Source organism: Vogesella facilis (genome assembly GCF_042648525.1).
Taxonomy (GTDB): domain Bacteria; phylum Pseudomonadota; class Gammaproteobacteria; order Burkholderiales; family Chromobacteriaceae; genus Vogesella; species Vogesella facilis.
The window spans coordinates 101,688-156,958 of sequence record NZ_JBHRXN010000031.1 but is presented as its reverse complement, the minus strand read 5'-3'; the positions used below and the strand labels follow the sequence as shown (position 1 = coordinate 156,958).

At 66.4% G+C, this 55,271-nt stretch carries 53 protein-coding genes, 3 tRNA genes and 1 pseudogene (1 of these 57 only partly in view); 26 read left to right on the top strand and 31 right to left on the bottom strand.

Annotated features, from left to right (window positions below; all coding sequences use genetic code 11):
• The 11 genes and pseudogenes from ada to ACFOLG_RS11930 all read left to right on the top strand — a co-directional run.
• Positions 1-711: the 3' portion of a bifunctional DNA-binding transcriptional regulator/O6-methylguanine-DNA methyltransferase Ada gene (ada, locus tag ACFOLG_RS11980; RefSeq protein ID WP_386092048.1), read on the top strand. Its footprint begins 423 nt before the window's first position; 711 of the gene's 1,134 nt are visible here — the last part of the coding sequence; its start codon lies off the left edge, out of view; the stop codon is at positions 709-711.
• A gap of 99 nt (positions 712-810) precedes the next feature.
• Positions 811-1,464, top strand: a complete 654-nt coding sequence (alkB, locus tag ACFOLG_RS11975) for a DNA oxidative demethylase AlkB (RefSeq protein ID WP_386092046.1) — start codon at positions 811-813, stop codon at positions 1,462-1,464.
• A 71-nt stretch (positions 1,465-1,535) separates the two neighbouring features.
• Positions 1,536-2,438, top strand: a complete 903-nt coding sequence (locus ACFOLG_RS11970; RefSeq protein WP_386092043.1) for a DNA-3-methyladenine glycosylase family protein — start codon at positions 1,536-1,538, stop codon at positions 2,436-2,438.
• Positions 2,439-2,663: 225 nt separating this feature from the next.
• Complete coding sequence (locus ACFOLG_RS11965; RefSeq protein ID WP_386092041.1) at positions 2,664-4,859, top strand: patatin-like phospholipase family protein; 2,196 nt, start codon at positions 2,664-2,666, stop codon at positions 4,857-4,859.
• A gap of 154 nt (positions 4,860-5,013) precedes the next feature.
• Positions 5,014-7,347: a putative bifunctional diguanylate cyclase/phosphodiesterase gene (locus ACFOLG_RS11960; protein WP_386092038.1), complete on the top strand. Its 2,334-nt coding sequence runs from the start codon at positions 5,014-5,016 to the stop codon at positions 7,345-7,347.
• A 3-nt stretch (positions 7,348-7,350) separates the two neighbouring features.
• Positions 7,351-10,035 (top strand): intermembrane phospholipid transport protein YdbH family protein, encoded by a 2,685-nt coding sequence (locus ACFOLG_RS11955; protein WP_386092037.1) that lies wholly within the window; start codon positions 7,351-7,353, stop codon positions 10,033-10,035.
• Entirely contained in the window at positions 10,032-10,208 is a 177-nt protein-coding gene (locus ACFOLG_RS11950) for a YnbE family lipoprotein (protein ID WP_386092035.1), read from the top strand. The genes ACFOLG_RS11955 and ACFOLG_RS11950 overlap by 4 nt, the downstream gene beginning before the upstream one ends.
• A gap of 9 nt (positions 10,209-10,217) precedes the next feature.
• Positions 10,218-10,541 carry a YdbL family protein gene (locus ACFOLG_RS11945; RefSeq protein ID WP_386092032.1) on the top strand — a complete coding sequence of 108 codons (324 nt, stop codon included), beginning with the start codon at positions 10,218-10,220 and terminating at the stop codon, positions 10,539-10,541.
• 603 nt (positions 10,542-11,144) lie between these two features.
• A pseudogene (locus tag ACFOLG_RS11940) lies at positions 11,145-11,411 on the top strand (methyl-accepting chemotaxis protein); the annotation flags it as partial.
• A 3-nt stretch (positions 11,412-11,414) separates the two neighbouring features.
• Complete coding sequence (locus tag ACFOLG_RS11935) at positions 11,415-11,831, top strand: CZB domain-containing protein (RefSeq protein WP_386092752.1); 417 nt, start codon at positions 11,415-11,417, stop codon at positions 11,829-11,831.
• Between the two features lie 141 nt (positions 11,832-11,972).
• Complete coding sequence (locus tag ACFOLG_RS11930; protein ID WP_386092029.1) at positions 11,973-12,257, top strand: BON domain-containing protein; 285 nt, start codon at positions 11,973-11,975, stop codon at positions 12,255-12,257.
• Between the two features lie 781 nt (positions 12,258-13,038).
• Here the strand turns inward: ACFOLG_RS11930 and ACFOLG_RS11925 are convergent.
• From ACFOLG_RS11925 to ACFOLG_RS11905, 5 genes are all read right to left on the bottom strand, one after another.
• A complete protein-coding gene (locus ACFOLG_RS11925) occupies positions 13,039-13,806 on the bottom strand; it encodes an ABC transporter ATP-binding protein (RefSeq protein ID WP_386092026.1) in 768 nt (255 codons plus the stop codon).
• A 24-nt stretch (positions 13,807-13,830) separates the two neighbouring features.
• A complete protein-coding gene (locus ACFOLG_RS11920) occupies positions 13,831-14,544 on the bottom strand; it encodes an ABC transporter permease (RefSeq protein WP_386092023.1) in 714 nt (237 codons plus the stop codon).
• Positions 14,541-15,230, bottom strand: coding sequence for an ABC transporter permease (locus tag ACFOLG_RS11915; RefSeq protein WP_386092021.1), 690 nt, complete (start codon positions 15,228-15,230; stop codon positions 14,541-14,543). Before ACFOLG_RS11915 ends, ACFOLG_RS11920 begins: the two co-directional genes overlap by 4 nt.
• A gap of 148 nt (positions 15,231-15,378) precedes the next feature.
• Positions 15,379-16,149, bottom strand: a complete 771-nt coding sequence (locus ACFOLG_RS11910; protein ID WP_386092019.1) for an ABC transporter substrate-binding protein — start codon at positions 16,147-16,149, stop codon at positions 15,379-15,381.
• A gap of 108 nt (positions 16,150-16,257) precedes the next feature.
• On the bottom strand, positions 16,258-17,547 hold the full coding sequence (locus ACFOLG_RS11905) for a M20 aminoacylase family protein (RefSeq protein ID WP_386092016.1): 1,290 nt from the start codon (positions 17,545-17,547) through the stop codon (positions 16,258-16,260).
• 77 nt (positions 17,548-17,624) lie between these two features.
• Between ACFOLG_RS11905 and ACFOLG_RS11900 the strand changes: the two genes are divergently transcribed.
• Positions 17,625-18,518: a LysR family transcriptional regulator gene (locus tag ACFOLG_RS11900; protein WP_386092014.1), complete on the top strand. Its 894-nt coding sequence runs from the start codon at positions 17,625-17,627 to the stop codon at positions 18,516-18,518.
• 9 nt (positions 18,519-18,527) lie between these two features.
• Here the strand turns inward: ACFOLG_RS11900 and ACFOLG_RS11895 are convergent, their stop codons facing one another.
• On the bottom strand, positions 18,528-19,001 hold the full coding sequence (locus ACFOLG_RS11895) for an HNH endonuclease (RefSeq protein WP_386092011.1): 474 nt from the start codon (positions 18,999-19,001) through the stop codon (positions 18,528-18,530).
• Positions 19,002-19,033: 32 nt separating this feature from the next.
• Positions 19,034-19,513, bottom strand: a complete 480-nt coding sequence (locus tag ACFOLG_RS11890) for a VOC family protein (protein WP_386092008.1) — start codon at positions 19,511-19,513, stop codon at positions 19,034-19,036.
• A gap of 350 nt (positions 19,514-19,863) precedes the next feature.
• Between ACFOLG_RS11890 and ACFOLG_RS11885 the strand changes: the two genes are divergently transcribed.
• Positions 19,864-20,382 (top strand): methylated-DNA--[protein]-cysteine S-methyltransferase, encoded by a 519-nt coding sequence (locus tag ACFOLG_RS11885; RefSeq protein WP_386092006.1) that lies wholly within the window; start codon positions 19,864-19,866, stop codon positions 20,380-20,382.
• Positions 20,383-20,421: 39 nt separating this feature from the next.
• On the opposite strand, the gene ACFOLG_RS11880 is transcribed toward ACFOLG_RS11885, so the two are convergent.
• The 8 genes from ACFOLG_RS11880 to ACFOLG_RS11845 all read right to left on the bottom strand — a co-directional run bounded on the left by ACFOLG_RS11880 (position 20,422) and on the right by ACFOLG_RS11845 (position 29,217).
• The gene (locus ACFOLG_RS11880; RefSeq protein ID WP_386092004.1) at positions 20,422-21,000 is read right to left on the bottom strand and encodes an RBBP9/YdeN family alpha/beta hydrolase; all 579 of its coding nucleotides are present in this window, start codon (positions 20,998-21,000) and stop codon (positions 20,422-20,424) included.
• A gap of 267 nt (positions 21,001-21,267) precedes the next feature.
• Positions 21,268-22,056 (bottom strand): ATP-binding cassette domain-containing protein, encoded by a 789-nt coding sequence (locus ACFOLG_RS11875; protein WP_386092002.1) that lies wholly within the window; start codon positions 22,054-22,056, stop codon positions 21,268-21,270.
• A 10-nt stretch (positions 22,057-22,066) separates the two neighbouring features.
• A complete protein-coding gene (gene ssuC, locus ACFOLG_RS11870; RefSeq protein WP_386091999.1) occupies positions 22,067-22,852 on the bottom strand; it encodes an aliphatic sulfonate ABC transporter permease SsuC in 786 nt (261 codons plus the stop codon).
• A gap of 9 nt (positions 22,853-22,861) precedes the next feature.
• Positions 22,862-24,001, bottom strand: coding sequence for an FMNH2-dependent alkanesulfonate monooxygenase (ssuD, locus tag ACFOLG_RS11865; RefSeq protein WP_386091997.1), 1,140 nt, complete (start codon positions 23,999-24,001; stop codon positions 22,862-22,864).
• 49 nt (positions 24,002-24,050) lie between these two features.
• Positions 24,051-24,980, bottom strand: a complete 930-nt coding sequence (locus ACFOLG_RS11860; protein WP_386091995.1) for a sulfonate ABC transporter substrate-binding protein — start codon at positions 24,978-24,980, stop codon at positions 24,051-24,053.
• 20 nt (positions 24,981-25,000) lie between these two features.
• Entirely contained in the window at positions 25,001-25,585 is a 585-nt protein-coding gene (gene ssuE, locus ACFOLG_RS11855; protein ID WP_386091992.1) for an NADPH-dependent FMN reductase, read from the bottom strand.
• A 430-nt stretch (positions 25,586-26,015) separates the two neighbouring features.
• On the bottom strand, positions 26,016-27,344 hold the full coding sequence (locus tag ACFOLG_RS11850) for a two-component response regulator AauR (protein WP_386091989.1): 1,329 nt from the start codon (positions 27,342-27,344) through the stop codon (positions 26,016-26,018).
• Positions 27,337-29,217, bottom strand: coding sequence for a sensor histidine kinase (locus ACFOLG_RS11845; RefSeq protein WP_386091987.1), 1,881 nt, complete (start codon positions 29,215-29,217; stop codon positions 27,337-27,339). Before ACFOLG_RS11845 ends, ACFOLG_RS11850 begins: the two co-directional genes overlap by 8 nt.
• Positions 29,218-29,709: 492 nt before the next feature.
• Between ACFOLG_RS11845 and ACFOLG_RS11840 the strand changes: the two genes are divergently transcribed.
• Both ACFOLG_RS11840 and ACFOLG_RS11835 read left to right on the top strand, forming a co-directional pair.
• The gene (locus tag ACFOLG_RS11840; RefSeq protein ID WP_386091984.1) at positions 29,710-30,813 is read left to right on the top strand and encodes a methyl-accepting chemotaxis protein; all 1,104 of its coding nucleotides are present in this window, start codon (positions 29,710-29,712) and stop codon (positions 30,811-30,813) included.
• 333 nt (positions 30,814-31,146) lie between these two features.
• Positions 31,147-31,536: a glycine zipper domain-containing protein gene (locus ACFOLG_RS11835; RefSeq protein ID WP_386091982.1), complete on the top strand. Its 390-nt coding sequence runs from the start codon at positions 31,147-31,149 to the stop codon at positions 31,534-31,536.
• Positions 31,537-31,618: 82 nt separating this feature from the next.
• Here the strand turns inward: ACFOLG_RS11835 and ACFOLG_RS11830 are convergent, their stop codons facing one another.
• Both ACFOLG_RS11830 and ACFOLG_RS11825 read right to left on the bottom strand, forming a co-directional pair.
• On the bottom strand, positions 31,619-32,827 hold the full coding sequence (locus tag ACFOLG_RS11830) for an amino acid aminotransferase (RefSeq protein WP_386091979.1): 1,209 nt from the start codon (positions 32,825-32,827) through the stop codon (positions 31,619-31,621).
• A gap of 129 nt (positions 32,828-32,956) precedes the next feature.
• Entirely contained in the window at positions 32,957-33,499 is a 543-nt protein-coding gene (locus ACFOLG_RS11825) for a GNAT family N-acetyltransferase (protein ID WP_386091977.1), read from the bottom strand.
• Positions 33,500-33,563: 64 nt separating this feature from the next.
• On the opposite strand from ACFOLG_RS11825, the gene ACFOLG_RS11820 reads away from it, so the two are divergent.
• Complete coding sequence (locus ACFOLG_RS11820; protein WP_386091974.1) at positions 33,564-34,139, top strand: HutD/Ves family protein; 576 nt, start codon at positions 33,564-33,566, stop codon at positions 34,137-34,139.
• Positions 34,136-34,471 carry a cysteine-rich CWC family protein gene (locus ACFOLG_RS11815; RefSeq protein ID WP_386091971.1) on the top strand — a complete coding sequence of 112 codons (336 nt, stop codon included), beginning with the start codon at positions 34,136-34,138 and terminating at the stop codon, positions 34,469-34,471. The genes ACFOLG_RS11820 and ACFOLG_RS11815 overlap by 4 nt, the downstream gene beginning before the upstream one ends.
• A gap of 57 nt (positions 34,472-34,528) precedes the next feature.
• On the opposite strand, the gene ACFOLG_RS11810 is transcribed toward ACFOLG_RS11815, so the two are convergent.
• Both ACFOLG_RS11810 and ACFOLG_RS11805 read right to left on the bottom strand, forming a co-directional pair.
• Positions 34,529-35,227, bottom strand: a complete 699-nt coding sequence (locus ACFOLG_RS11810) for a TerC family protein (RefSeq protein WP_386091968.1) — start codon at positions 35,225-35,227, stop codon at positions 34,529-34,531.
• A gap of 78 nt (positions 35,228-35,305) precedes the next feature.
• Positions 35,306-36,064 carry a sulfite exporter TauE/SafE family protein gene (locus ACFOLG_RS11805; protein WP_386091966.1) on the bottom strand — a complete coding sequence of 253 codons (759 nt, stop codon included), beginning with the start codon at positions 36,062-36,064 and terminating at the stop codon, positions 35,306-35,308.
• Positions 36,065-36,235: 171 nt separating this feature from the next.
• Between ACFOLG_RS11805 and ACFOLG_RS11800 the strand changes: the two genes are divergently transcribed.
• Positions 36,236-36,502 carry a SemiSWEET transporter gene (locus ACFOLG_RS11800; RefSeq protein ID WP_386091963.1) on the top strand — a complete coding sequence of 89 codons (267 nt, stop codon included), beginning with the start codon at positions 36,236-36,238 and terminating at the stop codon, positions 36,500-36,502.
• A 61-nt stretch (positions 36,503-36,563) separates the two neighbouring features.
• Here ACFOLG_RS11800 and ACFOLG_RS11795 read toward each other — a convergent pair whose 3' ends face one another.
• The 3 genes from ACFOLG_RS11795 to ACFOLG_RS11785 form a co-directional block, all read right to left on the bottom strand.
• A complete protein-coding gene (locus ACFOLG_RS11795; RefSeq protein WP_386091960.1) occupies positions 36,564-37,250 on the bottom strand; it encodes a MarC family protein in 687 nt (228 codons plus the stop codon).
• Positions 37,251-37,454: 204 nt separating this feature from the next.
• Entirely contained in the window at positions 37,455-38,708 is a 1,254-nt protein-coding gene (locus ACFOLG_RS11790) for a nitronate monooxygenase (protein WP_386091958.1), read from the bottom strand.
• A gap of 109 nt (positions 38,709-38,817) precedes the next feature.
• Positions 38,818-39,318, bottom strand: coding sequence for a GNAT family N-acetyltransferase (locus ACFOLG_RS11785; RefSeq protein WP_386091955.1), 501 nt, complete (start codon positions 39,316-39,318; stop codon positions 38,818-38,820).
• 300 nt (positions 39,319-39,618) lie between these two features.
• On the opposite strand from ACFOLG_RS11785, the gene ACFOLG_RS11780 reads away from it, so the two are divergent.
• From ACFOLG_RS11780 to dapE, 4 genes are all read left to right on the top strand, one after another.
• Positions 39,619-40,350: a peptidylprolyl isomerase gene (locus ACFOLG_RS11780; RefSeq protein ID WP_386091953.1), complete on the top strand. Its 732-nt coding sequence runs from the start codon at positions 39,619-39,621 to the stop codon at positions 40,348-40,350.
• A 127-nt stretch (positions 40,351-40,477) separates the two neighbouring features.
• On the top strand, positions 40,478-41,593 hold the full coding sequence (locus tag ACFOLG_RS11775; RefSeq protein WP_386091950.1) for a PilT/PilU family type 4a pilus ATPase: 1,116 nt from the start codon (positions 40,478-40,480) through the stop codon (positions 41,591-41,593).
• A gap of 138 nt (positions 41,594-41,731) precedes the next feature.
• Positions 41,732-42,082 carry an ArsC family reductase gene (locus tag ACFOLG_RS11770; protein ID WP_386091948.1) on the top strand — a complete coding sequence of 117 codons (351 nt, stop codon included), beginning with the start codon at positions 41,732-41,734 and terminating at the stop codon, positions 42,080-42,082.
• Positions 42,079-43,206: a succinyl-diaminopimelate desuccinylase gene (gene dapE, locus ACFOLG_RS11765; RefSeq protein ID WP_386091946.1), complete on the top strand. Its 1,128-nt coding sequence runs from the start codon at positions 42,079-42,081 to the stop codon at positions 43,204-43,206. Before ACFOLG_RS11770 ends, dapE begins: the two co-directional genes overlap by 4 nt.
• A gap of 72 nt (positions 43,207-43,278) precedes the next feature.
• On the opposite strand, the gene recR is transcribed toward dapE, so the two are convergent.
• The 5 genes from recR to hrcA form a co-directional block, all read right to left on the bottom strand.
• Positions 43,279-43,878 carry a recombination mediator RecR gene (recR, locus tag ACFOLG_RS11760; RefSeq protein WP_386091944.1) on the bottom strand — a complete coding sequence of 200 codons (600 nt, stop codon included), beginning with the start codon at positions 43,876-43,878 and terminating at the stop codon, positions 43,279-43,281.
• Between the two features lie 162 nt (positions 43,879-44,040).
• On the bottom strand, positions 44,041-44,379 hold the full coding sequence (locus tag ACFOLG_RS11755; RefSeq protein ID WP_386091942.1) for a YbaB/EbfC family nucleoid-associated protein: 339 nt from the start codon (positions 44,377-44,379) through the stop codon (positions 44,041-44,043).
• A 6-nt stretch (positions 44,380-44,385) separates the two neighbouring features.
• The gene (dnaX, locus tag ACFOLG_RS11750) at positions 44,386-46,377 is read right to left on the bottom strand and encodes a DNA polymerase III subunit gamma/tau (RefSeq protein ID WP_386091940.1); all 1,992 of its coding nucleotides are present in this window, start codon (positions 46,375-46,377) and stop codon (positions 44,386-44,388) included.
• Positions 46,378-46,446: 69 nt separating this feature from the next.
• A complete protein-coding gene (gene mltB / locus ACFOLG_RS11745) occupies positions 46,447-47,469 on the bottom strand; it encodes a lytic murein transglycosylase B (protein WP_386091938.1) in 1,023 nt (340 codons plus the stop codon).
• A gap of 37 nt (positions 47,470-47,506) precedes the next feature.
• Positions 47,507-48,532: a heat-inducible transcriptional repressor HrcA gene (gene hrcA / locus ACFOLG_RS11740; protein WP_386091936.1), complete on the bottom strand. Its 1,026-nt coding sequence runs from the start codon at positions 48,530-48,532 to the stop codon at positions 47,507-47,509.
• A 247-nt stretch (positions 48,533-48,779) separates the two neighbouring features.
• Between hrcA and recA the strand changes: the two genes are divergently transcribed.
• From recA to ACFOLG_RS11720, 4 genes are all read left to right on the top strand, one after another.
• Positions 48,780-49,835 carry a recombinase RecA gene (gene recA, locus ACFOLG_RS11735; RefSeq protein WP_386091934.1) on the top strand — a complete coding sequence of 352 codons (1,056 nt, stop codon included), beginning with the start codon at positions 48,780-48,782 and terminating at the stop codon, positions 49,833-49,835.
• A complete protein-coding gene (gene recX, locus ACFOLG_RS11730) occupies positions 49,835-50,290 on the top strand; it encodes a recombination regulator RecX (protein ID WP_386091932.1) in 456 nt (151 codons plus the stop codon). Before recA ends, recX begins: the two co-directional genes overlap by 1 nt.
• A gap of 150 nt (positions 50,291-50,440) precedes the next feature.
• Positions 50,441-53,071, top strand: a complete 2,631-nt coding sequence (gene alaS, locus ACFOLG_RS11725) for an alanine--tRNA ligase (protein WP_386091930.1) — start codon at positions 50,441-50,443, stop codon at positions 53,069-53,071.
• Positions 53,072-53,188: 117 nt separating this feature from the next.
• Entirely contained in the window at positions 53,189-53,929 is a 741-nt protein-coding gene (locus tag ACFOLG_RS11720) for a substrate-binding periplasmic protein (RefSeq protein WP_386091929.1), read from the top strand.
• Positions 53,930-53,938: 9 nt separating this feature from the next.
• Here the strand turns inward: ACFOLG_RS11720 and ACFOLG_RS11715 are convergent, their stop codons facing one another.
• From ACFOLG_RS11715 to ACFOLG_RS11700, 4 genes are all read right to left on the bottom strand, one after another.
• The gene (locus ACFOLG_RS11715; RefSeq protein WP_386091927.1) at positions 53,939-54,817 is read right to left on the bottom strand and encodes a substrate-binding periplasmic protein; all 879 of its coding nucleotides are present in this window, start codon (positions 54,815-54,817) and stop codon (positions 53,939-53,941) included.
• Between the two features lie 106 nt (positions 54,818-54,923).
• Positions 54,924-54,999, bottom strand: a tRNA-Asn gene (locus ACFOLG_RS11710).
• Between the two features lie 46 nt (positions 55,000-55,045).
• Positions 55,046-55,121, bottom strand: a tRNA-Asn gene (locus ACFOLG_RS11705).
• Positions 55,122-55,168: 47 nt separating this feature from the next.
• Positions 55,169-55,244: transfer RNA gene (locus tag ACFOLG_RS11700), tRNA-Asn, on the bottom strand.
• Between the last annotated feature and the right edge of the window lie 27 nt (positions 55,245-55,271).

Sequence of the window (55,271 nt, the reverse complement as noted above, 5' to 3'; positions counted from 1 at the left end):
GCCGCACGCCTGCGCCAGTCGCTGCAGGCCACGCCATCGGTGACCGAGGCCATCTACCAGGCCGGCTACAACGCCAGCAGCCGCTTCTACGAGCAATCCGCCGCGCTGCTGGGCATGACCCCCAGCGCCTGGCGCGCCGGCGGCAAGGCGCAGCACATCCACTTCGCCATCGCGCAGTGCAGCCTGGGCGCGCTGCTGGTAGCGCAGAGCGAACGCGGCATCTGCGCGATCCTGCTGGGCGACGATGCCGACAGCCTGCTGCGCGAGCTGCAGGACCGCTTCCCGGCGGCCAACCTGATCGGCGGCGATGCCGGCTACGAACAACTGGTGGCGCAAGTGGTGGGCTTCATCGAGGCGCCGCAGCAGGGGCTGGCGCTGCCGCTGGACATCCGCGGCACCGCCTTCCAGCAGCGGGTGTGGCAGGCGCTACGCACCATCCCGCCGGGGCAGACGCTGAGCTACAGCGAGGTGGCGGCCCGCATCGGCGCGCCGCGCGCGGTGCGGGCGGTGGCGCAGGCCTGCGCCGCCAACGCGCTGGCGGTGGCGATTCCCTGCCACCGCGTGGTGCGCACCGACGGCAGCCTGTCCGGCTACCGCTGGGGCGTTGCGCGCAAGGCGGAGCTGCTGGCACGCGAGGCAAACAGCCCGGCAGCGGACACGCCAGCCCGCCGCGACATCTCCCGCCTGCCAGACGAGGCAAGGCGCGAATGAACAACGCCGGCGCCGCATATAGTGGAGAGGTAAGGAGGAATTTTTGGTGAGCAACGCAGTAGCGCAACGCAGACGGCAGCTGTTCGAGGTGGCCGCCACATGATGGACGACCTGTTCGCCCCGCCGGCCGGCGAGCAGCCGCACACCGAGCGGCTGGCCGCCGGCACCGTGCTGCTGCACGCCATGGCGGAGCCGCAGGCGGCGGCGCTGTTGGCCGACATCGACCGCATCGCCGCGCAGTCGCCGTTCCGCCATATGGTCACCCCCGGCGGCTACCGCATGGGCGTGGCCACCACCAGCTGCGGCGAGCTGGGCTGGGTGTCCGATTCCCACGGCTACCGCTACAGCCGGCTGGACCCGGGCAGCGGCCAGCCGTGGCCGGCGATGCCGGACAGCTGGCGCCTGCTGGCCGCCGACGCCGCCGCGCGCGCCGGTTTTGCCGGCTTCGTGCCGGATGCCTGCCTGATCAACCGCTACCAACCCGGCTGCAAGCTGTCGCTGCACCAGGACAAGGACGAGCGCGATTTCGCCGCGCCGATCGTGTCCGTGTCGCTGGGGCTGCCGGCGGTATTCGAGCTGGGCGGCCTGCGCCGCAGCGAGCGCTGCGCGCGCCTCACCCTGCGCCACGGCGACATCCTGGTGTGGGGCGGGCCGGACCGGCTGCGCTACCACGGCGTGCTGCCGCTGGCCGGCGGCGAGCACCCGCTGCTGGGCGAGTGCCGCATCAACCTCACCTTCCGCCGCGCCGGCTGAGCACCGGCTGGCGGTGACAAGCCGCCCGGCGCCACGTAGCCTTGCGGCCAACCTTTGCCCCCGAGTCCGCCATGTCCACCACCCTGCACTGCCAGCTGCCGCTGCCGGCCAATTTCCGCGCCGACGGCTTTCTCGACTTCCACCGCCGCGATGCGCAGCAAGTGGCGGAACGGGTGGTGGATCACACGCTGGAAAAAGGCCTGCTGTGGCACGGCCGGCCGGCGCTGCTGCGCATCGCGCTCTACCCCGACCACGCGGCAGCCAGCCTGCTGCTGGACGGCAGCGCCAGCGGCGATGACGCGGCACAGCTGGCCAGCACCGTGCGCCACATGCTGGGCCTCACCCAGCCGGTGGCAGAATTCGAGGCGGCGCTGGCCGATCACCCGCAGCTGGGCCCGCTGCTGGCGCGGCAATCCGGGCTGCGCGTACCGCAGACCGCCAGCGCCTTCGAGGCGCTGGCCTGGGCCATCATCGGCCAGCAGATCAGCGTGGCGGCGGCGGTGGCGATACGCCGCCGCTTCATCCAGGCCGCCGGCCGGCAGCACAGCAGCGGCCTGTACTGCCTGCCGGATGCAGACTGCGTGGCCGGCATGGACGAAGCCAGCCTGCGCGCCGCCGGCTTTACCCAGGGCAAGGCGCAGACGCTGCTGCGGCTGGCGGCGGCGGTGGCCAGCGGCGAGCTGCCGTTGGCCGCCTGGCAGCTGGCGCCGGATGCCGCCGCCATCGGCCAGCAGCTGTGCGCGATTCGCGGCATCGGGCCGTGGACCGTCAGCTACGCGCTGCTGCGCGGCTTTGCCTGGCTGGATGGCTCGCTGCACGGCGATGTGGCGGTGCGGCGCAACCTGCAGCGGCTGCTGGGGCGCGCCGACAAGCTGGACGCGCCGGAAACCGAGCGCTGGCTGGCCGAATTCGCCCCCTGGCGCGCGCTGGTAGCCGCCCACCTGTGGGCGCTGCAGGCCGGCGACGGCTACTGATGCGGCCAACCTTGCGGCCGTCATCGCCGCGTCACAGCGCGCCGCGATACTGCCGCCTGCTGTATGGCGTTGTCCCGTTTCTGCTTGCCGTCTGCCCGCCGTGTGCGGGCAGTTTTTTTTTGGCGCTACCGGGCCACCCGGGCGCGCCGCCCCGTATTGCCAAATGTCATCGCCGGCATGGCCGTATATACTCTGCCGACTTGTGTCCTACGGTATGTGCTTGTGATGACTCGTTTTGTCGCCAAACTGGCTGCGCTGTTACTGCCCCTGCTGCTGGCCGCCCCGACGCTGCAGGCCGCGGCGCTGCCGCGCGTCGGCGTGGTGCTGGGCGGCGGCGGCGCGCGCGGCCTGGCCCACCTGGGGGTGCTGCAGGAGCTGGAGCAACTGCAGGTGCCGATCAGCTGCATCGCCGGCACCAGCGCTGGGGCGCTGATCGGCGGCGCCTATGCCAGCGGCCAGGCGCTGGACGAGCTGGCGCAGCGGCTGAACGGCGCCGACTGGGACACCCTGCTGGCCGGCAAGCCGCGGCGCGAGGACGTGCCCTACCAGCGCAAGCACAACGACAGCAAGAACTACTTCGACCTGACCCTGGGCTTTCGCGACGGCAAGCTGCGGCTGCCGCCGGCTGCGATCAACGCCCAGGCCATCGACCTGTTCATCCGCCAGCTGACCCACGCCCGCAGCGAAAGCAGCTTCGACCAGCTGAGCATTCCGTTCCGCGCGGTAGCCACCGATCTGGAAAACGGCGAGCCGGTGGTGTTCGACAAGGGTGACCTGAGCCTGGCGATGCGCGCCAGCATGGCGGTGCCCGGCATGTTCTCGGCGGTGGAGGCCGACGGCCGCCTGCTGGTGGACGGCGGCATGGCGCGCCAGCTGCCGGTGGAGGAATTGAAAGGCCGCTGCGCCGATGTGCTGATCGTGATCGATGTCGGCTCGCCGCCGGTGCCGCGCGAGCAGCTGAACAACTTTCTCAATGTGCTGGACCAGACCTCCTACCTGATGGTGGCGCGCAACAGCAAGCAATCGCTGGCGCTGCTGGGGCCGGACGACATCCTGATCCGCCCGCAGCTGGACGGCGTCACCCCGGCCGACTTCGCCGCCAGCCGCCAGATCATCGAGGCCGGACGCCAGGCCGCGCGCGCGCTGGCGGCGCGGCTGCAAACCCTGGCCGCCAGCCCGGAGGCCTACCGGCAATGGCAGCTGGCGCGCAGCAGCAGCCCGCCGCCGCACATCGACCAGATCAATGTCAGCGGCGACTTCGCCTTCGTGGAGCCGGGCGCGCTGATCGACAAGCTGGCCATCAACCGCCAGCTGGGGCTGGGCAGCTTCCACCGCCGCCTGCAGGACGTGTTTGCCGAGGGCGACCTGGAGAAGCTGGACTACACCCTGCAGCCGCTGGCTGGGCAGACCGTGGCGCAGGTGCAGGCGGTGGAGCGCAACACCGGCCCCAACTACCTGCGCGGCGGCCTGGAGCTGCGTTCCAGCTCGCAGGGCAATGCCACCTTCTCGCTGCTGGGCGAATACCGCCGCAGCTGGCTGAACCGTGCCGGCGGCAGCCTGCTGGCCGAGGCCAAGATTGGCGAGGAGCCCACCTACAGCGCCGAGTGGTATCAGCCGCTGGCGGCCAACTCGCCGCTGTTCGCCAGCCTGTCCGGCAGCTACCGCGAGAAGGACTACTCGCTGTACGTCAACGACACCCAGCCGGAGGCGGAATACCGCCGCCGCACCCGCAGCGTGCATGCCGATGTCGGCTGGCGCTTTGCCGAGCTGGGCGAGATCCGCACCGGCTGGTATCGCAGCAGCGACGACCTGAAACGGACGGTCGGCTCGTCCAACCCGCTGCTGGACGACTACAACAACCACGAGCAGGGCCTGCGCGTGCGGCTGGCACTGGACCAGCTGGACAATCCGCGTTGGCCGCGCAGCGGCTACGCCGCCACGCTGGAGGCGCGCGCGCCCAGTGCGCGCAGCGACAGCGAAGACCCGCCGCCCGCCAGCGGCTCGTTCTCGCTGGACAGCGTCAGCACCGACCTGCGCGACATCAGCTGGCATTTCAGCCTGCGCGGCGGCTACAGCAACCCGGACGACAACAGCAATGTGTTCGAGCTGGGCGGCTTCCGCTACTTGTCCGGCTACCAGCCGGGGCAGCTGCTGGGGCGGCAGATGCTGTTCGCCCGCGGCATGATGTCGTGGCGCGTGGCCAGCCTGCCGTCGGCGATCGGCACCGGCCTGTACCTGGGCGCCTCGGCCGAGGTCGGCCAGATGTGGTCGCAGATCACCAATGATCGCGACAGCGGCTGGCTGCCCGGCGGCACGCTGTTCGTCGGCGCCGACACCCTGCTGGGGCCGCTGTTCATCGGCGTGGGCAATAGCCGCGGCGGCCGCCTCACCGGCTACCTGAACCTGGGAGTGGAATATTGAGCCGCGCGCGACACGCCCCGCCGACGGCCAGCGCGCGCCGCCGGCCAAGGTTGGCCGCAGCCCGGCGTCATCTCCGGCCGGCGTGCACTACAGTAAGCACAGGGCCAGCCGCCAGCCGCGCACGGCTGCCGGCCAGGGCCGCACAAGGAATGCGATGAAGCACCACCCCGCCTCCCCACCGCCATCCCGCCTGGGCGCGCCGTCTTCGCTGCGCCCGGTGGTGATCTATGCCGTGTTCGCCGCGCTGTGGATTTTGTTTTCCGATCAGCTGGTCGCCATGCTGTTCCAGGATGCGGCCACGCTGACCTTGGTCAGCACCCTCAAGGGCTGGCTGTTCGTGGCGGTGACCTCGCTGCTGCTGTACGGCCTGATCTACCGCCAGCTGGACCTGGCCGCGCAACTGGCGCGCCGCGAACAGGCGGCGCTGCAGGCGCAGGCCGATGCCCAGCGCCTGCTGACCGAGATCTGTGACAACTCCTCCGACGCCATTTTCGCCAAGGACCGGCAAGGCCGTTACCTGCTGTTCAGCCGCGAGGCCGGCCGCGTCACCGGGCAGCCCGTCGCCGGCGTGCTGGGGCAGGACGACAGCCTGCTGTTTCCGGCGGCGGAGCTGGCCGCCATCCACGCCAACGACCAGCGCGTGATGGCGGACAACCGCACCCACACCTACGAGGAAACCGTCAGCACCGTGGATGGCAAGGTGGTGTTCCTGGCCACCAAGGGGCCGCTGCACGACAGCCAGGGCCAGGTGTGCGGCTTGTTCGGTATTGCCCGCGACATCACCGCGCGCAAGGCGCTGGAGGAAGAGCAGCGCATCGCCGCCATCGCCTTCGAATCGCAGGAGGGCATGCTGCTGACCCAGGCCGACGGCGTGATCATGCGCGTCAACCGCGCCTTCAGCCTGCTGACCGGCTACAGCGCCGCGGAAGTACTGGGGCGCACCCCGGCCCTGCTCAAGTCCGGCCGCCATGAGCCGGCGTTCTTCGATGCCATGTGGCAGCAGATCCGCGAGCACGGCTACTGGCAGGGCGAGCTGTGGAACCGGCGCAAGAACGGCAGCCTGTTCATCGCCTGGCTCACCATCTCGGCGGTGCGCGGCGAGGACCAGCAGATCAGCCATTTTGTCGGCGCCTTCGCCGATGTCACCAGCCACCGCGAGGCCGAGGCCGAGATTCACCGCCTGGCCTACTACGACCCGCTGACGCAGCTGCCCAACCGCCGCCTGCTGCAAGACCGCATCCGCCAGGCGCTGGCCACCAGCCAGCGCAGCCGCCACTACGGCGCGCTGATCTTCCTCGACCTCGACCACTTCAAGAACCTGAACGACACCCGCGGCCACAATGTGGGCGACCAGCTGCTGCTGGCAACCGCGCAGCGGCTGCAGCTGCATGTGCGCGCCAGCGACAGCGTTGCGCGCCTGGGCGGCGACGAGTTCGTGCTGCTGCTGGAAGACCTGGGCCACGCCGCGCAGGAGGCGGCGATCCAGGCCGAACAGGTGGCGGAGAAAATCCGCACCGCGCTGACGCTGCCGTTCCAGCTCGGCGAACTGACTTTCCACGCCACCGCCAGCCTGGGCATTACGCTGTTCCTCGGGCACAGCGAATCGGCGGAATCGCTGCTGAAATACGCCGATGTGGCGATGTACCAGGCCAAGACCGCCGGCCGCGACACGCTGCGCTTCTACGACCCGTCGATGCAGACCGCGCTGGAAGAACGCAGCCAGCTGGAAAGCGATCTGCACCTGGCGCTGGCCGACGAGCAGCTGCAGCTGTACTACCAGGTGCAGCTCAACGACCAGCAGCAGCTGATCGGCGCCGAGGCGCTGCTGCGCTGGCAGCATCCGCAGCGCGGGCTGGTACCGCCCGGGCAGTTCATCCCGCTGGCGGAAGAAACCGGGCTGATCCTGCCCATCGGCCAGTGGGTGCTGCAGCAGGCCTGCCGCCAGTTGGCCGCATGGCAGCGCGCCGGCAATGCGCTGCAGCAGCTGTCGGTGAATGTCAGCGCCCGCCAGTTCCGCCAGCCGGATTTCGTCGCCCAGGTCGAGGACGCACTGGCCAGCAGCGGCGCCGACCCGACGCAGCTGATGATAGAGCTGACCGAAAGCATGGTGCTGGACGACGTGGAAGACACGCTGCACAAGATGCAGGCGCTGCGCCGGCTGGGCATCTCGTTCTCGCTGGACGACTTCGGCACCGGCAACTCCTCGCTGGCCTACCTCACCCGCCTGCCGCTGGACGAGCTGAAGATCGACAAGTCCTTCATCCTCAACCTGCCGCACAGCCGCAACGACGCCATCATCGCGCAGACCATTATCGCCATGGCCACCGGCCTGGGGCTGCGCGTGCTGGCCGAGGGGGTGGAAACCCGGGCGCAGCGGGATTTCCTGCAGCAGCACCATTGCCAGGCCTACCAGGGTTTCCTGTTCAGCCGGCCGTTGCCGCAGGCCGAGTTCGACCAGCTGCGCCAGCAGCTGGCGGCGGCGGTCTGAGCCATGCCGCCGGCCGCCACACCGCCCACCGCCCCGACCGCGCCACGCCGGCACTGGCACCGCCGGCTGCTGCCGGCCCTACTGCTGTTGCTGGCGCTGCTGCTGGCCGCCGCCGCCGGCGCGCGCTGGTGGCTGCAGCAACAGGGCCTGCAACTGCAGGGGCTGGCCTGGCGCGACGGCGGTGCCACGCTGGCGCAATGGCAATGGCGGCAGCAAGGCTGCCTCGCCGCCCAGGGTCGCGGCCTGCGCATCGAGCAGTGGCAGCCGCTGCGCCTCAGCCTGCAGCAGCTGCAGCTGCACAGCTGCGCCAAGCCTGGCCCGCGCCAGCTGCCGGCGCCGCCGCCCGCCGGGCTGCCACCGTTCAGCCTGCACATTGCCAGCCTGCAGGCGCCGGCACTGCCGCCACTGGCCGTTGCCGTCAGTCAGCAACACGAACGCTGGCAGGCGCAGCTGGCACAGGGGGCCGACAAGCTGGCGCTGGACTACCGCCGCGACAACGGTCAATGGCTGGCACAGGGTAGCCTGGCCGCCGCGCGGCTGGCCCCGCAGCTGCTGGGCCACTGGCAGCTACAGGCCAGCGGCCGCTGGCTGCCGGGCCAGCTGCAGGCCAGCGTGCAGGCCGATGGCCGCCAGCTGGGCTACCAGGGCGATGCCCGCCGCGGCGATGCCCGACTGCAGGCCACGCTGCACAACCGCCAGTGGCAACTGGCCGCCACCCTGCCGCAAGCGCTGCCGCTGGCTGCCGGCTGGCTGCTGCAGCCGCGCCGGGCGCTGCAGGCCAGCGGCGATCTGGACGGCGTGCACAGCCTGCAGGCCGACCTGCTGGCCAGCGGGCCGCAAGGCAGGCTGCAGCTGCAACTGACGCCGCAGGATCAAAACCTGCAACGCGGCAGCGGCCTGCTGCAGCTGGACGGCACAGACTTGCACGCCCGTATTCCGCTGCAGTGGGCCGATCGGCAGCTGACGCTGGCCGCCGGCGAAGCCCGCCTGCCGCAGGGCGTGCGCCTGAGTTGGCCGCAAGCATGGCAACTGCCGCTGAGCGCCAGCGGCGCCAGCCGCCTGCCGTTCCGCCTCGACTACCAGCAACTGCAGCTGCGCAGCGACGACGGCACGCTGCGCTGGAGCGATGGCCGCTGGCAGTGGCAAGGCGCGCTGGCGCTGGCCGGCCGCCATGCCGGCTTCCAGCTGGCCGGGCAGTGGCGCGGCCAACTGGACCCGCAAGGCGCGCACGGCAGCCCGCTGCAACTGAGTGTGCGCCAGCCCGCGCTGGCGCTGGCGCTGGCGCTCAGCCTGCCGGTCAACGGCATCGACCCGCGCCAGCCGGTGCTGCACGCCAGCTTCGACGGCCACTACCAGGACTGGCCGCTGCAGGGCACGTTGGCCGCACGCCGGCTGGGCGAAGGCTGGCAAGGCAGCCTGGCCGCCGCCAGCCGGCTGCCGTTGTACAGCAAGGGCGGCGCGCTGCAACTGGCGGCCAACTGGCGCGGCAGCGCCGGCAACTGGCAGCTGGATAGCGGCAGCACGCTGAGCCTGGCCGAAGGCATCGCCGGCAACGTGCTGCTCAAGCCGCTGCGCCTGCACGCCAGCAGCGCGCTGCAGAGCGACGGCCGCGGCGCCCACGGCCAACTGGTGCTCAGCGCCGACGGCGCGGTAGCCAGCCGCTGGACGCTGCCGCCGATCAGCGGCACGCTGCAGCTGAACGGCGAACACGCCAGCGCCCAGCTGCAACTGCCAGCCTGGCGCAGCAAGCTGCAGCTGGACGCGCGCCGCCACGGCCAGGGCGCCGCCGGCAACCTGCAGCTGGATACCCCGCTGAGCGCCGCCATGAGCCGCGGCCTGGGCTTTACCCTGCAGCAGGGGCAAGTGGCCGGCAAGCTGCAATGGCAGTGGCAAAAACAATGGCAGCTGGACGGCGACGTGCAGCTGAACGACGTGGCGCTGGACTGGGGCGGCGTGCTCGCCAACGGCGGTCGCGGCCGGCTAACGTTGGCCGCACGCCCCGGCCAGCTGCAGCTGCAAAGCGACGGCCCACTGCAACTGGCGCAACTGGATGTCGGCACCCTGGTACAGGATGTCTCGCTGCGCCTGCACAGTGATCTGCAGGACTGGCGGCTGGACGAGGTGCGCGCCAAGCTGCTGGGCGGCAGCCTGCAGGCCGACAGCCTGCACTGGCCGTCCAGCGCGTTCCAGAGCGTGCGCGTGCAGCAGCTGGACCTGGCGGCGCTGGCCGCCTTGCAGAACGACCCGCAGCCCACCGTGCAGCTCACCGGCCGCGTCGGCGGTACCCTGCCGCTGCAGCTGCTGCCCGCCGGCGTGGCACTGCAGGACGGGCTGCTGCGCAACGAAGGTGAGCTGACCCTGCGCGTGCCGGCCACCGCCGGCGTGACCGCCATGGCACAATCCAACCGCGCGGTACAGCTGGCGCTGGACATGCTCAGCGAACTGGACGTCAACGACTTCCAGGCGCGGCTGGCCATGCAGCAGAACGGATTACTGGATGCGCAGGTGACGCTGAAGGGGGTCAACCCCAAACAAAACCGCCAGCCGGTAGTCCTAAACTACAGCCACAGTGAAAACGTGCTGGAACTGTTACGCAGCCTGCGTATCGGAGATGAAATATCCCGCCGCGTGCTCAGCCGCAAACAATCGGCCGCCACGCGCAACCCCACCCCGGAGACTTCGCCATGAAACCCGTCTGGCTGATACCGCTCCTGGCACTGGCCGCCTGCACCCCGCGGGTGGCGCTGGAAGTGCCCAAGGAGCCCATCACCATCAACCTGAACGTGAAGATCGATCACGAAATCCGCCTGAAGGTGGAAAAAGACATCGACAGCCTCACTACCGATAGCGGACTGTTCTAGGAGCACAGCATGAAAACGGCAGCACGATGGATGGCAATTGGCCTGCTGGTCTGCAGCAGCCTGGCAATGGCCCTGGACGTGGGCGGCGCCAAGGCGCAGGGCCTGGTGGGAGAACAACCGGATGGCTACCTGGGCGTGGTGAAGGCCACCCCGGAAGCGGTCTCGCTGGCGGCAGACATCAACGCCAAGCGCCGCGAGGCCTACGACGCCATCGCCAAGAAAAACGGCACCACCCTGGATCAGGTGGCCACCTTGGCCGGCCAGAAGGCCATCGAGAAAACCGCGCCCGGCAGCTACATCAAGGCGCCCAACGGCCAGTGGGTAAAGAAATAAACCACCCCGCGGCCTGAGCCGCGGCCAGCAGCAGCCATGCCCTCCCCGGCCCGCCGCCGGTCGCGCCCCCAGACAGCCAGGCTCATGCCTGGCTGTTTTGTTTGTGGCGCCGGCTTGGCTTGAGCGCGGTCAATTTGGCGGCCGGCAATACCAGAGTAAATTACTCAACCTTAGCAGCCACGCCACGGAGACATCATGTTCGGCAGCAAAACCCGCACCGCCCTGGCCGCCACGCTGGCGGAAAACGCCATCCTGCAGGCGCGCAACCAGGCACTGCAGCAGGCGCTGGCCGACAGCCAGCAGCAGTTGGCCGCCCAGGCCGCCGCGCAGCAGCAACTGGCCAGCCGCCAGCAGCTGCTGGACGGGGTGCTGGCCTGCCTGCCGCGCTTTGGCGAATCGCTGGGTGGTATCCAGCAATCCTTCGGCGGCCTGTCCGGCCATCTGGCCGACGAGCTGCTCACCGCGCAGGAGGCCGCCAGCGAATCCGGCGCCAACCGCAGCGCCTTCGAAAGCATTGCGGCCAACCTGCAGGCGATGACCGCGCGCATCACCGCCGCCAGCGACAGTGTGGAAAGCCTGGCGCGCCGCGCCGACGAAATCGGCGGCATCGTGCAGCTGATCAAGGACATCGCCGAGCAGACCAACCTGCTGGCGCTGAACGCCGCCATCGAGGCCGCGCGCGCCGGAGAAGCCGGTCGCGGCTTTGCCGTGGTGGCGGACGAGGTGCGCAAGCTGGCCGAACGCACCGCCAAGGCCACCAGCGAGATCGGCACCCTGGTAGCCACCATCCGCCACGACACCGGCAGCGCGCGCGCCATCATGCAAAGCGGCGCCGGCGAGGCGGCCAGCCACAGCGCCAGCAGCGCCGACGCCATGCACAGCATGCAGCGGCTGCTGGCCTTGTCGCAGCGCATGCAGCAATCCATCGGCGTATCGGCCCGGCTGGCCACGGTGGAGCTGGCCAATATCGAGGAGCTGCTGCTGAAGCTGGAGGTGTACAAGGCGCTGCTGGGGTTGAGCACGCTGGCGCCGGAGGCGCTGCCGGACGACACGCAGTGCCGGCTGGGGCAGTGGTATTTCGCCGGCGACGGCAAGGCGCAGTTTGCCGGCCAGGCCGCCTACCGCGACATGGCCGCCCCGCACCAGGCGGTGCACGACCACGCCCGCCGCGCACTGGAGCGCCAGCGCGCGGGCGACGTGGACGGCGCGCTGGCGGCACTGGCGCAGATGGAAAGCGCCAACCTGAACGTGATGGCCGGGCTGGCACGGCTGCTGGGCGAAACGCGCTGACGCGGCCCGCCGATTCCTGCTGCCAGATCAACCATTTATGACCATGGCCTGTCTATTTTGTTAAATATTCTTGTAACACGGCAAACCTAGTATCTGCGTGCACCACCCGGAGTTCGGGTCATTACTCACGAGAGATAGCACATGAAAAACCTGATTCGTCTGTCCGCCACTGTCGTTCTGCTGGCCTCCTCTGTTGCGGTGTTTGCCGGTGAAGCCGAAGACCTGAAACTGGGCAGCGACGTGAAAGCCGCCATCGACAGCTCGGCCACGCTGAAAGCCTTCAACCTGAAAGTCAGCAGCAAGGATGGCAACGTGACCATCGACGGCGCGGTGGACCAGGGCCTGCAGATGGCCGAGGTGGGCATGATTGCCGAGAAGGTGCCCGGTGTGAAATTCGTGTTCAACAACATCATGCCGAAGCAGTAAGCGACGCCGCCGCAAGGTTGGCCGCCGCCACGGCGGATGCAAAAAGAGACCTGCGGGTCTCTTTTGCTTTGCCTGCGCCGCAAGTGCGCCAGGCACGGCCGGCGGCCGGGCCAGACACCCGCCGGGCAGCACCGGCGGGGTGATCTGGAACGAAAACGCCATGCGGCGCCGGCAGTACGGGCCGCCGTTCAGGCCGAGACAGGGCATGCCTTTTCCAACCGCATCGCAAAAGTTGTCAAACAAGCGGCCGTGGCATTAGAAATGCTGCAGTGATTCCGGTCGTTTGGACTGCCACCTGGTTGAATGAGCAACTATGGCCGGTGATAGGGTGAGCGTTTTGACTTTCCCAGATTTATACAGGAATCAGTGCAGTCGATTGCCCACAAGCCCACAGCACCTGTAGCTTCCGATGCTCAGGGCCACACACCTGTCATTTCTCCTCCCCTCGCACCGAACGTCAGCTTTCAGGCAATGGGGAATACGTACTTCCAACCCATTGCTGCCAAGCAAGCCGTCAAAAGTTCACTGGCAGGTATCAGGCTGAAGCAGCCGTCCGACACCGCCGCACAAAGACAACGATTCGGCCAAAGCTGCCATGCCCCATGTCTCATGGCATCGACTGCTGCTCATTGGACAGCGGCCCTAACCTATCGCTCACCGAAGCCGGGACAGATCAGCGATAGATGGCTGCTTTCCCCTCTATCAAAGCAGCCATCGAGCCATCCTGCGAGTCAGCGCGACTCAAGTGCGGTCATTACTGGCAGTGGCGGCAACGATGAGGCTACTTCAGGCTGCCAGACAGAAACTGCGCCAGACGCTCGCTCTTGGGCGACACCAGCACCTGCTTGGGGTCGCCTTGTTCTTCTATCGTGCCCTGATGCAGAAAGATCACGTGGTTGGACACCTCGCGCGCGAAGCCCATCTCGTGGGTCACCACCAGCATGGTGCGGCCCTCTTCGGCCAGGGTCTGCATCACCTTCAGCACCTCGCCCACCAGCTCCGGGTCCAGCGCCGAGGTCGGTTCGTCGAACAGCATCACCTCCGGCTCCATCGCCAGTGCGCGGGCGATCGCCACGCGCTGCTGCTGGCCGCCGGACATGTGCGTCGGGTACTTGCCCTCTACGCTCTCGGGCAGGCCCACCTTGGCCAGGTATTTGCGCGCGCGCGCCACCGCCTCGTCGCGGCTCACGCCCAGCACGTGCATCGGTGCCTCGATGATGTTTTCCAGCACCGTCATGTGTGACCACAGATTGAAGTGCTGGAACACCATGGCGAGCTTGGTGCGCATCTGCTGCAGCTGCTTCGGTTCGCTGACGCGCAGCGCGCCCTGCTTGTCCTGCTCGGTGCGAATCGCCTCGCCGTTCAGCGTGATGCTGCCGGCACAGGGCTGCTCGAGGAAGTTGATACAGCGCAGGAAGGTGCTCTTGCCCGAGCCGCTGGAACCGATGATGCTGATCACGTCGCCGGCGCGAGCCTGCAGCGACACTCCCTTGAGTACTTCATGTTGGCCGTACTTTTTGTGCAGCTCGTCCACGGTCAATTTGTACATTTCAATCTCTCCCAATACGGCGAATCAGTGAGCCTGCGGCTTCAGGAAGGCGAGCCAGCGCAGCTCGCAGCGGCGGAACAGCCAGACCAGCGCGAACACCAGCACGGCGTACAACACGGCAGCGATGCCGAAGGCTTCGAACGACGCATAGGTGGCGGAGTTGACGTCGCGTGCCACCTTGAGGATGTCCGGCACCGTAGCGGTGAACGCCAGCGTGGTGGAATGCAGCATCAAAATCACCTCGTTGCTGTAGTACGGCAGTGCGCGGCGTAGCGCCGAGGGCAGGATGATGCGGCGGTACAGCGTGAAGCGCGACATACCGTAGGCACGCGCCGCCTCGATCTCGCCATACGGCGTGGCGCGGATCGCGCCGGCGAAGATTTCCACGGTATAGGCGCAGGTGTTGAGGGCGAACGCCAGCAGCGTGCAGTTGATGCCCTCGCGGAAGAAGGCGTCCAGCAGCGGCTGCGCACGCACCGACGCTATGCTGTAGATGCCGGTGTAGAACACCAGCAGCTGGATGTAGAGCGGCGTGCCGCGGAACACGTAGGTGTAGAACCACACCGGGCCGCGGATCAGCGGGTTCGCCGACACCCGCGCCACCGCCAGCGGCACCGCCAGCACGAAGCCGATGGCGATCGAGGCCACCAGCAGCCACAGGGTCATGGCGACCCCGGACAGATGGTAGCCGTCGCTCCACAGGTAGGCCTGCCAGTATTGCTGCAGAATCTCGTTCATAGTGCCGCCTTTCTGACACCGACCGAATAGCGCCGCTCCAGCCAGAGCAGGGCTCCATTCGAGACCGTGCTGATGGCGAGGTAGATCAGCCCGCCTACCACGCAGAAATAAAACAGTTGCATTGAGCTCTTGCCGGCGTCCTGGGTCGCCTTGACGATGTCGGACAGGCCGATGATCGACACCAGGGCGGTGGCCTTGATCATCACCTGCCAGTTGTTGCCGATACCCGGCAGCGCGAAGCGCATCATCTGCGGGAACAGCACACGCTGGAACAGCTGCCACGGCTTCATGCCGTAGGCCACCGCGGCCTCTAGTTGGCCGCGCGGTACCGCCTGGAAGGCGCCACGGAAGGTTTCGGTGAAATAGGCACCGTAGATAAAGCCCAGTGTCACCACCCCGGCCAGAAAGGGATTGATGTCGATCTGCTCGACGCCGGCCCACTCGGTGGCCTGGTTGAGCAGCATCTGCAGGCTGTAGAACAGCAGCAGCATGATGACCAGGTCCGGTACGCTGCGGATCAGCGTGGTGTAGCCGGTGGCAAGGCCGCGCAACAGGCGGCTGCCGGACAGCTTGGCACTGGCGCCGATAAGCCCGATCAGCACCGCCGCCAGCATCGACAGCAGCGCCAGCTTGATCGTCATCCAGGCACCGCTCGCAATCAGCGGGCCATAACCTTGTAAAAACATGTCATTACTCCTCGCAGCGGGATATCGCCCGCGCCATCCGTTCTGCCGATAGCAGCGGTGTGCGGCAACGCGCCCACGGCCGGCGTGCCGTGCGGGCGGGGCCGGGCGGCGGCTTCCCCGCTCCCGGCCTTGCCCTGTCGGCGAACGATCAGTTGTAGATATCGAAGGAGAAGTATTTCTTCTGGATCTTGTCGAAGGTGCCGCTCTTGTGGATCTCGACCAGCGCGCCGTTGATGGCCTTCTTCAGCTCGATATCTTCCTTGCGCAGGCCGATGGCGGCCCCGATGCCCAGCGTTTTGGTATCGCGCAGCGCTGGCCCGGCAAAGGCATAGTCACGCCCCTCCGGGCTCTTCAGGAAGCCCACCTCGGCCTGCACCGAATCCTGCAGCGCGGCATCCAGGCGCCCGGCCAGCAAGTCCTGGTACACCAGATCCTGATTCTGGTAGGCAACCACCGTTACCCCCTTGGGCTCCCAGTAGGTCTTGGCATAGACCTCCTGCGTCGAGCCTTGCTCGACCCCCACTCGCTTGCCATTGAGCCCCTCGACTGTCGGCAGGATACCGACACCCTTTTTCGCTACCAGCCGCGCCGGGCTGCGGTAGATCTTGTCGGAAAAGTCGATCTGCGCCAGACGTTTCTCGGTCACGCTCATGGAAGAGAGAATGGCATCGAATTTCTTGGCTTTCAGCGCCGGGATGATGCCATCCCAGGCGTTCTCGACCCACTCGCACTTGGCTTTGAGCTGCGCGCAAATGGCGTTGCCCAGGTCGATATCCAGGCCGACCAGCTTGCCGCTGGATGCCTTCGATTCGAACGGCGCATAACTCGGGTTGACGCCGAAACGGATAACGGTCCAGTCCTTGGCATAAGCGCCGCTGGCAGCCAGGGCCAGGACAACAGAAATTGCGAGCTTCTTCATGTGATTCTCCATAGACATGAGTGTTACTACCGGGGGGATGCGGCCAACCTGCTATAGGCTTTGCTTTGTGCCGGCTGGCCGTGGCATTGCGCCTGATGCCTGCGGGCGTCAACCCGCAGGCGTTTGCGACAGGAAGCGTTCGGCCAGCCGCGCCCAGTAGGCGGCGCCGACAGGCAGGTTGTGGTCGTTGAAGTCGTAGCCGGGGTTATGCACCATGCAGCCGTCCTCGCCATCGCCGTTACCGATGCGCAGGTAGCAACCGGGGCGCTGCTGCAGCATGTAGGCGAAATCCTCGCTGCCCATCAGCTGGGCGGTGTGGGGCACCACCTTGTCCTCGCCCACCAGCTCTTGCGCCACCTGGATCGCGAACGCGGTTTCGCGCTCGCTGTTGATCACCACCGGGTAGCCCATCAGGTATTCGATTTCGGCCTGGGCGCCATAGCTGGCAGCCTGTTGCTGCACCAGAGAGGTGATGCGCTCCTTGAGCAGGGCGCGGACTTCCGGGCTGAATGAGCGGACACTCAACTCCAGCCGGGCACTGTGCGGAATGACGTTGTTGGCGCTGCCGGCCTGCAGCACGCCCACGGTCACTACCGCCGCCTGCCCCGGCTCGACATTGCGGGCCACGATGGTCTGCAGCCCGGTGACGATGCTCGATGCCACCACGACCGGATCAACCGTCAGGTGCGGGCGTGCCGCATGGCCACCGCGACCCTTGATGGTGATGTAAACGTTGTCGCCAGCGGCCTGGAACGGCCCGCTGCGAAACAGCAAGGTTCCCGCCGGCGCACCGGGGTGGTTGTGCATGCCGAATACCGCATCGCAGGGAAAGCGCTCGAACAGCCCGTCCCGGATCATGCTGAGCGCACCGCTGTTGATGCCGTGTTCCTCTGCCGGCTGGAAATACAGATGCACGGTGCCGGAAAAACGCCGCGTTGCGGCCAGGTACTGCGCCGCGCCCAGCAGCATGGTGGTGTGACCGTCGTGGCCACACGCATGCATCTTGCCGTGGCGCTGGCTGGCATAAGGCAGGCCGGTTTGTTCGTGAATCGGCAAGGCATCCATGTCGGCGCGGATGCCGATGCTGCGCTTGCCATCCCCCACCTTGAGCGTACCGACCACGCCGGTGTGCCCGACGCCGGTAGTGACCTCGTAACCCCACGCCGCCAGCTTGTGGGCAACCAGCGCGGCGGTCTCGAGCTCTTCGTACGCCAGCTCGGGGTGCTGATGGATCTGGTGCCGGATTGCGCGTAGTTCTTCGGCTGCTTCGGCAAGGTCGCCGATTTCGCAATAACGTTTTGCAATGTCCATATCGCTTGGCTTCTCTGGCTGCTTTCCCGCATGGCGGGAAACGGTTGCAGGGGGTGCCGCCATGTGCCGCACCGTGATGGAAGCCACGATAAAGATTGCTCAGCGCTCTGAAAAGATGTAATTTTTTTGAAAATGATTACTTTTATTTATCACTAGGGCGCACCATGAAGTTGCAGCAATTACAGGTATTCGTTGCCGTTGCGGAAGAGAAAAGCCTGCGCGCGGCCGCACGGCGCCTTGACCTGACCCAGCCGGCGGTGACGCGCTCGGTGCAAGAGCTGGAGAACGACCTGGGAGTGGTACTGATGACGCGCAGCGTGCAGGGTGTGGAGCTGACCGAGTACGGCGCATCGCTGAAGACCCGCGCCCAGCAGATACTCGAAGACATGCGGCGCGCCCGCGAGGAGATCGCGCAGATCAAGGGCGAGATGCGCGGCAAGGTCTGCATCAGTGCCACCTCGACCATTGCACTGACCATCCTGCCGCCGGCGCTGGAGCAGTTCCGCCAGGCAGCCCCGGAAGCCGAACTGTCGTTTGTGGAGGTCAAATTCCCGCTGGCGGCACAGCATCTGCGGGACGGTTCCATCGATTTCGTCGTGTCGCATGTACTGCCCGACATGCTGGGGGACGACCTGATCAGCCTGCCGCTATTCTCGACCGACTTCGTCGTGATGGCCAGGGCCGGACACCCGCTGTCCGGCGCGCGGCACCTGGCGGAGCTGACCGAGGCGCAATGGTCGACCACCATCCCGTTTGGCGGCTTTCAGCACAGCATCATGGGTGCGATGTTCGAGCGTGAAGGGCTGCCACTGCCCCGCCGCATCATCCAGTGCTCGTCATTCGCCATCGCGTTGGGGCTGGTCTCCGGTACGGACACCCTGGTGCTGTTCTCGCGGCTGCTGGCGCAACGCATTGCCGGCTACCAACTGCAGCAGATACCGCTGGAAAACCCGTTGCCGGCACTGGAGATGAGCATCATCCTGCGCAAGAACATTCTGCTCACCCCGGTTGCCCAGCATTTCATGGGCTGTTTGCAAGCGGCGGCGAAAGGGATCTGAGCCGCCGGCTCACGGCGCCCCGTAATACTGCCGGTAGGCCTCGCGCCAATCGTTCACCAGCATCTGCCTGGCCGCCTCCAGCGTGATGCTGCCGGCGCACATTTCCTTGTGCAGCCGGTTTTCCAGCTTGTCCTTGAGCACCGCATTCCACGGGCTGGTGCCATAGGCCTGTGGCCAGAGGTTGTCGATTTCATCGGCGCCGCCCAGCTCGCGGCTGACCAGGTGATCGACCTCGCAGCGGCGCTTGCCCGCCGGCACGCACTGCGGGTCGTCATTGCCGCTGTAGCCGTAGCGCAGGAAGATCTCCCGCTTCATTGCCGCCGTGACATGCCGCTCGTCCCTGCCCCACTTGATGCTGCAAATCTGCTCCCGGGTGAGGCCGGACCGCACCGTACCGGGCGTCAGCGCTAGGTCGGGAATATCGCCCGCACGGGCCGGCAGCGAGAGCAACAGCAGCTGGGCCGCCAGGAATAACGCTCGCATGACGTGCTCCTTGCAATGCGGGCTGACGGCGCTTAGCCCCGCCGGGCCGCCTCGATGGCAGCGATGTCGATCTTGCCCATCGTCATCATCGCGTCGAAGGCGCGCTTGGCCGCCGCCGGATCGGGGTCGCTGATCGCCGCGATCAGCGCCCGCGGGGTGATCTGCCAGGACACGCCCCAGCGGTCCTGGCACCAGCCGCAATCGCTGGCCACGCCGCCGTTATCGATGATCGCCTGCCACAGGCGGTCGGTTTCGGCCTGGTCGTCGGTGGCGATCTGGAACGAAAACGCCATGCTGTGCTGGCAGTACGGGCCGCCGTTCAGACCGAGGCAGGGAATGCCGGCCACGGTGAACTCGACCGTCAGCACGTCGCCCTGCTTGCCGGCCGGGTAGTCGCCCGGAGCGCGCAGCACGGCGCCCACCGCGCTGTCCGGCATGGTTGCAGCATAGAAAGTGGCGGCATCGAGGGCCTCGTGGTCGTACCACAAGCAGATCGTGTTCTTGCTGTTCACTTGGTGTCTCCTGGCAAATGACACCACCGCAGCCGGCCGGTCGGGCGATGCCGCCGCCGGCGGCGAATGCTGACGCGGCAGCGTGCCTGCGGGGTGGATGGCCAGGGCACGCGCGAATGCCGCGCCGGCCGCCATCTGCTTGATTGTAGACACCGCACGGCACGGCGGCAGCCAGCGCCGACGGTGCCGGCCGGCCACAGTGCACGACGCGCAGCTTGAGCCAGCGCCCGCACCGCAGCTTGCCGCGGCGGCCAAACCGCAGCGCCCGGCCAGCCGCAGGCAACAGCCCTGCACCGCGCAAAGTGATGGTGGTATTGTGGCGCACTCCACCTTAGCGACCAGCAATCACCATGAGCACACACCGCGCAGCCGCCTGCTACGGCCTGATCGATACCCGTTTTGGCAGCGTGGCGGCATGGCTGGACAAGACCGGGGCGCTGCAGCGACTGGAGTTCAACGTCGCCCGCGAGCTGGAACGCGCCCACCTCGCTGGCACGCCGCGCGATGATGCGGCGCTGGCGGCGGTGGCGCGCCAGCTGGCGGAGTACGACGCCGGCACGCGCCGCGAATTCACCCTGCCGCTGGCCGCCATTGGCAGCGAGTTCCAGCAGCGGGTATGGGCCGAGCTGTGCCGCATCCCGTACGGCAGCACCATCAGCTATGGCGAGCTGGCGCGCCGCGTCGGCGACCCCGGCGCCGCCCGCGCCGTTGGCCGCGCCAATGCCACCAACCCCATCGCGCTGATCGTGCCCTGCCACCGCGTGATCGGCAGCGACGGCAAGCTCACCGGCTATGCCGGCGGCCTGCCGCTGAAGGCGGCGCTGCTACAATTCGAGCTGAGCCACACCCCGCCGGCGCTGTTCCGGTAAGCCACTCCCCCTGCCCGCTTGCGGCCAACCTTGGCCGGCTCAGGCGGACGCTGCCTGCGGCGCGGCGGCGCGGATCTCGGCGATCAGCTCGTGCAGGTAGTCCAGCCCCTGTTCCCAGCGCTGGTGGCCGGAGGCCACGTTGATATGCCCGGCGCGCGGCAGCCAGTACAGCCGGCTGTGCCAGCGGGTGGCCATGCGCACGCTGCGCAGCGGCAGGCTGAACGGATCGTTGTCGCTGGCCACCACCAGGCTCGGGAACGGCAGCGGGCCGTCCGGCAGCGGCGCAAACGGCTGCAGCTGCGCCGGGGCGCTGGCGCGCTCCACGTCGGCCGGCGCCACCAGCAGCGCGCCGGCCAGGCGTTTGCCGTGGCGGGCGGCGTAATGCGCCACCGTGGCGCAGCCCAGGCTGTGGGCGATGACGATCACCGGCTTGCTGGCCGCCGCCACCGCCGCCTCCAGCGCCTGCAGCCAGTCGTGCAGCTGCGGCGCGAACCATTCGTGGTTGCCCACCCGCTGCGCCGCCAGCAGCTGCTGCCAGTGGCTCTGCCAGTGCTCCGGCGGCGAGTTGTTCCAGCCGGGCTGGATGATGAAATCGAAGGCGGCAAAATCGGCATGCATGGCGGGCTCCAGTTCTATCGGTTGCCGGCACTGTATCGCGCCCCGCATAGTTCCAAAAATACTTAAAACTTGTTTTGTTATTGCAAAAACAAATAAGCAGGCACATTTGCCGCACCCCAGCCGAACCGGCGGAGCTGCCCGGCCGCGGCCAACCTTGCCCGCGCCGCCAGCCCCACCAACGCCGCCACCGCGCGCCAGGAACCGACCTGAACACATGGCAACACGGACAGCGGCCGGCGTCGCCATCCGTGCGCCGGCCTTGTCGCCCTACAGCGCCCAGTTGAGCTGCGAGAAACGGTACGGCTCGGCAGCGGGCAGCACCGCCGCCGCATCGTACTGCGGCCCCTGCAGCACGCGTTGCAGGATGTGCTGCTCGTACGCCACCAGGCGAGCGTCGCCATGCTGGCGGCTGCGCGGCAGCTCGATGCTCACATCCAGCGCCACCTTGCCGCCTTCCAGCAGCAGCACGCGGTCGGCTAGCGCCACCGCCTCGGCCACGTCATGGGTGACCAGCACCGTGGTGCAGCCATGCGCCTGCCACAAGCGCTCGATCAGACCCTGCATTTCCAGCCGCGTCAGCGCATCCAGCGCCCCCAGCGGCTCGTCCAGCAGCAGCAGTTGCGGCTGGTGCACCAGCGCCCTTGCCAGCGCCACGCGCTGGCGTTGGCCGCCGGACAGCCGCACCGGCCATTCGCCGGCACGGTCGGCCAGGCCGACTTCGGCCAGCGCCGCCAGCGCCCGTGCGCGGCCGTCGCCGCCCAGCCCCAGCGCCACATTGTCCAGCACCGATTTCCACGGCAGCAGGCGCGCGTCCTGGAACATCACGCGCACGGTCTGGCCGGCCGGCTGCAGCAGGCGGCCGCCATCCGGCGCATCCAGCCCGGCCAGCAGCCGCAGCAAGGTGCTCTTGCCGCAGCCGCTGCGGCCAACGATGGCCAGAAACTGGCCGGGCGGAATGTGCAGATCCAGCGCCTCCAGCACCGTGCGGGCACCGAAGCGGCGCTGCAGGCCGGCGATATGGATGCCCAGTTGCGGCGGCAGGTCGTCGGGTTTCATGCTCGTCTCCTCAGTGAGTGGTCAGGTAGGACGGGTGCCATTGCAGCCAGCGCCGCTCCAGCGTCCGCGCCGCCACATCCACCGCCTTGCCCAGCAGCGCATACAGCAGGATGGACAGCACCACGATGTCGGTCTGCATGAACTCGCGGGCGTTGGCGGCCAGATAGCCGATGCCGCTGCTGGCGGCCAGGGTTTCCGCCACGATCAGGATGATCCAGGCAATGCCCAGCGCGTAGCGCACCCCCACCAGAATCGATGGCAAGGCCCCGGGCAGCAGCACGTGGCGGAACAGCGCGCCGCCGCGGACGCCGTAGCTGTGCGCCATTTCCAGCAGCGCCGGGTCCAGCGAGCGGATGCCGTGATAGGTGTTGAGGTACACCGGGAACAGCGTGCCGAACGCCACCAGGAACACCTTGGCGCTTTCGTCGATGCCGAACCACAGGATCACCAGCGGCAGGATCGCCAGCGGCGGGATGTTGCGCAGCATCTGCAGCGTGGTATCGAACAGCGCCTCGCCAAAGCGCGACAGGCCGGCAATCAGCCCCAGCAGCAGCCCCAGGCCGGCGCCGATGGCGAAGCCGCTGGCGGCGCGGCCGAAACTGCTGGCCAGATGGCGCAGCAGCTCGCCGCTGGCGGCCAGCTGCCAGGCGGCGGCCAGCACCGCGCTGGGCGCCGGCAGCACGCGCTGGTTCAGCCAGCCCTGCAGCGAAGCCAGCTGCCAGCCGGCCAGCAGCAGCACCGGCACCAGCCACGGCACCGCCCGGCGCGCGCTGCGATGAAACAATGTCTGGCTCATGACAGCTCCTTACGAGGCGGCGGCCAACTTGGGCACGTGCTGGTTGGCGACGATCTCGCCGAACGGGCTGGCAAAGCCGTCCGCCCTGCCCGGCTGCTGCCGCCCCGGCAGGTGCGGGAACAGCAGCTCGGCCACGCGGTAGGCTTCGTCCAGGTGCGGGTAGCCGGAGAACACGAAGGTGTCGATGCCCAGGTCGGCGTATTCCTGCATCCGCTTGGCCACCGTGGCGCCATCGCCCACCAGCGCGGTGCCGGCGCCGCCGCGCACCAGGCCGATGCCGGCCCACAGATTGGGGGCGATCTCCAGTTGGTCGCGGCGGCCGCCATGCAGTGCCGCCATGCGGCGTTGGCCTTCGGAATCGGCACGCGCCAGCGTTTGTTGCGCATTGGCGATGGTGGCGTCGTCCAGCTTGCTGATCAGCTGCTCGGCCGCCGCCCACGCCGCCTCGTTGCTCTCGCGCACGATCACGTGCAGGCGGATGCCGAACTTCACCGTGCGGCCATGCTTGGCGGCGCGCGCCTTCACGTCGGCGATCTTGCGCGCCACCTCCTCCAGCGGCTCGCCCCAGCTCAGGTACACGTCGACATGCTCGGCCGCCAGCTCGTGCGCCGCCTCGGACGAGCCGCCAAAATACAGCGGCGGGTACGGCTTGCTCAGCGGCGGGAACAGCTGCTGCGCGCCCTGCACCTTGATGTGCTTGCCGTCCAGATCGACGGTATCGCCGGCCAGCACGCCCTTCCACACCTGCAGGAACTCGCTGGCCGCCTGGTAGCGTTCGTCATGCTTGAGCCAGCTGCCATCGGCGGCCAGCTCCACCGGGTCGCCACCGGCCACCACGTTCACCAGCAGGCGGCCATTGGAATGGCGGTCGAAACTGGCGGCCATGCGCGCCGCCACGGTGGGCGACATGATGCCCGGCCGCACCGCCACCAGGAACTTGAGCCGCTGCGTAGCCGGAATCAGGCTGGCGGCGGTCACCCACGGGTCTTCGCAGGAGCGGCCGGTGGGAATCAGCGCGCCGTCGAAACCCAGGCTGTCGGCGGCGCGAGCAATCTGCGTCAGGTAGGCATGGTCGACGGTGCGGGCGCCTTCGGCGCTGCCCAGGTAACGGCCATCGCCGTGGGTGGGGAAAAACCAGAAAACTTGCATGCTGCGTATCCTTAGTCTGCACCTGCGGCCAACGTTGGCCGCATGGCGGTTACGGTTTCCAGAACGCGTCGGCCACCTTGATGGCGCGCGGGATCAGCCCCAGGCCGAAGAAGGCGTCGGCCACTTTCTGCTGCTCCTGCTGCACCGCCGGCTTGAGGTAGCTCACGCTGTAGCTGGGGTTGCGCGCCAGCATCGTCTCGTAGGTGGCGGCCTCCAGCCCGGTGTAGCCGGACAGCGTGGCGGCCACGGTCTTCACGTCGCTCTTCAGCCATTTGTCGTTGGCGGTCAGCGCCTTGAACACCACGTCGATCACCTTGGGGTTGGCGCGGGCAAAGGCGCGCTGCGCCAGGTAGAAGGTGTTGTTGCCGGTCAGCCCCTTGCCGCTGGACAGCACGCGCACGCCGCCGGCGCGCTGCGCCGCCGCGTAGTACGGGTCCCAGATGGTCCAGGCGTCCACGCTGCCGCGCTCGAACGCCGCGCGCGCCTCGGACGGCGACAGGTACACCGGGGTGATGTCGCTGTAGTTCAGCCTGGCCTTTTGCAGCGCACTGACGGTCAGGTAATGCGCGCTGCTGCCCTTGGTAAAGGCGATGCGCTTGCCCTTGAGGTCGGCCAGGGTGCGGATGGTGGAATTGGCCGGCACCAGGATGGCGGAGGATTCCGGCTTGGCCGGCTCCTGCCCGATGTAGACGATGTCGGCGCCGGCGGCCTGGGCGAATACCGGCGGCGAGTCGCCGGTCATGCCGAGGCTGACGCTGCCGGCGTTCATCGCCTCCAGCAGCGGCGGCCCGGCCTGGAATTCAAACCACTTCACCTCCACGCCCAGCGGCTTGAGCTGTTTTTCCAGCGTACCCTGCGCTTTCAGCGAGGCCAGATTCAGCGCGCTTTTCTGGTAGCCGATGTTCAGATCCAGCGCCAGCGCCGGGGCGCCCAGCGCCAGCAGCACGGCCAGCGCGCCCAGTTTGCGGGTTACTTGCATGGTGTCACTCCAACAGGAAATCAAAGACTGATCAGGCGGGAAATAAAGTCGTCCGGCAGCCGCGGGGTGGCCGCCGCCGGTGGTGTGCTGCGCAGCAGCGCGGCAAATTCGTCCACGGCGACATCCAGCCGTGCCGCCAGCTCGGTAGCCAGTTCACCGTGTTCGCCGCGGCCGATCTGGCTTTCCACCGCAAACACCCCCTGGTGGATTTCGCTGGCCTTCAGCGCCGCCAGCACCGGCTTGATGGCGTAGTCCACCGCCAGCAGGTGGCCGGGCGAGCCGCCGCTGGCCAGCGGCAGCACCGGCTTGCCGGCAAAACCGCCTTCCGGAATCAGGTCCAGCAGCACTTTCAGCGCGCCGGCATAGGCGGCCTTGTACACCGGGGTGGCGATGATCACGCCCTGGGCGGCGCTGACGCGTTGCTGCAGCGCCTGCACCGCCGGCGCAGCAAAGTTGCCGTACAGCAGATCGTCGGCCGGGAAGTCGTAAATGCTGACGCTATCCACCTGGATGCCGGCCGGCTGCAAGCGGCGGGCGGCGTGCTCGATCAGCCGGGCGGTACGCGAGCTTTTACTGGGGCTGCCCAGAATGGCGACAATGTTCATTGGTGTTTCCCATTTCGTTTTTGCATGGGAAAACATTAACAAAACAGCTAGCCAGAACTAAGCAATTAAAATAGCGAAGCAATGCGCCATTGCTGCAAATGAAATACCCTGCTTTGCTTATTCATCCGCGCCGGCAGAATAAAAAATGGCCGGATCGATGATCCGGCCAAAGCAACGGGACAAACATAGGAGAAAACCGCAATACTGAGCTGCCACTATATGCGGCCAACCTTGGCGGTGGAAGCAAGAAATGGCGCTAAGCTTTGCATGGCAAGTGATAAGCACTGACGCGACAGCACCGCCACCCCGTGGCCGACAATTACCCACACCAGCAAATAAGCAATCACCGCCATTAAGATCCACACAATAAAAAACCCGCAACAGCGATACACTGCTTGCGGGTTTTATTGGCAGTTATTTATTGGCGTAATTAATTCTGCAGCCCGTATTTTTTTACCTTGTCGAACAGCGTGGTCTTCGGCGTGCCCAGCGCCTGGCTGGCCTGGGTCATATTGCCGCCGTGACGACGCAGTGCTTCCACGATCAGGCTCTTTTCATAGGCTTCGACACTTTCCGCCAGGCTGGGCGACAGGCTTTCGCCGCCACTGCCCTTGAACACCGGCAGGCCCAGCGCGTAGCGCTCGGCGACGTTGCGCAGCTCGCGCACATTGCCCGGCCAGTCGTGTGCCATCAGCTGGCTCAGCGTCTTGCGGTCGATCTCGATCGGCTCGCGGTCGAAGCGCAGCGCCGCCTGCTGCAGGAAGCATTCGAACAGCAGCGGGATGTCCTCGCGCCGCTCGCGCAGCGCCGGAATCTCCAGCGACACCACGTTGAGGCGGTAGTAGAAGTCGGCGCGGAACTTGCCCTGCTGCGACAGCAGGTCCAAGTCTTCCTTGGTGGCGGCGATCAGCCGGCAGTCCACGTCCACCGCCTGGTTGGAGCCGAGGCGCTCCAGCTTGTGTTCCTGCAGCACGCGCAACAGCTTGATCTGCAGGTTGATGGGCATGGTTTCCACTTCGTCGAGGAACAGCGTGCCCTTGTGCGCATGCTCGATCTTGCCGATGCGGCGCTTGCCGGCGCCGGTGAAGGCGTTGGCCTCGTGGCCGAAGATTTCGCTTTCGAACAGGTTTTCCGGCAGCCCGCCGCAGTTGATCGCCACGTAGTGGTGCGTGTGGCGGCGGCTGTAGTCGTGCAGGCAGCTGGCCACCAGCTCCTTGCCTGTGCCGGTTTCGCCGTGGATCAGCACGTTGGCGCCGGTATCGGCCACGTTCATGATCAGTTCGCGCAGCTCGCGCATGCGGCTGGAGCGGCCGATGATGCGCTGCTCCAGCGTCTGGCGGCCGTCCAGCTGGCGGCGCAGGCTGTCGACTTCCAGCGTCAGCAGCCGCTGCTGCAGCGCACGCCGTGCCACGTCCACCAGCCGCTCCGGCGAGAACGGTTTTTCCACGAAGTCGTAGGCACCGTCGCGCATCGCCTGCACCGCCATCGCCACGTCGCCGTGGCCGGTAACCAGCACCACCGGCAGCTGGCGGTCCTGCTCGCGCAGCTGTTGCTGCAGGCTCAGGCCATCCATGCCCGGCAGGCGCACATCGGTAATCACGATGCCCGGCTGCAGCCCCTGGGCGATTTTCTGCAGCGCTTCTTCGGCGCTGCCACAGCCGATCACCGGCAGGTCTTCCAGCAGCAGCGCCTGCTGGCAGCCCAGCAGTACGTGCGGGTCGTCTTCGACAAACAGGATCGGCAGGGCGTGGTCAGACATGGGCAGCGTCCTCCTCGGGACACAGGGGCAGGATCAGGACAAATTCGGCACCACCCAGCGCCGACTGACCGGCGCTCAGCGCGCCGCCGGCGGCAGCGGCCAGGCTGGCGGACAGCGTCAGCCCCAGCCCCAGGCCACGCTCGGCCGGCTTGGTGGTGAAAAACGGTTCGAACAGATGCTTCATCACGTGCTCCGGCAGGCCGCTGCCGTTGTCGCTCACCGCCAGCCGGTAGCTGTCTTCCAGCCGCTGGCCGGACAGCACGATGCGGGCGTCCGGCTGGCCTTGCAGCGCGTCCATGGCATTGGCCAGCAGATTGACCAGGATCTGCTCCAGCCGGGTCTGGTCGATGGCCAGCTCGGCCTCGGCAAAGCGCTGCTCCACCTGCACCGGCTCGTGGCTCAGCCGCGAATGCAGCAGGAACAGCGCGGCGTCCACCGCGGCGGCCAACCTGGCGCGACCGCCAGCGTGTTCGGAACGGCGGGCGAAGGAGCGCAGCGAGGCGGTGATCTTGCCCATGCGCTCCACCAGCTCGGCAATGGTGTTGAGGTTGGCGCTGGCGATGTCCAGCTTGCCGCGCTGCAAGAACTTCACCGTGTTGCCGGACAGGGTGCGCAGCGCCGCCAGCGGCTGGTTCAGCTCGTGGGCGATGCTGGTGGACATCTGGCCGATCACCGCCAGCTTGCCGGCCTGGATCAGCTCGCTCTGCGTCTGGCGCAGGTTCTGCTCCGCCTGTTCGCGCTCGCGGATTTCGGCGCGCAGTCTATCGTTGCTGGATTTGAGGTCGGCGGTGCGTTCGGTAATCCGACGCTCCAGTTCGCTGTTGGCCGCCTCCAGCGCCTCGCGTGCGGCCAACTTGGTGGCCAGCGCCTTGCGCCGCTCGTTCATGGCGATGATCAGCAGGGTGACGAAGGCCGCCAGCGCCGCGGCCAGCAGCGCGTGGGTCAGCGCCGCGGCGCGCACCTCGCCCAGCGGGCTGAGCAGGGTGAGCTTCCAGCGGGTGTCGTTGAGGGTGCGCGACTGCACCAGGTAGCGGTAGACGCGCAGCGGGTTTTTCTCGTCCGCCACGCCCCACTGCTCCAGCCCCGGCGACAGCGCCACGCGCTCGGCCAGGTTCAGCTCCGGCAGCAGCGCCCAGTGGTATTGCAGGCTCAGCGCCAGCTGCTGCCGGCGCTCGGCGCTGATCGGCTGCATGGCGCGCAGATACCACGCCGGATGCGCCGCCAGGATGATGACGCCGTTTTCGTCGGTAACCAGCGCGTTGGAGTTGGCCTTGCGCCAGCCTTGCTCCAGCTGCGCCAGCTTCACCTTCACCACCGCTACGCCGATGATGCGATCGCCGACCCGCAGCGGGCTGGACAGGTAGTAGCCGGGCTCGCCGGACAGGCTGTCCAGGCCGTAGAACTGGCCCTGGCCGCCGTTCATCGCCTCGACGAAATACGGCCGGGTGGACAGGTCCTCGCCGACGTAGCTGTCGATGCGGCGCCAGTTGCTGGCGGCCAGCACGCGGCCGCTGATGTCCAGCACGTACAGCGCCAGCGTGCCGCTGCGCGCGTTCATGCCTTCCAGGTATTCGTTGACTTCGCGCCGCAGCGGGGCGAAATGGTCGCTGCCGCCGCGCAGCACCGGGGTGTCGCCTTCCAGCAGCGTGCGGGTGGGAATATGCAGCCCCAGCACGCGCGGCAGCCAGATATAGCGTTCGATTTCGCTTTCCACGCCGCGGGCGTGCAGTTCCAGCTGGCGGTTGCCGTTCTCGCGCAGGGTTTCGACACCGGTGCGGTAGGACAACCGGTAGGTCAGCAGGCTGCACAGCAGTACCAGCAATACCAGGATGCCACCCCAGACCAGCGGTTTGCGTATGCGGGAGGTAATCATGTCAACAAGCGGGCGCAGCATGTTCGATGAGGAATGGAGCGTTCTATCACAGCCTACCGGCTGCGGCCAGATTGTCGGGGGAAATCGGAAGGTGCGGCGGGGAGGCCGCCTCGCGCTGCGAGGCGGCCCGCGCCGTCCGGTCTGCGCCGGACAGGTTTTGCTCTTGCCCGTGGTGTTTTTTGGTCTACCGGTCGAACGGGTATCGACACTGCCTGTTATTAGCATTTTGCGGGCCAGCTTTTCAGCGGCGTCGCAATACATACAAATCAAGCACTTAGCTTTATTTTTACCGCCAGCGCAACCGGATTGCCGTACCGGGCGGAACGCTGCGTTCGGAAATCCGTACACTCCGGCAACCGGCCCTGCCCATGCCGTAAAGATAAATTGCAGAAATCTGCATAAAAGCAAATTGGAACGACAGACAACTCAGTATGATTAGCGGACAAAAAGCAGCCGCCACTCAATGCCAGCGGCACTCTCCTGGAGCAACTCATGTTTGGTAATCGTAAAAAGATCGACGCACTGGAAGCCCGCCTGAACGAGCTGGAACGCGAACGCCAGCAAGTACAACAGGATCTGGACACTACCCGCCAGCAGCTGCAGGACAGCATCGGCGCCCGCGAGGCAGAAAGCCGCCAGCACAGCAAGGGCGAGGTGTACCGCGAGCCGTTCGGCCAGTTCTGTGACAGCACCGCCGGCTTGCGCGGCTCGTTCGGCGAGCTGGCCGGCATGCTGGAAGACAAGTTCCAGCTGGCCAGTGTGGCCGTCACCAACCTGCAGCAGACCCGCCAGGCGGTCGACACGCTGACCAACAGCTTCCAGCACATTGCCGACGCGCAGTCGCAGACCGCCGAGCAGATCGCCGCCCTCAGCGGCAAGACCGGCCGCATCCAGCAGTTCGTGCAGCTGATCAAGGACGTGGCCGACCAGACCAACCTGCTGGCACTGAACGCCGCCATCGAAGCTGCCCGCGCCGGCGAGCAGGGCCGCGGCTTCGCCGTGGTAGCCGACGAGGTGCGCAAGCTGGCCGAGCGCACCGCGCAGGCCACCAGCGAGATTTCCACCCTGGTGAGCGAGGTGGACTCCGCCTCCAGCGCCACCAAGCAGCAGGTGGACGAGGCGGCCAGCCAGGCTGAGGGCTATCGCCATACCGGCCAGGCGGTGGCCGAGGCCATCCGCAAGCTGGTGGACGACAGCGAGGCCATGGCCAAGGTGATTGCCGACGGCAGCAACAGCAGCTTCATGGAAGTGGCGAAGCTGGAACACATCGTGTTCAAGCTGGATATCTACAAGGCCTTCATCGGCCAGCACGCGCTGCCGGCGGAGCAGCTCGGCAGCCACCGCCACTGCCGCCTGGGCAAGTGGTATTACGAGGGCCGTGGCCACCACGAGTGCCGCGGCAATTCGCACTTCGCCCAGCTGGAGGCACCGCACGAGAAGGTGCATGAGCTTGGCCGCCAGGCCCTGCAGGCGTTCCACGATGCCGACTTCAGCCGCGCCACCCGTGCGCTGCAGGATATGGAGCGCGCCTCGGTGGAAGTCATCGCGCTGTTGGGCCAGTTGGAACAGAGCGCCGGCCAGCACCAGATCGGCTAAACACCCGCTGCCCCTCGCCTCGCCCCGCCTCGTGCGGGGCGAATCGTTTCTACCCGCTGCGCCGCCCCTTGCCGGCTGGCTGCCTCCCCTGCCCGGCCTTGCGGCCAACCTTGCCCATCCGCCTGCGCCGCCGCGCCCTGCCGCCCGCGGCACAGCACCCGCCAGCACGCTCGACAACACCGCCAGACGTGAAGATTCATTAAGCGCGTGACCGCTGGCCGGCCAGCAGCGACAACGGTCACAAACCGTCAAAAAGCGGCCACACGACCACCGCATAAGGCTAAAGCCGTGTTGCTAGACTGCAAGCATCCCGATACATCTGAGGAGTAAATCATGCGAATCGCCACCATCATCACTGCGGCGGCCCTGGCGCTGTCAGCCTCGGCAGCCATGGCAGACCATTTGGACAGCGTGCTGGGCGGTGCCATTGGCGGGGCGGCCGGCGCGGCGATCGGTCAGAGTGTGGGCGGTCGCGACGGAGCCATCATCGGCAGCGCCATCGGTGGCGCCACCGGGGTGATCCTGACCCAGCAGCAGCGTGAGCGCGTGATCATCCGCCAGCCACGCCCGCAGCCGGTGTACTACGCCGTACCGGTAGAACCGCGCCCGTACTACTACATGGTCAAGCCGGACAAGCATTTCTACAAACACCACCGCAAGCATGGCCACTGGGACGGCCGCGGCGGCTGGGGGGACCGTGATCGCTGGGGCGATGACGACTAAGACCCGGCTCCCGGCATGAAAAAAGCCGCTGCATATGCAGCGGCTTTTTTGCGCCCCATGACCGGCATGGGGCCGGACGGGCTTAGCCCTTTACTACCTGGGCAATGGCTTCGGCCACGTAGCCGATGTTGTTGCTGTTCAGCGCGGCCAGGCAGATACGGCCGGTGGACACCGCGTAGATGCCGAACTCGTCCTTCATGCGCTCAACCTGAGCGGCGCTCAGGCCGGTGTAGGAGAACATGCCGCGCTGCTGGATCACGAAGCTGAAATCCTGCGCTACGCCCTGTGCCTTGATGGCGTCCACCAAGCCGCTGCGCATGGCGCGGATGCGGTCGCGCATGCCGGCCAGCTCGTCTTCCCACATCTGGCGCAGCTCGCCGCTGCCCAGTACCGCGGCCACTACCGCGCCACCGTGGATCGGCGGGTTGGAGTAGTTGGTGCGGATCACGCGCTTCAGCTGCGACAGCACGCGGCCGGCTTCTTCCTTGCTGGCGGTGATGATGGACAGCGCGCCCACGCGCTCGCCGTACAGCGAGAAGCTCTTGGAGAAGGAGCTGGACACGAAGAACTGCAGGCCGGAGGCGGCGAACAGGTTCACCGCCACCGCGTCCGGGGCGATACCTTCGGCAAAGCCCTGGTAGGCCATGTCGAGGAACGGCACCAGGCCGCGCTCGCGGCAGATTTCCACCACTTCGGCCCATTGCGCGTCGGACAGGTCGGCGCCGGTCGGGTTATGGCAGCAGGCGTGCAGGATGATCACCGAGCCGGCGTCCAGACCCAGCAGGAAGGACTTCATGCCGGCGAAGTTCACGCCGCGGGTGGCCGCGTCGTAGTACGGGTAGTTCTCCACCTGGAAGCCGGCGGCCTCGAACAGCGCACGATGGTTTTCCCACGACGGGTCGCTGATGTACACCTTGGCGCTCGGGTTCAGGCGCTTGAGGAAGTCGCCACCGATACGCAGCGCGCCGGTACCACCCACGGCCTGGGCGGTTACCACGCGGCCGGCGGCGATCAGTTCGCTGTCGGCGCCCAGCAGCAGCAGCTGTACGGCCTGGTTGTAGGCCACCGGGCCTTCGATCGGCTGGTAGCCGCGCGGCGGCATGGCTTCCAGACGGGCTTTCTCGGCGGCCTTTACCGCGGCCAGCAGCGGGATCTTGCCGTTATCATCGTAATAAACACCAACACCCAGGTTCACTTTATTGCTGCGGGTATCAGCGTTGAAGGCTTCGTTCAGACCCAGGATCGGGTCGCGCGGGGCCATTTCGACGGCGGCGAAAATCGAAGAGGACATGCGGGGCTCCATTAAATGCACGGGTAGCAAGCGGCGTGCGGCCAACCTGCCAGGTGATGAAAACCGGATGGCGCAAGTCTATCACGCCGCCCACGACCGCGCTGCGGCAAGGGTCTTGACCCGTTGGCGCTAGGATTGCAGGCGGGCCAGCAAAGCCGGCACATCCTGCCACGTCACCTGGCTGACAGCCACGCAGACATCGCCGGCGATGCGCTCAGCCGGCAGCTTTGTTTCAATTCCACCCAGGCGGCGGTAAATCTCGCGCGCCGGCCGGTTGCCATCCAGCACATTCAGCAGCAGCGGCTGCCCCGGCCAGCCGGCGACGACCTCCGCCGCCGCCCAGGCCAGCAGTTGCTTGCCCAGGCCGCGGCGCTGCCACACCGGCAGCACGTGCAGATTGTCCAGATACACGCCCTGCTGCGGCGCAAAGCCCGGCTGCAGACAGGCGAAACCGGCGGCCACCTCGCCCACGCGGACAATGCACACCCGGTACTCCCCCGCCGCGGCGCCCATGCGCTGCTGCCATTTTTCCACCAGCTCGCCGCTGGCCAGCTCGTCCAGATAGCGCTCCGGCAGCAGGCCGCGATACGCCGCCAGCCAGCTGCGCCAATGCAGGCCGGCCAGCAGCGCGGCATCGTCCGCCGTGGCCACAGTCAAAACGGGATCAAACATGATAGGCTCCGGGCAAATTCCGTCGGCTCCATGCTAGCCCCCTGTTCGCTACCGAGACAAACGCATGCAACTCATCCGCTTCGCTTCACTGCCGGCCACGCCGTGGAAAAACGGCGGCGGCATTACCCGCCAGCTGCTGATTCACCCGGCTGCGGCCAACCTGGACACCTTCACGCTGCGGGTCAGCATTGCCGATGTCGACAGCGACGGCCCGTTCTCCGATTTCAGCGGCATCGACCGCACCCTCGGCCTGCTGTCCGGCCACGGCCTCAGCCTGCACGAGGACGAGCAGCCGGTGGCGACGCTGCAGCCGGGCGGCGCGCTGCTGGCCTTCGACGGCGGCCGCCGCATCGGCAGCACGCGGCTGGATGGCAAGGTGCAGGATTTCAACGTGATGACGCGCCGCGGCCAAGCCAGCCATCAGGCGCGCTATCTGCAGGTGAAGGAGCCGACCGAGCTGGCGAGCAGCGGCCCAACGCTATTGCTGCTGGCCGAGGGCAACGCGCTGCTGGCCAGCGATGGCCACGACACGCAGCAGCTGGCGTTCCGCGATGCGCTGTGGCTGCCGCACGGCGGCACGCTGCAGCTGCTGGCCGCGGCGCCGTGCCGGCTGATCGTGGTCGAGGTGCAACTGGCATGAGCGTGGCCTCGCCCTGCATCGGCGTGTGCCAGCTGGATACCAGCGGCCGCTACTGCACCGGCTGCCTGCGCACGCTGGACGAGATCGCCGGCTGGTCGCAGGCCGATGACGCCCGCAAGCTGGCGGCGCTGGCACGCATCGCCGCGCTTTCCCAGCCGGGATCGCCGCGTGAGTTGCACTGCAGCCATTGCGGCCAACCTTTCCACTGCGGCAGCGGCGGCCAGCGTGGCGGTTGCTGGTGCGCCGATCTGCCGCCGCTGCGCTCCACTCCCGGCGCCAGCGCGGACTGCCTGTGCCCCGGCTGTCTGCACCAGCTGGCTAACGGCGGCTGACACGCCATGAAAAAACCCCGGCGCCTGGCCGGGGTTTGCTTGGCAATACGATGCAGCTTATTCGGCACGCGCCGACGCCAGCGCCTTGCGCTTGGCCAGCATGCTGCCGGTCAGCACCACCAGCGCGGCACCGATGGCGCCGGCCACCTGGTGCGACCAGCCCGGCAGCATGCCGGTGTAGTCGAGCACGCCCTTGTCGGACAGCAGCATGGAGCCGCCGATCCAGCCCAGCAGGCCGCCGCCGAGGGTGATCACGATCGGGAAGCGATCCATCAGCTTCAGCACCAGCTGGCTGCCCCACACGATGATGGGGATGGAAATCACGATACCGAACACCACCAGCGCCAGGCTGCCATGCGAGGCGCCGGCCACGGCGATCACGTTGTCGAAGCTCATCACCGCGTCGGCGACGATGATGGTTTTCACCGCGCCCCACAGGTGGGTGCTGCCCTGCACGTCGTGGCCGTCGTCGTCCTCGCCCACCAGCAGCTGCATGCCGATCCACAGCAGCAGCAGGCCGCCGGCCAGTTTCAGGAACGGGATGTCCAGGATCTGCAACGCAAAGGCGATCAGCGCCACGCGCAGGCCGATGGCACCGACCACGCCCCAGAAAATGCCTTTCTTGCGCTGCTCTTCCGGCAGGCTGCGGCAGGCCAGCGCGATTACCACCGCGTTGTCGCCGCCCAGCAGGATGTCGATCATGATGATCTGCAGTACCGAGACCCAGAATGTGCTTTCACCGAGCATTTCAAACATTGTCTACTACCCTCCTCGTCAAATCAGGCGTACCGCCATACTGCCAGCAGTATCGCAGCTCAAACTTTCAAAAAGCTGTCAGCGCAGCATGTCCCAGGCCAGCTTGCAGATCAGCACCGTCACCAGCAGCAGGAACAGGCCGCGCACGAAGCCGGCGCCCTTGCGCATGGCCAGCCACGAGCCGGTGAGCGCGCCGGCGACATTGCAGGCCGCCATCGGCAGCGCAAAGCCGAACAGCACATTGCCGCTGGGAATGAAAAAGCACAGCGCCGCCACGTTGGTGGCCAGGTTCACCACCTTGGCCGCCGCCGACGCATGCAGGAAGTCGAAGGCAAAGAAACGCACGAACAGGAACATCAGAAAGCTGCCGGTGCCCGGGCCGAACAGGCCGTCGTAGAAGCCGATGCCGCCGCCGATGGCGAGGCCGACCAGCATCTCGCGGCGGCCGATGGCAACCGGTTTGTGCAGCTTGCCGAGGTCTTTCTTGTGCAGGGTGTAGATCGCCATGCCGATCAGCAGCACCAGCACCAGCGGCCGCATCACGCTGGCGGGAATCAGGCTCACCGCGGCGGCGCCGGCAAACGACATCACGAACGCGGCCGCCGCGGCCGGCAGCACCAGCTGCCACGGCAGGCGCACGCGCTGCAGGTAGGAACGGGCGGCAAACACAGTGCCCACCGCCGACGACATCTTGTTGGTGCCGAACAGGGTGGCCACCGATACCTGCGGCAAGGCATTGAGCAAGGCAGGTATCTGGATCAGGCCGCCGCCACCTACCGCGGCATCGATCAGGCCGGCCAGAAAGGCAAACAGACACAGAAAGCCCAGTGTCAGCATGAAGTCCCTTTCGGCAAAAAAGGCGCCATTGTAGCGGCATTGCCGGCGGCTGACAGCGGCTTTGGCGCCACACAAATGCTGCACCGCAGCAAATATCTGCAGCCAGCTGTCTTGTCGCGGCCACAACTCTGGCACAATACAGCCGTTGCCCACCCATTACCGCTACACGCCATGAATCCTGAACAACTGGGTTATGTTGCCGCCCTGCTCACCACCGGCAGCTTTCTGCCGCAGGTCCTGCACACGCTGAAAAGCCGCGACACGCGCAGCATTTCGCTGGCGATGTACCTGATGTTCGTCAGCGGCACGCTGCTGTGGCTGCTGTATGGCTGGCATATCGGCTCGGTGCCGGTGATTGCGGCCAACCTGATCACCACGCTGCTGGCGTCGGTGATCCTGGCGATGAAGCTGCGCCAGCTGTGGCATAGCCGCGGCTGAGCCGCAGCACCGCCAACGACAAGGCCCCGCTGCGCGGGGCCTTGTGCCGTGTGGCGGCAGCCTACTTGCCGATGCCGTGCAGCAGCGGCTCCACCAGCCCGCTGAAACCTTCCCAGATGATCTGCACCCCCAGGCACAGCAGGATGAACGCCGTCAGACGCAGGAACACCACCGCCCCGGTCTGCCCCAGGTAGCGCAGGAACTTGTCGGCGTGCAGCAGGCACCACCAGATCAGCAGACAGGTCACCGATACTGCCGCCACCGCCGCCAGCGGCGCCACGGTGAACTTCACCAGCGCCTTGCCGCTGCTGGTGAGCGAGGCGCCGACGGTGATGGCCACCGAGATCGAGCCCGGCCCCACCGTCATCGGGAAGGTTAGCGGGTAGAACGCGCGCTGCTTCAGCGTCTCGCGGTTTTCCAGTTCGGCCACGCCGGGGGTGTTTTCCGCCGGGTTGTCGTTCAGCATGCGCCAGGCGGCAATCGTGATCAGCAGGCCGCCGGAAATCTGCACCACCGGCAGCGACACGCCGAAAAAGCTCAGCACGAAACCGCCGATATACATGCTGCCCAGCAGCAGCAGGAAGCAGTAGATGGCAATGCGCCGCGCCAGAAAGGCCCGCTGCACCTGGCTGTTGTGCGAGGTCATCGAGATGAAGAACGGCACCAGTCCCGGCGGGTTGATGATGGGCAGCAGCGCCGCGGCGACGAACAGGAACTTGCTGGCGAACAGCGACAACATTGGGCTCATGGGGGACTCCGGCCGGGTTCGCACCGAAAGCGGTGCACACTCTGCCGCGCGGCGGCGCGAGCGTGAACGCAGTCATAACGTCCCGGCATGTTTTATTGATAATCGCGGCGATTCTAGCATTGCGGCCAACGTTGGCCGCAAGCAGCCGGCCCCGCAAACAAAAACGCCGCACAATGTGCGGCGTTTGCGGCTTGCGCGGCGGGCTCAGACCTCGGCTGCCGGCAGCGCCACCTGATCGTCCTTGCTGAACTGGTAGTCGCGGAACACGTGCTCGGCGCTCAGCAGCTGGTAGCTGCCGTCCGCCTTGCGCACGGTGGTGTCCTTCAGCCGGTAGGTGTACTGGCCGCAGGTCCAGCAATCGAAGTTGCGCATGTGGGTGCACAGGCAGGTCTTGTCCATCACCTTGATGCGGCGCTCGTCCGGGTGGGCGGCCACTTCGCGGTTATAGGCTTCGATGTACTGGCAGCTGCCGCTGGCATCCAGCAGGTAGCCGTAGGCCTCGCAGTTCGGGCGGATGCCGTCGCCGATGGCCGGGCACTGCTTGATCATGCGCATCGGGTAGCCGGTGGGCGACAGCTGGTTGACTTCGATGTCTTCCTCGTCGGCCTTGAAGTATTCCTGCTTGATCTTGTCCGGCAGGCCGCACTCGCGGGTGACGGTGAAGCGGGTGGCCACCTGCACGCCGCTGGCGCCCATTTCCAGGAAGCGCACCGCATCGCTGCCGGTGAACACGCCGCCGGCGGCGATCAGCGGGATGTCGAGGTTCTCGGCCTTCAGCCAGTCGCGGATCTCCACCAGGATATCGGCCAGGTTGTACTGGTCCCAGTCCATGCCGAAACCGAGGTGACCGCCGGCCAGCGGACCTTCCACCACCACGTAGTCCGGCAGGCGCTTGGTGCGAGCAGTCTTTTTCAGGAACAGCTGCAGTGCGCGCACCGACGACACGATGATGCCGAGCTTGGCCTCGCGGAAGCGCGGGTGGTCTTCCAGCAGCGCGAACGAGCCCAGGTGCAGACCGGCGGCCAGGGTGATGCCGTCGATACCGGCATCCAGCGCCGCGTGCATGCGCACCTTCAGCGTCTCCTTCGGCGCGTTCATAGTCAGCTTTTCCATGCAGTTGATGAAAATCAGACCATTGCCCTGCTTGGCGTCCATCGCGCTGCGCACGTGCAGGCGGGTGGCGTCGGCCAGTTCCTGCAGGTCGAACTTCACCACCGACTTGTCGCTGTTCTCGACGTTGAACTTGTACTGTTTGAGCTTGTTCTTTACGTACTTGGTATTGAAGCGGCGGTCGGCCACGGTGGGCACCATCGCATCCGAGATATGCCCGATACCACCCAGGCGGGCCACTTCCAGCGCCAGCGCGGCAGTGGAAATATCCACACCCATACCGCCCTGCATGATCGGCACCAATTCGTGCTCGCCCAGGCGCAGGCGGAAATCATCAACACATTTCATCTAAAACACTCTCCGTAAGACTGGGCGGCATTATACGGCAAACCGTAAAATATAGAGTTTTTACTCACCTGCCCCCAGTGATATCCGACCCTGCGCCGGCAGGGTCGGTTCATTCGTACAGCGCGGTATCGCCGGCGGCGCCCGGAAACGGCACCAGCCCGCGGCACTGCATGCCGACCACCGCCAGCACCGTGGCCGAGGCCTGGTTGGCCGGGTCGATATAGGCGACGATGCGCGGCAGTTGCAGCACCGTGCGGCCGTACGCCAGGCTGGCCTGCGCCGCTTCGCGGGCATAGCCGCAGCCGCGGGCGTGCGGCAACAGCGCGTAGCCCAGGTCGACATCCGGCATGCCGTCCCGGCGGATCAGCCCGCACATGCCCAGCGCCAGGCCGTCCTCTAGCCGTTCCACACACCACAACCCATGACCGTGGCGCTGGTAGCTGGCCAGCGGCCCCGCGCGCAGGTAGTCCAGCGCCTGGCTATGGGTACGTACGCCGCGGTCGCTGACAAAACGGATGAAATCCGCATCGTTGAGCACCCCCAGCACCACCGCGGTGTCGTCCAGCGTGAATTCGCGCAGCAACAGGCGCGGCGTACGGATCGGCAGCATGACAGCTCCAGCAGCAGACGCTCGCCTCCGTTCGCTGCCCACAACCGGGCAATCGCAGAAGCTAGCGCAAGTTCGTGACAATCTTGCCACCACATGACAAGGTTGGCCGCACCCGCCCGAGGCGCGCCGGCTGGCGCACGGTAACAGGAACCGCCGCGCACGGCAAAACTCCCTTCCATGCCTCACGCATAAACGGTGGCGGCGCAGTTGATTTTCAGCAGCACGCCCCCATTTCCTCGTCGGCACATTCCCGCTTGCACCAGTACGCAAGATGCAACCCTTCATAGACAGGAAAAATTCATGACCATTACCGTCAACGGTATCGAGATTACCGAAGCCATGGTGCAAGCCGAGCTGCCGAGCCACGAGCAGACCCCGAACCCGCGCGATGCCGCCGTACAGCAACTGGTGCTGCATCAACTGCTGCTGGCCAAGGCCCGTGCCGCCGGCTTCGACAACGCCAACGAAGGTGAAGCCATCGGCGCGCTGCTGGACAAGGAACTGCAATTCGCGCCGGTGGACGAAGCCGCCTGCGAGGCCTACTACAACGCGCACCCGGAATACTTCCGCCAGGGTGACAGCGCCGCCGCCAGCCACATCCTGTTCAAGGCCGAAGGCGGCGACGAGCTGGCCAAGTCGCTGACCCGCGCCAAAGCCGAAGGCGTGCTGGCCGAAGTACAGGCCAACCCGGGCCGCTTTGCCGATCTGGCCCGCGAGCACTCCTCCTGCCCGTCCAGCCAGCAAGGCGGCGCGCTGGGCCAGTTCGGCCGCGGCCAGATGGTGCCGGAATTCGAACAGGCGGTATTCGGCACCGACGCCGGCAACATCACCCCGAACCTGGTGGAAACCCAGTTCGGCTACCACATCATCCAGGTGACCGAGCGCAGCGAAGGCGGCCAGATCAGCCTGGACGAGGTGAAACCGCGCCTGCAGCAGTACCTGAACGAAATGGCCGCCCGCCAGGCGATGCACGACTACCTGAACACCCTGGTGCAGGCTGCCGACATCAAGGGCTACACCATGCCGGCCTAAGGCCACTGCATGACAACGGCCGGGCTTGCCCGGCCGTTTTCTTTTGCCCACCATCCATAAAGCATTTCAACCTGTCAGCGCTTCGGACTAGACTTAGCACTACCCTTTCAAAGTCGGAATCGCGCCCATGTTGATGCACCCCTTCTTCAAGCTGATGGCGGACAAAAAGGCCAGCGATCTGTTTTTCACCGCCGGCATGGCCGCGCAGATCAAGATCGAAGGTACCATCCTGCCGGTCAACGACAAGCCGCTCAGCGGCGAGCACGTCAAACGCCTGGCCTACAGCATGATGGACGAGGCCGAGATCGCCGAATTCGAAACCGGCCTGGAGATGAACTTCGGCCGCCAGGTAGAAGAACTCGGCAACTTCCGCGTCAACATCTTCCGCCAGCGCGGCGACGTGGCGGTGGTGATCCGCTTCATTGCGCCGGTGATTCCCAGCCTGGAGCACCTCAACCTGCCCACCACGCTGCAGGATCTGGTCCAGCTCAAGCGCGGCCTGGTGTTCGTGGTGGGGGCGACCGGCTCCGGCAAGAGTTCCACCGTGGCGGCGCTGCTGGAGCAGCGCAACCGCAGCCAGAGCGGCCACATCCTCACCGTGGAAGACCCGATCGAATTCGTGTTCGACCACAAGAAAAGCATCGTCAACCAGCGCGAAATCGGCATCGACACCCTCAGCTACGCCAACGCGCTGAAGAACGCCATGCGCGAAGCGCCGGACGTGCTGCTGATCGGCGAGATCCGCGACGCCGAGACCCTGACCTACGCCATCAACTACGCGCAGTCCGGCCACCTGTGCATCTCCACCCTGCACGGCAACAACAGCTACCACACGCTGAACCGCATCATCAGCTTCTTCCCGCTGGAAAACCGCAACGCGCTGCTGATGGACCTGGCCGAGACGCTGAAGGCCATCGTGTCGCAGCGCCTGGTGCAAACCGTGGACGGTAAGCGGCGCCCGGCGCTGGAGCTGCTGATCAACTCGCCACACATCGCCGAGCTGATCCGCAACGGCGAAATCGGCAAGATCAAGGAGGCGATCGAGGCCAGCATGAGCGACGGCTCGCAGACCTTCGAGCAATCGCTGTTCCGCCTGTACAAGGACGGCCACATCAGCCTGGAAACTGCGCTGCAGAACGCCGACTCGCCCACCAACCTGTACTGGCTGATCAACCACGAGAGCGGCAGCAAGAGCAGCGCCGATCCGCAGGCCAGCTTCTCCGGCTTCACGCTGGAACACTAGGCCGCGCGAGCGCCGGCACATTGCGGCCGGGCGGCAGATTCAGGGACAATGACCGCCTTGCATTGACCCTGCCGCGGGGCGAACCGCACGGCCAGCCCCCGGCCCACCACAGCCACCGTCAATAGGCGCGATACACACATGATTACCCTGTACGGCATTCCCAATTGCGATACCGTCAAGAAAGCCCGCCAGTGGCTGACTGCGCAGCAACTGGACTTCACCTTTCACGACTTCAAGAAACAGGGCGTCGATGCCGCCCTGCTCAGCCGCTGGGTCGACGACATCGGCCTGGACAAGCTGATCAACCGCGCCGGCACCACCTGGCGCACGCTCAGCGACGCAGAAAAGGCGCAAGCGGCCAACGTGGCTGGCGCCATTGCCCTGCTGCAGGCCAAGCCGTCCATCATCAAGCGCCCGGTGCTGGACAACGCCGGCCAGCTCAGCGTCGGCTTCAAGGCCGAGCAATGGCAGGAGGCGTTCGGCAAATGAGCAGCACTCTCGAACTGACCCAGCAACTGATACAACTGGATTCCATTACCCCGCGCGACGAAGGCTGCCAGGAGCTGATGATCGCCCGGCTGGAAGACATGGGCTTCACCATCGAGCGCATGCCGTTCGGCGATGTCAGCAACTTCTGGGCGCACCGCGGCCATGAAGGCCCGCTGCTGTGCTTTGCCGGCCATACCGACGTGGTGCCCACCGGCCCGGTGGAACAATGGCAGAGCCATCCGTTCCAGCCCACCATCCGCAACGGCCACCTGTTCGGCCGCGGCGCCGCCGACATGAAAGCCTCGCTGGCCGCCTTCATCACCGCCACCGAGCGCTTCGTCGCCGCCAAGCCGCACCATGCCGGCACCATCGCCTTCCTGATCACCTCCGACGAGGAAGGCGTGGCCACCGACGGCAGCGTGCGCGTGGTGGATGCGCTGGAAGCGCGTGGCCAGCACATTGACTACTGCATCGTCGGCGAGCCGACCTCGGACCAGCGCTTCGGCGACACCATCAAGAACGGCCGCCGCGGTTCGCTGTCCGGCCAGCTGATCGTGCACGGCATCCAGGGCCATATCGCCTACCCGCAGCTGGCGAAGAACCCGATCCACCTGGCGGCACCGGCGCTGGCCGAGCTGGCCGCCGAGGTGTGGGACCACGGCAACGACTACTTCCCGCCCACCAGCTGGCAGGTATCCAACATCCATGCCGGTACCGGCGCCACCAACGTGATTCCGGGCCACTGCGACATCAAGTTCAACTTCCGCTTCTCCACCGAGCACACCGCGGAAACGCTGAAGGATCGCGTGCACCAGATCCTGGACCGTCACGGCCTGGCCTACGAGCTGCACTGGCAGCTGTCCGGCAACCCGTTCATCACCCAACCGGGAGCGCTGACCGACGCCATCGGCAGCGCCATTCACGAAGTCACCGGCGTGGAAACCGCGCTGTCCACCACCGGCGGCACCTCGGACGGCCGCTTCATCAAGCGCATCGCGCGCGAGCTGGTGGAGTTCGGCCCAATCAATGCCAGCATCCACAAGCTGAACGAATGCGTCAGCGTGGACGACATCGAGCCGCTGGCGAAAGTGTACGAAAAGACGCTGCACAAGCTGCTGAGCTAACACGCCAGCCGGCAATGCAAAAGCCGCTCCTACGGGAGCGGCTTTTTGTTGCTGCGGCCAACGTTGGCCGCATCACGCCAGATTGCGGCGCTCGTACATCGCCTGCGCCAGCGTGCCGGGGTCGACATGCTCCAGCTCGCCGCCCACCGGCATGCCGCGCGCGATGCGCGTCACCCGCAGCCCCTGCGCCTTGAGCATCTCGCCGATCAGATGCGCGGTGACTTCGCCTTCGGCGGTGAAGTTGGTGGCGATGATCACCTCCTGCACCTGGCCGTCGCTGGCCCGCGCCAGCAGTTTTTCCAGCTCCAGATCCTGCGGGCCGACGCCATCCATCGGCGACAGCCGCCCCATCAGCACGAAATACAGGCCATCGTAGCTGCGCGACTGCTCCAGCATCAGCAGGTCGGCCGGCATTTCCACCACGCACAGCAGGCCCTGCTGGCGCTCGGCATCGGCGCAGACATTGCACAGCGGCACCTCGCTGAAGGTGTTGCAGCGTTCGCAGTGGCGCAGGTTCAGCAAGGCACTGTCCAGCGCGCGCGCCAGTTTGTCGGCACCGGCACGGTCTTTCTGCAGCAGGTGAAAGGCCATGCGCTGCGCCGACTTGGGGCCGACCCCCGGCAATACCTTGAGCGCGGCGATCAGCTGGTCGAGCGAGGGAGGATTCTTCATGGACATAGTGATGGTCAGCCACGGACACACAAAACACGGCGGCAGGCCGGCGACACCGTCGGCTTGCCGGCTCCGCCAGCGCGAAACGCGCCGCCAAAACAAAACACACGGCAACCGCGGCTGGCGCCGTGTCTGCCGTGTGCAGCGGAAAGCAAAAGCGGCTTAGAACGGCAGCTTCATGCCGGCCGGCAGGTTCATGCCGGCGGTGAAGCCGGACATGCGCTGCTGGGTGGTCTCGTCCACCTTGCGCGCAGCGTCGTTGAACGCGGCGGCGATCAGGTCTTCCAGCATGTCTTTGTCTTCCTTGGCGTCTTCCAGCAGGCTGTCGCTGATGTTGACGCGGCGGATGACGTGCGCGCAGCTCATGGTGACTTTCACCAGGCCGTTGCCGGCCTGGCCTTCCACGTCGACATGCGCCAGTTCTTCCTGCGCCTTTTTCATGTTGTCCTGCATTTGTTGAGCCTGCTTCATCAGGCCCGCGATACCGGCTTTGCCAAACATCGTGTGCTACTCCTGAACGGGTTGTATGGTTTCGGCCAGCAGCATGGCGCCCATATCGCGCACCAGTTGCTGTACCAGAGGATCGTTTTCCATGTGTTGGCGCGCCACGGCCAACTGTTCCCGGCGCGAACGCGCATCGCGCATCGCCGGGGTTTCCATATCCAGTGTTTCGACGCTGACGCGCAGCTGCACCGCCAGGCCCAGGTGAGCGGACAGCACCGCCTTGAGCTTGTTCTGGTAGTCCAGCCCGCTCAGGTTGCGGAAGGCCTCCGGCACCGCCAGCTCGAAAGCCTGGCCATCCCACTGCTTGAGCGCGGCATTCTGCGCCAGCATGCGCGCGGTGCCCATCTTGGCGCTCAACATGGTGACCAGCGCCGGCCAGTCGCCATCGAAACGGGGCGTATCGTAGCTGCTGGGCGCGGCGGCGTCATCTTGAACATAGGCCGCCAGCGCGGCCTCGTCATCCATCAGATAGCTGGGCAGCTCGGTTTCCGGCTCGCGCTCGTCGTCTTCCGCCGCGTCCGGCTCGGCCACGGCCGGTACGCTCACCACGGCTACGGGCGCGGCGACGGCAGCCACCGGTGCGGCGGCGGGAGCCGCAACGGCAACCGCTGGCGCCTCCTCCCACGGCGGTGGCGCTTCCGGCGGCGGCGCCGACTGCACTGACAGCGCTACGTTGGCCGCAGGTCTGGCTGCCGCCCGCGCGGGCTCGGGTTCGGGTTCGGCTGCCGGCGCCTTGTCGGCCGGCGGCACGCTGCGCTCGCTCTTGCCACTCATCTGCGCCAGCAATGCCTTGAACGGCGACTCGCCGCCACTGGCGGGCTGCGCCGCTGGCGGTGGCGTATTCGGGGCCGGTGCATTCGCTAGCGCCGGGCGGGCGCTCGGCAGCGGCCGGGCGGCGCTGTCACCGGCATGCAGCGGGTGAAAGGCCAGCATACGCAGCATGGTCATGCTGAAGCCGGCGTGTTCGTCCGGCGCCAGCGCCAGGTCGCGACGGCCATGCAGCGCAATCTGGTAGTACAGCTGGATGTCTTCGGCGCCGATGCGCTGCGCCAGCGCGAACAGTGCGTCGCGCTCCGGCTCGTCGGCGGCGATGGCCGCCGGCACGCTCTGCGCCAGCGCCAGTTGGTGCAGCAGGCTGGCCAGCTCGGCCAGCGCGTTGTCGAAGCCGATGCCGCGTGCGGCCAACGTTTCCACCTCGGTCATCAAGCGTGCGCCGTCGGCCTCGGCCAGCGCATCCAGCAGGCTGAACAGGTAGCGCTTGTCCACCGCGCCCAGCATGGCGCGCACGCCGTCTTCGCGCACCTCGCCCACGCCGTAGGCAATGGCCTGGTCCAGCAGCGACAGCGCGTCGCGCATCGAGCCGGCGGCGGCGCGGCCCAGCAGCGCCAGCGCCGGCGCCTCGTAGCTCACGCCCTCGACGTCCAGCACGTGCGCCAGATGGCCGGCCACCTGCTGCGGCGTCATGTTGCGCAGGCTGAACTGCAGGCAGCGCGACAATACCGTAACCGGCACTTTCTGCGGGTCGGTGGTGGCGAGGATGAACTTGACGTGCGCCGGCGGCTCTTCCAGCGTCTTGAGCATGGCGTTGAAGGCACTCTTCGACAGCATGTGCACTTCGTCGATGATGTACACCTTGAAGCGGCCCATGGTCGGCGCGTACTGCGCGTTCTCCAGCACCTCGCGGATATTGTCGATGCCGGTATTGGAGGCGGCGTCAATCTCCAGCAGGTCGACATAGCGGCCGCTGTCGATCTGGCGGCAGGCCTGGCACTCGCCGCACGGCTCGGCGCCGGTGCCGGTTTCGCAGTTCAGGCTCTTGGCCAGGATGCGGGCGATGGTGGTCTTGCCCACGCCGCGGGTGCCGGTGAGCAGGTAGGCGTGGTGCAGCCGCGACTCACGCAGCGCGTTGGACAGTGCGCGTACCACGTGCTCCTGGCCGACCAGGTCGGCAAAGCGCTTCGGGCGCCACTTGCGGGCGAGAACTTGATAAGTCATAGCGGGCGATTCTAGCAGTTTTTGCGGCGGATCCGACACCTGGCACCACCGCCGGCACGCGGCGGCAAGCTAGTTGGCCGCAGGCTGGGCCGGGGTGTAGCGCGCCGCCAGGTAGCGGTTGCGGATCTCGGCGGCCAGCTCGTGCGTCACCATCGCGTACAGCGTGCTCTTGTTGTAGCGGGTGATGGTGTAGAAGTTGTTCAGCCCCAGCCAGTAGCGGGTGTCGCCCGGCGCCACCTCCAGTGGCACCAGCACCGCCAGCGCATCGTCGCGCACCGTGGCGCTCGGGATCACCCCGCGTGCCTTCAGCTCGGCCACGGTGTAGTGCAGGTTGAACTTGTCGGCCACCAGCGCGTCGATGGCGGCTCCCGGGGTGACTTCGGCCGGGATCACCACATCGTCGCCGCCCAGCCAGCCGTGCAGTTGGAAGTAGTTGCCCACGCTGCCGATGGCATCGGCCGGGTTGTTCCAGATGTCGCGATGGCCGTCGCCATCGAAATCCACCGCCCATTTGCGGTAGCTGGACGGCATGAACTGCGGCATGCCCATCGCCCCGGCGTAGCTGCCTTTCAGGCTCAGCGCGTTGACGTTCTCGCTGCGCGCCAAGCGCAGGAACTCGGCCAGCTCGCCGCGGAAGAAGTCGGCGCGGCGCGGGTAGTCAAACGCCAGCGTGCTCAGCGCATCGGCCAGCCGGTAGTTGCCGGTGACGCGGCCATAGCGGGTCTCGATGCCGAGAATGGCAACGATGATTTCCGGCTCCACCTGATATTGCTGCTGCGCGCGCAGCAACGCTGCCTCATTCTGCTGCCAGAACGTCACGCCGTCCTGCATCAGCTTGTCGCTGTAGAAATTGGGGCGGAACTGGTACCACGGCCGCGCGGTGGACGGTTTGTCCATCACCGCGATGATGTTGGGCTTGGCTTCGACATTGGCGAACACCGCCTCCAGCTCGGCACGGTTCAGCTCGCCGCCGGCCACCTGCTCGTCGATGAAACGCTGTACATCCGGGCGCATCAGCAGCGCCACATCCGCCTGGGCAGAAGAAATGGCGGCCAGGGCGGCCACCAGGGCCAATCGGCGCAAGGCACGCATGGAAAGCTCCTGCAGGTTGGCCGCAAGCCGTGGCGGCTTACGGCTGGTCATTGAAATTGAGCGCGCTGGAAACCAGCCGCGCGGTGATGTCGACGATGGGAATCACCCGTTCGTAGTCCATGCGCGTCGGCCCGACCACCCCCAGCGTGCCCACCACCTGGCCGTTGAGGCGGTACGGGGCGATCACCACGCTGCAGTCGTCCAGCGGCAGCACACCAGACTCCTCGCCGATGAACAGGTTGACGCCGGGCGCGCGCCGGCTCTGCTCCAAGAGCTGCAGCAGTTCAGTCTTGCGCTGGAAGGTATCGAACAGCTCGCGCAGCCGCGACAGGTCGCTGGAAAAATCGCTAACCGCCAGCAGCCGGCCTTCGCCACGGATCACGATATCGTCGCCACCCGGCAGCGCCTGGCGGCCGAACTGGATCGCCGCCGCCATCAGCTCGGAAATATTGCCCTGCAGCTGGCGCAGCTCGGTTTCCACCCGGCTGGCCACGCTGTCCAGTTGCTGGCCGGCGTAGTGCTGGTTGAGGAAGTTGGCCGCCTCCACCAGCTCGCTCGGTGTGTAGTCACGGCTGGTATGGAACAGGTGGTTCTGCACGTCGCCGTCCAGCGTCACCAGGATCAGCAGGATACGGCGCTCGGACAGGCGCAGGAACTCCACCTGGCGAAAGGCGGCATCGGCGCGCTGTGGCGTCATCACCACCCCGGCGAACTGCGTCAGCTCCGACAGCATCTGCGACGCGGTCTGCACCACCCGCTGCGGGCTGTCCGGCTGGATGCCGCTTTTCAGCTCCGCCAGCGTCGGTGCGGCCAACTGCTGCACGGTGAGCAGCCGGTCGACAAACATGCGGTAGCCGCGCGGCGTGGGAATGCGCCCGGCCGAGGTGTGCGGCGAGGCGATCAGCCCCATCTCCTCCAGATCGGCCAGCATATTGCGGATGGAGGCCGCCGACAGATCCAGGCCGGACACCGCCGCCAGCGTTTTGGAGGCTACGGGTTGCCCGTCGGCGATATAACGCTCGACCAGCACTTTCAGCAGATGTTGCGTGCGTTCGTTCAGCATAATCGGCATTCTTGCACAGCTGGGTCGCTTCCCAAAAGCCCCTGTCAATGCGGCCAAGCACCGCCGCCACCGGCTTGGCCGCATGCTGTTTTGTGCGATAATCCGCCGATTGGTTCATCTCCCGGCGTCACCGCGTGTGGCGCGCATACATCGTTGATTTGCATTTTTATTTGGCACGCCAGATGAAAATGTACATAATCAAAAAAACTTTCCTGATACACCCCCGTTAGAATTGAATGGAGCAAGCATGGCAGCCGAAGACAAGAGCAAAGCCCTAGCCGCGGCCCTGGCACAGATCGAGAAGCAGTTCGGTAAAGGCTCGATCATGCGCATGAGCGACAACCAGATCACCGAGAACCTGCAGGTGATCAGCACCGGTTCGCTCGGCCTGGACCTGGCGCTGGGCGTCGGCGGCCTGCCCCGCGGCCGTGTGGTGGAAATCTACGGCCCGGAATCCTCCGGTAAAACCACGCTGTGTCTGCAGGTGGTGGCCGAAGCGCAGAAACTGGGCGGCACCTGCGCCTACATCGACGCCGAGAACGCGCTGGACCCGCAATACGCGCAGAAGCTGGGCGTATCGGTGGAACAGCTGCTGATCTCGCAGCCGGACACCGGCGAACAGGCGCTGGAAATCGCCGACATGCTGGTACGCTCCGGCGGCGTGGACGTGATCGTGGTCGACTCGGTGGCCGCACTGGTGCCGAAGGCGGAAATCGAAGGCGAAATGGGCGACAACCACGTCGGCCTGCACGCCCGCCTGATGAGCCAGGCACTGCGCAAACTCACCGGCAACATCAAGCGCACCAACACCCTGGTGATCTTCATCAACCAGATCCGCATGAAGATCGGCGTGATGTTCGGCAGCCCGGAAACCACTACCGGCGGTAACGCGCTGAAGTTCTACTCCTCGGTGCGCATGGACATCCGCCGCATCGGCGGCATCAAGAAGGGCGAGGAGATCATCGGTAACGAGACTCGCGTCAAAGTGGTGAAGAACAAGGTCTCCCCGCCGTTCAAGCAGGCCAACTTCGACATCCTGTACGGCGAAGGCATCAGCCGCGAAGGCGAGATCGTCGAGCTGGGCGTGGAGCACGGCTTCATCGAGAAATCCGGCGCCTGGTACAGCTACAACGGCCAGAAAATCGGTCAGGGCAAAGACAATACCCGCCTGTGGCTGAAGGACAACCCAAGCATCGCCCAGGAAATCGAACGCAAGATCCGCGAAGCGGTCGGCGTGAAAGTGGAAATCACCGAAGGCCAGCCGGATGAAGACGAGCTGGTTGACGACACCTTCGACGCCTGATGGCTGAAACCGGCAAAAGCCTCAAGGCGCGAGCCGTCGATCTTCTGTCCCGCCGCGAGTATTCGCGGCTGGAACTGAAGCGGCGGCTCGCGTCTTTTGCCGAATCGGCAGAAGAGCTGGATGCCCTGCTCGACGAGTTGGCCACCAACCGCTGGCAATCCGATAGCCGTTTTGCTGAGCAGTTCGCCAGCAGTCGTGCGCGCAAATACGGCAACCGCCGCATCGAAATGGAAATGCGCGAGCGCGGCATCGACCGCGACACCATCCGCGACACCTTGTCCGGCCAGGATGAACTGGCCACCGCGCGCGAGCAATGGCGCAAGAAATTCGGCCAGCCTCCGGCCGATGCCGCCGAGCGCGCCAAGCAGATGCGCTTCCTCGCCGGTCGCGGCTTTGGCATGGACATCATTCGCAAGGTCATCGCCGGCGGCGACGACTTTGCGGACGGTGAATAACGCATCGCAACAAAGTCGCCACCCGCATCGCCGCCGCAACCCTTGCCAGCCTTGGCAAGGGTTGCCACAATCGAGCCGAGACCTTTGCGCCCTCAGCTAACGATGTCAGGGCGCGCGAAGCCAACGATCACGAAATCAACGCCCAATACCATGAAAACCTCAGAAATCCGCCAGAAGTTTCTCAGCTTCTTTGCTTCCAAGAACCACCAGGTGGTGGCTTCCAGCAGCCTGATCCCGGGCAACGACCCGACACTGATGTTCACCGTCGCCGGCATGGTGCAGTTCAAGGACGTGTTCCTCGGCTTTGAAAAGCGCGACTACACCCGCGCCACCACCAGCCAGAAATGCCTGCGCGCCGGTGGCAAACACAACGACCTGGAAAACGTCGGCTACACCGCGCGCCACCATACTTTCTTCGAAATGCTGGGCAACTTCAGCTTCGGCGACTATTTCAAGCGCGACGCCATCACCTTTGCCTGGGAGTTTCTCACCGGCGAACAGTGGCTGGCGCTGCCGAAGGACAAGCTGATGGTTACCGTGTACGCCAGCGACGACGAGGCGTACGACATCTGGCACAAGGAAGTGGGTCTGCCGGCCGAGAAAATCGTGCGCATCGGCGACAACAAGGGCGCGCCGTACGCCTCCGACAACTTCTGGACCATGGGAGACACCGGCCCCTGCGGCCCGTGTACCGAGATCTTCTTCGACCACGGTCCGTCCGTGGCCGGCGGCCCTCCGGGCAGCCCGGACGAAGACGGCGACCGCTTCATGGAAATCTGGAACAACGTGTTCATGCAGTTCAACCGCGACGAGACCGGCACCCTGCATCCGCTGCCGAAGCCGTCGGTGGATACCGGCATGGGCCTGGAGCGCCTGTCCACCGTGCTGCAGGGCGTGCACTCCAACTACGAAACCGACGCGCTGGCGCACCTGGTGCGCGCCGCGGCACGCGAAACCGGCGTGGCCTACAGCCAGGACGTGCCGTCGCTGAAAGTGATCGCCGACCACATCCGCGCCTGCTCGTTCATGATCGCCGACGGCATCCTGCCGTCCAGCGACGGCCGCGGTTACGTGCTGCGCCGCATTGCGCGCCGCGCCATCCGCCACGGCTACAAGCTGGGCCAGAAGGGCCTGTTCTTCCACAAGATCGTCGCCGACCTGGTGACCGAGATGGGCGATGCCTACCCGGAACTGCGCCAGCAGCAGGCGGTGATCGAAGACGCGCTGCGCCAGGAAGAAATCAAGTTCGCAGAAACCCTGGATACCGGCATGGCGCTGGTGGATGCCGCGCTGCAAGGCGGCAAGACCGCCATGGACGGCGACACCGTATTCAAGCTGTACGACACCTACGGCTTCCCGGTGGACCTCACCGCCGACATCTGCCGCGAACGCAATATCGCAGTGGACCTGGCCGGTTTCGAGCGCGCCATGGAAGAACAGCGTACCCGCGCCCGCGCCGCCTCCGCCTTCAAAGTCGCCGGCAACGTCAGCTATGACGGCGCCGACACCACCTTCCATGGTTACAACAGCAGCAGCGTCGATGCCAAGATCATCGCCCTGTACAAGGGCACCGAGCCGGTAGCAAGCCTGACCGCCGGCGACGAGGGCATCGTGGTACTGGACAACACCGCATTCTACGCCGAAGGCGGTGGCCAGGTCGGCGACGTGGGCGAGATTTCGGTTGCCGGCGGCGTGGGCGCGCTGTTCGACGTGGCCGACACCCAGAAGATCAAGTCCGCGGTCTTCGGCCACACCGGCCGCCTGGACCGCGGCACGCTGACGGTGGGCGATACCGTGCAGGCCACCATCGACCTGCACAAACGCCAGGCCACCGCGCGCAACCACTCCGCCACTCACCTGCTGCACGCCGCGCTGCGCAAGGTACTGGGCGGCCACGTGGCTCAGAAGGGTTCGCTGGTGAATGCCGAGCGCACCCGCTTCGACTTTGCCCATGGCCAGCCGGTAAGCGCTGAGGAGATCGCCGAGATCGAGCGCGTGGTGAACCACGTGGTGGCGGCCAACTACGAAGTCAGCGCCCGCGTGATGGCTTTCGACGACGCGGTACGCGCCGGCGCCATGGCGCTGTTCGGCGAGAAGTACGGCGATGAAGTGCGCGTGCTGAGCATGGGCGACTTCTCCGCCGAACTGTGCGGCGGCACCCACGTTGGCCGCACCGGTGACATCGGCTTCTTCAAGATCGTGTCCGAAGGCGGCGTGGCCGCAGGCGTGCGCCGCATCGAAGCGGTGACCGGCGAAGGCGCCGTCGCGCACATCCAGGCCCAGGACGCGCTGCTGAAAGCCGCTACGACCAACCTGAAGGCACAGAGCAGCGACGAAGTGCTGGCCAAAATCGGCAGCCTGCAGGGCGACCTGAAGGCGCTGGAAAAAGAGCTGACCGCACTGAAAGCCAAGTTGGCCGCATCGGCCGGCGAAAGCCTGGCCGAACAGGCGGTGGAGGTGAACGGCGTGAAACTGCTGGCCGTCGAACTGGAGGGCGCCGACAACACCGCCCTGCGCGAGACACTGGACAAGCTGAAAGACAAGCTGGGCTCGGCGCTGATCGTGCTCGGCAGCAAGTCCGACGGCAAGGTAGCACTGATCGCCGGCGTGACCAAGGACCTGACCGGCCGCTTCAAGGCCGGCGAGCTGGTAAACCACGTCGCGCAGCAGGTGGGCGGCAAGGGTGGCGGGCGCCCGGACATGGCCCAGGCCGGCGGCACCCAGCCGGAACACCTGGCCGCGGCGCTAGCCAGCACCCGTGACTGGGTGGCCGCCAAGTAAGCTGCGCCCAAGCTGTTCACACTATAACGGCTACCCGCGGGTAGCCGTTTTTCTTGCCTGTCGCCAGCGATGGGCCACACTGAGAGCAGCCCGGCCACTCCCCCACCGAGGTGTCCCATGCGCCCGCTCATCCTGCTTGGCTGCCTGCTGTCGCCGTTGCTCGCCTCCGCGGCACCGCTACTGACCGTTACCGAGGACTGGCCACCCTACAACACCCTGCACGACCCGCAGCAGGCGGATGGCGCCTATGCCCGCGTGGTGCGTAGCGCGCTGCAGCGCAGCGGCCTGCCCAGCAGCATCCAGGTCTATCCGTGGGCACGCAGCCTGGCCCAGACCAGCCTGCGCCCGGACACACTGGTTTTCGCACTGGCCCGTACCGAAGAACGGGAGACGCAATTTGTTTGGATCGCCCGCCTCGGCGAAGTGGCCGTCTACCTGTGGCACCGCCCTGGCCTGCCGCAGCATAGCCTGCAGCAGGCACGCGACTGCTGCAGTATCTGTGTCGTACGGCAGGATGCCAGCGAGCAAAGCATGCGCGCGGTCGGCTTCGCCCCGCCGCGCCTGACCGTGGTCGACAGCCATGCCGACTGCCTGCGACTGGTGCGCAATGGCAGCATCGACTACCTGGCACAATCCGCCCCGCCCCTGCAGATGCTGCTGCGACAGCAGGGCCAGACCCGCAACAGCCTGCGGCGCGGCCCGCTGCTGCAGCGCTACAGCGTCTACCTGGCCGCCAGCCGCGGCACCCGCCCCCGGGTGGTACAGGTGCTGCAACGGACGCTGCAAGCCATGCAGGCGCGAGGCGAAAGCCGCAAGATCATCACCGCCACCCTGCAGCAGGCCGGCATTCAGCCCTGATGGCGGCCGCTAGCGCCGCCACCACCAGCTGGTATCCGGTGGCAGGTCGCCCTCCGGCAGCACCGGGTTGGCAAGCTGGAACACCCGCCGCGGGTGGGTGCGCAGCTCGGCGATTTCCGCCGCATAGTAGCGCTCGAACAGGCGGCGCCAGGAGCCATCGGCCAGCGCCAGACGCAGGCCGCGCTCGATGCTGCGCGCTAGCGCCAGATTGTCCTTGCGCACCCAGAAATACACCGGGTAGGGAAAATACAACGCCAGTGCCGGCTCCAGCATCAGCTGCGGAAACTGCAGCCGGCGCTGCTGCAGTTCGCGGCGTGCCTCGTTGAGGCCGCGCGGGAAGGCATCAAAGCGGCCTGCGGCCAACATGGTGAACAGATTTTCGTAACCGGAAGCCTTGACCACCGGCAGGCCATTGGCCTCCATGATCGGCACATCCGCCCAGGCCTCGTTCAGGCCGAAGTTCAGCCGGCGCAACCCGTCCAGGCGCAGATCAAGAAAGCGCTGCCGTGTGGCGGCGCGGATGATCAGCACGCGAAAGCCCACCATACCGCGGCTGATATCGATCTTCACCGGCAGCATGTGCACCTCGCGCTCGCGGTTGGTGCCCAGGGCCAGCACGTTGATGGCGCCACTGCCCTGCAACAGCGCCATGGCGCGCTCCTGCGACAGCTCTTCGCCGAATGGCTGCAACGACGGCGCCTCGCCCGGATGCGCGTGCGCCAGAGCCAGTTCCAGCACCTTCCAGCGGTATTCGTAGATCGGGCCGACCGGAAAATAGCGCAGCGGCTGCGCCGCCATGCTCGCTTGCACGCTCAGCAGCAGCAACAGCCAGCACAGCGCCCGGCGCAGATGCCCGGCCCAAGAGGCGCTCACAGCGACTTGCATCATCACCCCACATGACTACGTGTTAGCAGCATCGCCAATCGCCTGGCGGCATGGCCCTGTCGATTCCATATGCAAAAGCCCACGGTAAAAACCGTGGGCTTATTGTCTTTGGCTCCCCGAGCTGGGCTCGAACCAGCGACCTGCGGATTAACAGTCCGTCGCTCTACCAACTGAGCTATCAGGGAACACGTCTTGCATGAAGACCGGCACTGCCGATGCTTCCAAATTGTTTGGCTCCCCGAGCTGGGCTCGAACCAGCGACCTGCGGATTAACAGTCCGTCGCTCTACCAACTGAGCTATCAGGGAACATTTCCTGCATGAAGCACCGGCACCACCGATGCTTCCAAATTGTTTGGCTCCCCGAGCTGGGCTCGAACCAGCGACCTGCGGATTAACAGTCCGTCGCTCTACCAACTGAGCTATCAGGGAACATTTCCTGCATGAAGCACCGGCACC

Bases quoted from the DNA above. Each gene is read 5' to 3' on its own strand.
- ssuC (WP_386091999.1), bottom strand. From the start codon at position 22,852: ATGAGCCAGACATTGTTTCATCGCAGCGCGCGCCGGGCGGTGCCGTGG.
- mltB (WP_386091938.1), bottom strand. From the start codon at position 47,469: ATGCGTGCCTTGCGCCGATTGGCCCTGGTGGCCGCCCTGGCCGCCATT.
- ACFOLG_RS11755 (WP_386091942.1), bottom strand. From the start codon at position 44,379: ATGTTTGGCAAAGCCGGTATCGCGGGCCTGATGAAGCAGGCTCAACAA.
- ACFOLG_RS11830 (WP_386091979.1), bottom strand. From the start codon at position 32,827: ATGTCCTCTTCGATTTTCGCCGCCGTCGAAATGGCCCCGCGCGACCCG.
- ACFOLG_RS11935 (WP_386092752.1), top strand. From the start codon at position 11,415: ATGCACAGCATGCAGCGGCTGCTGGCCTTGTCGCAGCGCATGCAGCAA.
- ACFOLG_RS11720 (WP_386091929.1), top strand. From the start codon at position 53,189: ATGCGCCCGCTCATCCTGCTTGGCTGCCTGCTGTCGCCGTTGCTCGCC.
- ACFOLG_RS11875 (WP_386092002.1), bottom strand. From the start codon at position 22,056: ATGAAACCCGACGACCTGCCGCCGCAACTGGGCATCCATATCGCCGGC.
- ACFOLG_RS11920 (WP_386092023.1), bottom strand. From the start codon at position 14,544: ATGAACGAGATTCTGCAGCAATACTGGCAGGCCTACCTGTGGAGCGAC.
- alkB (WP_386092046.1), top strand. From the start codon at position 811: ATGATGGACGACCTGTTCGCCCCGCCGGCCGGCGAGCAGCCGCACACC.
- ssuD (WP_386091997.1), bottom strand. From the start codon at position 24,001: ATGCAAGTTTTCTGGTTTTTCCCCACCCACGGCGATGGCCGTTACCTG.
- ssuE (WP_386091992.1), bottom strand. From the start codon at position 25,585: ATGAACATTGTCGCCATTCTGGGCAGCCCCAGTAAAAGCTCGCGTACC.
- ACFOLG_RS11770 (WP_386091948.1), top strand. From the start codon at position 41,732: ATGATTACCCTGTACGGCATTCCCAATTGCGATACCGTCAAGAAAGCC.
- ACFOLG_RS11880 (WP_386092004.1), bottom strand. From the start codon at position 21,000: ATGCATGCCGATTTTGCCGCCTTCGATTTCATCATCCAGCCCGGCTGG.
- ACFOLG_RS11790 (WP_386091958.1), bottom strand. From the start codon at position 38,708: ATGAAATGTGTTGATGATTTCCGCCTGCGCCTGGGCGAGCACGAATTG.
- ACFOLG_RS11775 (WP_386091950.1), top strand. From the start codon at position 40,478: ATGTTGATGCACCCCTTCTTCAAGCTGATGGCGGACAAAAAGGCCAGC.
- ACFOLG_RS11885 (WP_386092006.1), top strand. From the start codon at position 19,864: ATGAGCACACACCGCGCAGCCGCCTGCTACGGCCTGATCGATACCCGT.
- ACFOLG_RS11955 (WP_386092037.1), top strand. From the start codon at position 7,351: ATGCCGCCGGCCGCCACACCGCCCACCGCCCCGACCGCGCCACGCCGG.
- ACFOLG_RS11960 (WP_386092038.1), top strand. From the start codon at position 5,014: ATGAAGCACCACCCCGCCTCCCCACCGCCATCCCGCCTGGGCGCGCCG.
- ACFOLG_RS11840 (WP_386091984.1), top strand. From the start codon at position 29,710: ATGTTTGGTAATCGTAAAAAGATCGACGCACTGGAAGCCCGCCTGAAC.
- ACFOLG_RS11925 (WP_386092026.1), bottom strand. From the start codon at position 13,806: ATGTACAAATTGACCGTGGACGAGCTGCACAAAAAGTACGGCCAACAT.
- dapE (WP_386091946.1), top strand. From the start codon at position 42,079: ATGAGCAGCACTCTCGAACTGACCCAGCAACTGATACAACTGGATTCC.
- ACFOLG_RS11845 (WP_386091987.1), bottom strand. From the start codon at position 29,217: ATGATTACCTCCCGCATACGCAAACCGCTGGTCTGGGGTGGCATCCTG.
- ACFOLG_RS11970 (WP_386092043.1), top strand. From the start codon at position 1,536: ATGTCCACCACCCTGCACTGCCAGCTGCCGCTGCCGGCCAATTTCCGC.
- ACFOLG_RS11835 (WP_386091982.1), top strand. From the start codon at position 31,147: ATGCGAATCGCCACCATCATCACTGCGGCGGCCCTGGCGCTGTCAGCC.
- ACFOLG_RS11780 (WP_386091953.1), top strand. From the start codon at position 39,619: ATGACCATTACCGTCAACGGTATCGAGATTACCGAAGCCATGGTGCAA.
- ACFOLG_RS11800 (WP_386091963.1), top strand. From the start codon at position 36,236: ATGAATCCTGAACAACTGGGTTATGTTGCCGCCCTGCTCACCACCGGC.
- ACFOLG_RS11950 (WP_386092035.1), top strand. From the start codon at position 10,032: ATGAAACCCGTCTGGCTGATACCGCTCCTGGCACTGGCCGCCTGCACC.
- ACFOLG_RS11715 (WP_386091927.1), bottom strand. From the start codon at position 54,817: ATGATGCAAGTCGCTGTGAGCGCCTCTTGGGCCGGGCATCTGCGCCGG.
- ACFOLG_RS11850 (WP_386091989.1), bottom strand. From the start codon at position 27,344: ATGTCTGACCACGCCCTGCCGATCCTGTTTGTCGAAGACGACCCGCAC.
- ACFOLG_RS11930 (WP_386092029.1), top strand. From the start codon at position 11,973: ATGAAAAACCTGATTCGTCTGTCCGCCACTGTCGTTCTGCTGGCCTCC.
- ACFOLG_RS11825 (WP_386091977.1), bottom strand. From the start codon at position 33,499: ATGTTTGATCCCGTTTTGACTGTGGCCACGGCGGACGATGCCGCGCTG.
- ACFOLG_RS11910 (WP_386092019.1), bottom strand. From the start codon at position 16,149: ATGAAGAAGCTCGCAATTTCTGTTGTCCTGGCCCTGGCTGCCAGCGGC.
- ACFOLG_RS11900 (WP_386092014.1), top strand. From the start codon at position 17,625: ATGAAGTTGCAGCAATTACAGGTATTCGTTGCCGTTGCGGAAGAGAAA.
- ACFOLG_RS11810 (WP_386091968.1), bottom strand. From the start codon at position 35,227: ATGTTTGAAATGCTCGGTGAAAGCACATTCTGGGTCTCGGTACTGCAG.
- ACFOLG_RS11820 (WP_386091974.1), top strand. From the start codon at position 33,564: ATGCAACTCATCCGCTTCGCTTCACTGCCGGCCACGCCGTGGAAAAAC.
- ACFOLG_RS11895 (WP_386092011.1), bottom strand. From the start codon at position 19,001: ATGCGAGCGTTATTCCTGGCGGCCCAGCTGCTGTTGCTCTCGCTGCCG.
- dnaX (WP_386091940.1), bottom strand. From the start codon at position 46,377: ATGACTTATCAAGTTCTCGCCCGCAAGTGGCGCCCGAAGCGCTTTGCC.
- recX (WP_386091932.1), top strand. From the start codon at position 49,835: ATGGCTGAAACCGGCAAAAGCCTCAAGGCGCGAGCCGTCGATCTTCTG.
- ACFOLG_RS11815 (WP_386091971.1), top strand. From the start codon at position 34,136: ATGAGCGTGGCCTCGCCCTGCATCGGCGTGTGCCAGCTGGATACCAGC.
- ACFOLG_RS11805 (WP_386091966.1), bottom strand. From the start codon at position 36,064: ATGCTGACACTGGGCTTTCTGTGTCTGTTTGCCTTTCTGGCCGGCCTG.
- ACFOLG_RS11785 (WP_386091955.1), bottom strand. From the start codon at position 39,318: ATGCTGCCGATCCGTACGCCGCGCCTGTTGCTGCGCGAATTCACGCTG.
- hrcA (WP_386091936.1), bottom strand. From the start codon at position 48,532: ATGCTGAACGAACGCACGCAACATCTGCTGAAAGTGCTGGTCGAGCGT.
- ACFOLG_RS11915 (WP_386092021.1), bottom strand. From the start codon at position 15,230: ATGTTTTTACAAGGTTATGGCCCGCTGATTGCGAGCGGTGCCTGGATG.
- ACFOLG_RS11860 (WP_386091995.1), bottom strand. From the start codon at position 24,980: ATGCAAGTAACCCGCAAACTGGGCGCGCTGGCCGTGCTGCTGGCGCTG.
- ACFOLG_RS11795 (WP_386091960.1), bottom strand. From the start codon at position 37,250: ATGAGCCCAATGTTGTCGCTGTTCGCCAGCAAGTTCCTGTTCGTCGCC.
- recR (WP_386091944.1), bottom strand. From the start codon at position 43,878: ATGAAGAATCCTCCCTCGCTCGACCAGCTGATCGCCGCGCTCAAGGTA.
- ACFOLG_RS11945 (WP_386092032.1), top strand. From the start codon at position 10,218: ATGAAAACGGCAGCACGATGGATGGCAATTGGCCTGCTGGTCTGCAGC.
- recA (WP_386091934.1), top strand. From the start codon at position 48,780: ATGGCAGCCGAAGACAAGAGCAAAGCCCTAGCCGCGGCCCTGGCACAG.
- ACFOLG_RS11965 (WP_386092041.1), top strand. From the start codon at position 2,664: ATGACTCGTTTTGTCGCCAAACTGGCTGCGCTGTTACTGCCCCTGCTG.
- alaS (WP_386091930.1), top strand. From the start codon at position 50,441: ATGAAAACCTCAGAAATCCGCCAGAAGTTTCTCAGCTTCTTTGCTTCC.